This window comes from Gordonia aurantiaca (genome assembly GCF_039939235.1).
GTDB lineage: Bacteria > Actinomycetota > Actinomycetes > Mycobacteriales > Mycobacteriaceae > Gordonia.
Genome location: NZ_JBDUUF010000015.1, coordinates 1 through 57671, shown reverse-complemented (window position 1 = coordinate 57671; position 57671 = coordinate 1). Strand labels below are relative to the sequence as shown.

The 57671-nt window shown below is 64.1% G+C and carries 52 protein-coding genes; 34 read left to right on the top strand and 18 right to left on the bottom strand.

Annotated elements, in window-relative coordinates:
* Window positions 1-43: 43 nt before the first annotated feature.
* The 3 genes from ABFT43_RS21160 to ABFT43_RS21150 all read right to left on the bottom strand — a co-directional run bounded on the left by ABFT43_RS21160 (window position 44) and on the right by ABFT43_RS21150 (window position 3319).
* Window positions 44-841, bottom strand: a complete 798-nt coding sequence (locus ABFT43_RS21160) for an amidohydrolase family protein (protein ID WP_457590208.1) — start codon at window positions 839-841, stop codon at window positions 44-46.
* 52 nt (window positions 842-893) lie between these two features.
* A complete protein-coding gene (locus tag ABFT43_RS21155) occupies window positions 894-2240 on the bottom strand; it encodes an MFS transporter (RefSeq protein ID WP_347962240.1) in 1347 nt (448 codons plus the stop codon).
* A gap of 197 nt (window positions 2241-2437) precedes the next feature.
* Window positions 2438-3319: a helix-turn-helix transcriptional regulator gene (locus ABFT43_RS21150; RefSeq protein ID WP_347962239.1), complete on the bottom strand. Its 882-nt coding sequence runs from the start codon at window positions 3317-3319 to the stop codon at window positions 2438-2440.
* A 140-nt stretch (window positions 3320-3459) separates the two neighbouring features.
* Here ABFT43_RS21150 and ABFT43_RS21145 point away from each other — a divergent pair, with 140 nt between their 5' ends.
* The 3 genes from ABFT43_RS21145 to ABFT43_RS21135 are packed head-to-tail and all read left to right on the top strand — an operon-like array spanning window position 3460 to window position 6917.
* Window positions 3460-5076: an AMP-binding protein gene (locus ABFT43_RS21145; protein ID WP_347962238.1), complete on the top strand. Its 1617-nt coding sequence runs from the start codon at window positions 3460-3462 to the stop codon at window positions 5074-5076.
* A 56-nt stretch (window positions 5077-5132) separates the two neighbouring features.
* The gene (locus ABFT43_RS21140) at window positions 5133-5915 is read left to right on the top strand and encodes an enoyl-CoA hydratase/isomerase family protein (protein WP_347962237.1); all 783 of its coding nucleotides are present in this window, start codon (window positions 5133-5135) and stop codon (window positions 5913-5915) included.
* 6 nt (window positions 5916-5921) lie between these two features.
* Window positions 5922-6917 (top strand): MBL fold metallo-hydrolase, encoded by a 996-nt coding sequence (locus tag ABFT43_RS21135; RefSeq protein ID WP_347962236.1) that lies wholly within the window; start codon window positions 5922-5924, stop codon window positions 6915-6917.
* A gap of 76 nt (window positions 6918-6993) precedes the next feature.
* Here ABFT43_RS21135 and ABFT43_RS21130 read toward each other — a convergent pair whose 3' ends face one another.
* The gene (locus ABFT43_RS21130) at window positions 6994-7698 is read right to left on the bottom strand and encodes an RraA family protein (RefSeq protein WP_347962235.1); all 705 of its coding nucleotides are present in this window, start codon (window positions 7696-7698) and stop codon (window positions 6994-6996) included.
* Window positions 7699-7944: 246 nt separating this feature from the next.
* Entirely contained in the window at window positions 7945-8571 is a 627-nt protein-coding gene (locus tag ABFT43_RS21125; protein WP_347962234.1) for a LysE family translocator, read from the bottom strand.
* A 123-nt stretch (window positions 8572-8694) separates the two neighbouring features.
* Here ABFT43_RS21125 and ABFT43_RS21120 point away from each other — a divergent pair, with 123 nt between their 5' ends.
* Window positions 8695-9147 carry an Lrp/AsnC family transcriptional regulator gene (locus tag ABFT43_RS21120; protein WP_347962233.1) on the top strand — a complete coding sequence of 151 codons (453 nt, stop codon included), beginning with the start codon at window positions 8695-8697 and terminating at the stop codon, window positions 9145-9147.
* A 97-nt stretch (window positions 9148-9244) separates the two neighbouring features.
* On the opposite strand, the gene ABFT43_RS21115 is transcribed toward ABFT43_RS21120, so the two are convergent.
* Window positions 9245-10492, bottom strand: a complete 1248-nt coding sequence (locus tag ABFT43_RS21115) for an IS256 family transposase (protein ID WP_347962232.1) — start codon at window positions 10490-10492, stop codon at window positions 9245-9247.
* 463 nt (window positions 10493-10955) lie between these two features.
* Here ABFT43_RS21115 and ABFT43_RS21110 point away from each other — a divergent pair, with 463 nt between their 5' ends.
* From ABFT43_RS21110 to ABFT43_RS21100, 3 genes are all read left to right on the top strand, one after another.
* Window positions 10956-11270, top strand: a complete 315-nt coding sequence (locus ABFT43_RS21110; RefSeq protein ID WP_347962231.1) for a hypothetical protein — start codon at window positions 10956-10958, stop codon at window positions 11268-11270.
* A 711-nt stretch (window positions 11271-11981) separates the two neighbouring features.
* Window positions 11982-13148: a tyrosine-type recombinase/integrase gene (locus ABFT43_RS21105; protein WP_347962230.1), complete on the top strand. Its 1167-nt coding sequence runs from the start codon at window positions 11982-11984 to the stop codon at window positions 13146-13148.
* Window positions 13149-13152: 4 nt separating this feature from the next.
* Complete coding sequence (locus ABFT43_RS21100) at window positions 13153-14157, top strand: hypothetical protein (protein WP_347962229.1); 1005 nt, start codon at window positions 13153-13155, stop codon at window positions 14155-14157.
* Window positions 14158-14269: 112 nt separating this feature from the next.
* Here the strand turns inward: ABFT43_RS21100 and ABFT43_RS21095 are convergent, their stop codons facing one another.
* The 7 genes from ABFT43_RS21095 to ABFT43_RS21060 form a co-directional block, all read right to left on the bottom strand.
* Window positions 14270-14455 carry a hypothetical protein gene (locus tag ABFT43_RS21095; RefSeq protein ID WP_347962228.1) on the bottom strand — a complete coding sequence of 62 codons (186 nt, stop codon included), beginning with the start codon at window positions 14453-14455 and terminating at the stop codon, window positions 14270-14272.
* A gap of 152 nt (window positions 14456-14607) precedes the next feature.
* Window positions 14608-15093, bottom strand: coding sequence for a hypothetical protein (locus ABFT43_RS21090; protein WP_347962227.1), 486 nt, complete (start codon window positions 15091-15093; stop codon window positions 14608-14610).
* A gap of 184 nt (window positions 15094-15277) precedes the next feature.
* Window positions 15278-16762, bottom strand: a complete 1485-nt coding sequence (locus tag ABFT43_RS21085; protein WP_347962226.1) for a hypothetical protein — start codon at window positions 16760-16762, stop codon at window positions 15278-15280.
* Window positions 16763-16796: 34 nt separating this feature from the next.
* On the bottom strand, window positions 16797-17822 hold the full coding sequence (locus ABFT43_RS21080; RefSeq protein WP_457590207.1) for a Fis family transcriptional regulator: 1026 nt from the start codon (window positions 17820-17822) through the stop codon (window positions 16797-16799).
* A gap of 333 nt (window positions 17823-18155) precedes the next feature.
* Window positions 18156-18884, bottom strand: a complete 729-nt coding sequence (gene fabG, locus ABFT43_RS21070) for a 3-oxoacyl-ACP reductase FabG (RefSeq protein ID WP_347962225.1) — start codon at window positions 18882-18884, stop codon at window positions 18156-18158.
* A 55-nt stretch (window positions 18885-18939) separates the two neighbouring features.
* A complete protein-coding gene (locus ABFT43_RS21065; RefSeq protein ID WP_347962224.1) occupies window positions 18940-20154 on the bottom strand; it encodes a CaiB/BaiF CoA transferase family protein in 1215 nt (404 codons plus the stop codon).
* Window positions 20151-21329 carry an acyl-CoA dehydrogenase family protein gene (locus ABFT43_RS21060; RefSeq protein WP_347962223.1) on the bottom strand — a complete coding sequence of 393 codons (1179 nt, stop codon included), beginning with the start codon at window positions 21327-21329 and terminating at the stop codon, window positions 20151-20153. Before ABFT43_RS21060 ends, ABFT43_RS21065 begins: the two co-directional genes overlap by 4 nt.
* Before the next feature lie 91 nt (window positions 21330-21420).
* Here ABFT43_RS21060 and ABFT43_RS21055 point away from each other — a divergent pair, with 91 nt between their 5' ends.
* Window positions 21421-22320: a LysR substrate-binding domain-containing protein gene (locus ABFT43_RS21055; RefSeq protein WP_347962222.1), complete on the top strand. Its 900-nt coding sequence runs from the start codon at window positions 21421-21423 to the stop codon at window positions 22318-22320.
* A 40-nt stretch (window positions 22321-22360) separates the two neighbouring features.
* On the opposite strand, the gene ABFT43_RS21050 is transcribed toward ABFT43_RS21055, so the two are convergent.
* Window positions 22361-24085, bottom strand: a complete 1725-nt coding sequence (locus ABFT43_RS21050) for a sigma-54-dependent Fis family transcriptional regulator (RefSeq protein ID WP_347962221.1) — start codon at window positions 24083-24085, stop codon at window positions 22361-22363.
* A 229-nt stretch (window positions 24086-24314) separates the two neighbouring features.
* Here ABFT43_RS21050 and ABFT43_RS21045 point away from each other — a divergent pair, with 229 nt between their 5' ends.
* The 3 genes from ABFT43_RS21045 to ABFT43_RS21035 all read left to right on the top strand — a co-directional run bounded on the left by ABFT43_RS21045 (window position 24315) and on the right by ABFT43_RS21035 (window position 28283).
* Window positions 24315-25946, top strand: coding sequence for a flavin-containing monooxygenase (locus ABFT43_RS21045; protein WP_347962220.1), 1632 nt, complete (start codon window positions 24315-24317; stop codon window positions 25944-25946).
* 82 nt (window positions 25947-26028) lie between these two features.
* The gene (locus tag ABFT43_RS21040) at window positions 26029-27399 is read left to right on the top strand and encodes an NAD-dependent succinate-semialdehyde dehydrogenase (protein ID WP_347962219.1); all 1371 of its coding nucleotides are present in this window, start codon (window positions 26029-26031) and stop codon (window positions 27397-27399) included.
* A gap of 38 nt (window positions 27400-27437) precedes the next feature.
* The gene (locus ABFT43_RS21035; RefSeq protein ID WP_145692567.1) at window positions 27438-28283 is read left to right on the top strand and encodes a mycofactocin-coupled SDR family oxidoreductase; all 846 of its coding nucleotides are present in this window, start codon (window positions 27438-27440) and stop codon (window positions 28281-28283) included.
* 878 nt (window positions 28284-29161) lie between these two features.
* On the opposite strand, the gene ABFT43_RS21030 is transcribed toward ABFT43_RS21035, so the two are convergent.
* Window positions 29162-29425, bottom strand: a complete 264-nt coding sequence (locus ABFT43_RS21030) for a plasmid partition protein ParG (RefSeq protein ID WP_347962218.1) — start codon at window positions 29423-29425, stop codon at window positions 29162-29164.
* Window positions 29422-30027: a ParA family protein gene (locus ABFT43_RS21025; RefSeq protein WP_006901422.1), complete on the bottom strand. Its 606-nt coding sequence runs from the start codon at window positions 30025-30027 to the stop codon at window positions 29422-29424. The genes ABFT43_RS21030 and ABFT43_RS21025 overlap by 4 nt, the downstream gene beginning before the upstream one ends.
* Window positions 30028-30706: 679 nt before the next feature.
* On the opposite strand from ABFT43_RS21025, the gene ABFT43_RS21020 reads away from it, so the two are divergent.
* Both ABFT43_RS21020 and ABFT43_RS21015 read left to right on the top strand, forming a co-directional pair.
* Complete coding sequence (locus ABFT43_RS21020) at window positions 30707-32095, top strand: cytochrome P450 (protein WP_347962217.1); 1389 nt, start codon at window positions 30707-30709, stop codon at window positions 32093-32095.
* On the top strand, window positions 32095-33147 hold the full coding sequence (locus ABFT43_RS21015; protein ID WP_347962216.1) for a GAF domain-containing protein: 1053 nt from the start codon (window positions 32095-32097) through the stop codon (window positions 33145-33147). Before ABFT43_RS21020 ends, ABFT43_RS21015 begins: the two co-directional genes overlap by 1 nt.
* 2057 nt (window positions 33148-35204) lie before the next feature.
* On the opposite strand, the gene ABFT43_RS21010 is transcribed toward ABFT43_RS21015, so the two are convergent.
* Window positions 35205-35438: a hypothetical protein gene (locus ABFT43_RS21010; RefSeq protein ID WP_347962215.1), complete on the bottom strand. Its 234-nt coding sequence runs from the start codon at window positions 35436-35438 to the stop codon at window positions 35205-35207.
* Window positions 35439-35542: 104 nt separating this feature from the next.
* Entirely contained in the window at window positions 35543-36022 is a 480-nt protein-coding gene (locus ABFT43_RS21005) for a helix-turn-helix transcriptional regulator (protein WP_222114179.1), read from the bottom strand.
* A 951-nt stretch (window positions 36023-36973) separates the two neighbouring features.
* Here ABFT43_RS21005 and ABFT43_RS21000 point away from each other — a divergent pair.
* The 21 genes from ABFT43_RS21000 to ABFT43_RS20900 all read left to right on the top strand — a co-directional run bounded on the left by ABFT43_RS21000 (window position 36974) and on the right by ABFT43_RS20900 (window position 57455).
* Window positions 36974-38608, top strand: a complete 1635-nt coding sequence (locus ABFT43_RS21000) for a cutinase family protein (protein WP_347962214.1) — start codon at window positions 36974-36976, stop codon at window positions 38606-38608.
* 47 nt (window positions 38609-38655) lie between these two features.
* Complete coding sequence (locus tag ABFT43_RS20995; protein ID WP_347962213.1) at window positions 38656-39561, top strand: hypothetical protein; 906 nt, start codon at window positions 38656-38658, stop codon at window positions 39559-39561.
* A gap of 60 nt (window positions 39562-39621) precedes the next feature.
* Window positions 39622-40854, top strand: a complete 1233-nt coding sequence (locus tag ABFT43_RS20990) for a hypothetical protein (RefSeq protein ID WP_347962212.1) — start codon at window positions 39622-39624, stop codon at window positions 40852-40854.
* Window positions 40855-41028: 174 nt separating this feature from the next.
* The gene (locus ABFT43_RS20985) at window positions 41029-41691 is read left to right on the top strand and encodes a hypothetical protein (protein WP_347962211.1); all 663 of its coding nucleotides are present in this window, start codon (window positions 41029-41031) and stop codon (window positions 41689-41691) included.
* Entirely contained in the window at window positions 41688-42263 is a 576-nt protein-coding gene (locus ABFT43_RS20980; protein WP_222114184.1) for a DUF6668 family protein, read from the top strand. The genes ABFT43_RS20985 and ABFT43_RS20980 overlap by 4 nt, the downstream gene beginning before the upstream one ends.
* 17 nt (window positions 42264-42280) lie before the next feature.
* Complete coding sequence (locus tag ABFT43_RS20975) at window positions 42281-42568, top strand: hypothetical protein (RefSeq protein ID WP_222114185.1); 288 nt, start codon at window positions 42281-42283, stop codon at window positions 42566-42568.
* A gap of 15 nt (window positions 42569-42583) precedes the next feature.
* Window positions 42584-42841 carry a hypothetical protein gene (locus tag ABFT43_RS20970; RefSeq protein WP_222114186.1) on the top strand — a complete coding sequence of 86 codons (258 nt, stop codon included), beginning with the start codon at window positions 42584-42586 and terminating at the stop codon, window positions 42839-42841.
* 134 nt (window positions 42842-42975) lie between these two features.
* Window positions 42976-43452, top strand: coding sequence for a hypothetical protein (locus ABFT43_RS20965; protein ID WP_347962210.1), 477 nt, complete (start codon window positions 42976-42978; stop codon window positions 43450-43452).
* Window positions 43453-43482: 30 nt separating this feature from the next.
* On the top strand, window positions 43483-44337 hold the full coding sequence (locus ABFT43_RS20960) for a hypothetical protein (protein ID WP_347962209.1): 855 nt from the start codon (window positions 43483-43485) through the stop codon (window positions 44335-44337).
* On the top strand, window positions 44316-45857 hold the full coding sequence (locus ABFT43_RS20955; protein ID WP_308127721.1) for a hypothetical protein: 1542 nt from the start codon (window positions 44316-44318) through the stop codon (window positions 45855-45857). Before ABFT43_RS20960 ends, ABFT43_RS20955 begins: the two co-directional genes overlap by 22 nt.
* Entirely contained in the window at window positions 45854-47344 is a 1491-nt protein-coding gene (locus tag ABFT43_RS20950) for an SCO6880 family protein (RefSeq protein ID WP_222114188.1), read from the top strand. The genes ABFT43_RS20955 and ABFT43_RS20950 overlap by 4 nt, the downstream gene beginning before the upstream one ends.
* 22 nt (window positions 47345-47366) lie before the next feature.
* Window positions 47367-49223 (top strand): hypothetical protein, encoded by a 1857-nt coding sequence (locus ABFT43_RS20945; protein WP_222114189.1) that lies wholly within the window; start codon window positions 47367-47369, stop codon window positions 49221-49223.
* Window positions 49220-49519, top strand: coding sequence for a transposase (locus tag ABFT43_RS20940; RefSeq protein WP_347962208.1), 300 nt, complete (start codon window positions 49220-49222; stop codon window positions 49517-49519). The genes ABFT43_RS20945 and ABFT43_RS20940 overlap by 4 nt, the downstream gene beginning before the upstream one ends.
* A complete protein-coding gene (locus ABFT43_RS20935) occupies window positions 49516-51378 on the top strand; it encodes a peptidoglycan DD-metalloendopeptidase family protein (RefSeq protein WP_347962207.1) in 1863 nt (620 codons plus the stop codon). Before ABFT43_RS20940 ends, ABFT43_RS20935 begins: the two co-directional genes overlap by 4 nt.
* A gap of 53 nt (window positions 51379-51431) precedes the next feature.
* Window positions 51432-52178: a hypothetical protein gene (locus tag ABFT43_RS20930; protein ID WP_347962206.1), complete on the top strand. Its 747-nt coding sequence runs from the start codon at window positions 51432-51434 to the stop codon at window positions 52176-52178.
* Window positions 52178-52849: a hypothetical protein gene (locus tag ABFT43_RS20925; protein ID WP_347962205.1), complete on the top strand. Its 672-nt coding sequence runs from the start codon at window positions 52178-52180 to the stop codon at window positions 52847-52849. Before ABFT43_RS20930 ends, ABFT43_RS20925 begins: the two co-directional genes overlap by 1 nt.
* Window positions 52849-54675, top strand: a complete 1827-nt coding sequence (locus ABFT43_RS20920) for a TraM recognition domain-containing protein (RefSeq protein WP_457590206.1) — start codon at window positions 52849-52851, stop codon at window positions 54673-54675. Before ABFT43_RS20925 ends, ABFT43_RS20920 begins: the two co-directional genes overlap by 1 nt.
* Window positions 54672-55139: a DUF4913 domain-containing protein gene (locus ABFT43_RS20915; protein WP_347962203.1), complete on the top strand. Its 468-nt coding sequence runs from the start codon at window positions 54672-54674 to the stop codon at window positions 55137-55139. Before ABFT43_RS20920 ends, ABFT43_RS20915 begins: the two co-directional genes overlap by 4 nt.
* 10 nt (window positions 55140-55149) lie before the next feature.
* Window positions 55150-56205, top strand: a complete 1056-nt coding sequence (locus ABFT43_RS20910; RefSeq protein WP_347962202.1) for a hypothetical protein — start codon at window positions 55150-55152, stop codon at window positions 56203-56205.
* Window positions 56206-56233: 28 nt separating this feature from the next.
* A complete protein-coding gene (locus ABFT43_RS20905; RefSeq protein ID WP_347962201.1) occupies window positions 56234-56659 on the top strand; it encodes a hypothetical protein in 426 nt (141 codons plus the stop codon).
* Window positions 56660-56798: 139 nt separating this feature from the next.
* Window positions 56799-57455 (top strand): NYN domain-containing protein, encoded by a 657-nt coding sequence (locus tag ABFT43_RS20900; RefSeq protein WP_347962247.1) that lies wholly within the window; start codon window positions 56799-56801, stop codon window positions 57453-57455.
* Window positions 57456-57671 lie beyond the last annotated feature (216 nt).

The following is a 57671-nucleotide window of genomic DNA, read 5'->3' as shown; positions in this document are numbered from 1 at the left end:
GGTGGGCATTGTTGTCCACGACCACGGAACCACCGCGAAATGGTCAGTGTGGGAGATTGAAGGCGCGAATTGCGTTCTCGCGTAGAAACGCAGCACGGGTGTGTTCGTCGAGATCGAGCTTGTCGAGTCCGACAAGGCAATCAGGTGCGGGCCACGCGGGGTGGTTGGACCCGAAGAGCACCTTGTGCCGGCCGTGGCTGCGGAGATAGTCGACGATCTCCGCCGGGTAGCGGTTGGTCTTGTAGGCGGAGGTATCGATGTAGACGTTCGGGTATTTCGTGGCCAGGGAGATCGCCTCACCGGTCCAGGGCACACCGATGTGACCGGCAACGATCCTCAGGTCGGGGAACTCCAGGGCGACGTGATCGAGATATGGGATCGGGCGGCCCGGCTCGGAGGGCGCGAGCGGGCCGGTGTGCCCGATCTGGGTGCAGAAGGTGATGTCGAGGTCGCAGCACGCCGCGTAGATCGGGTAGTAGCGGCGGTCGTCCGGGGGCAGATCCCACAGCCACGGCAGGATTCGTACCGCCCGGGCGCCGTACTCGTGGACGCACCGGCGTATTTCCCGGACGGCGTCCATCGGGCGGCGCAGGTCTGCCGAGGCGACCATGACGAAGCGGTCCGGATGTTGTTCGACGATGGTGCCGACTTCGTCGTTGCCGATCAGTTCCCCGGCGGGGCTGTGCCAGGCGCTGAGCATGCCGATGCCGACGCCGGCTTCGTCCATGCGGTCGAGGGTCCAGGAGACCGGTGGTTCGGTCTCGGGAATGGTGCCTTTCGACCAGCGGCGCAGCGAGTTCAGGAAGGGCATGTCGAGCCATCGCTGGGTCGGGTGTTGCATCCATGCGTCGATCGTGGTGTTCACAGGTCTTCTTTCGCGAGAGGTGGACAGTTCACAGGGGTGCGGGGGCAGCTTTGGTGTTGTGGTCGGTGGTGGGGTTCTCCATGTCTCGGTGGCGGGTTTCGGTGAGGAAGAACGTGCAGATCAGGCTCAGGACGCCGAATCCGGCGAGCATCCATCCGATCGCGGCGCCGCCGAAGCGTGCGGCGAGTTCGGCCGCCAGGGTGGGGGCGGTGCCGCCGCCGAGAACGCCGGCGATCGCGTAGGCCATGCCCGCCCCGGTGTAGCGGTATTCGGTCCGGAACATCTCGGGCAGCAGTGCACCGGCGGGGCCGTAGGAGATGCCCATGATGACCAGCGTCAGCGTCAATCCGGCGAAGAACGTGATCGGCGTTGCGATGTCGATCAGTGGGAACAGCAGCAGGCCGCCGGGGATCGACAGCAGGCACGATCCGACCACCATCCGGCGGCGGCCGAGACGATCGGAGTACCCGGCAGCGATGGCGGTGGCCGCGGCGAATGCGACGGCGGCGAGCAGTCCCAGCGACAGCACCGTGGTGCGTGACAGGCCGAGGGTGGTGGTGGCGTAGGAGGTCAGGTAGGCGGTGCCGACATAGAAGAATGCGAACATCATTGCCAAGGAGCCGGCTGCGAGCAGCAGCTCGCGCGGCTGATTTGTGAACACACCGATCAGGGGTCCGGTGGCGGATCGAGGTTGGGTGGACTGTCGTGCGAACATCGGGGTTTCCTCGACCTTGAGCCGGACGTAGAGACCGATCAGGACGAGCAGGGCACTGGCAAGGAACGGGATACGCCAGCCCCAGTCGAGGAAGGCGTCCGAGGTTTCGCCGACCAACAGATTGACCAGCAGGAAGGTGCCGCTGGACAACGCGAAGGCCAGGGACGGTCCGAGCTGGGGGAACAATGCATACAGGCCGCGTTTGTTCGTCGGGGCGTATTCGGTGGCAAGCAGTGTCGCGCCTGCCCACTCCCCGCCCACAGCCAAGCCCTGAGCGATGCGCAGAGCCACCAGGATGATCGGGGCGGCGACACCGATGGTCGACGCGCTGGGAAGCAGGCCGATGGCGACGGTCGCGATGCCCATGAGCAGCAGCGTGCTGACCAGGGTCTTCTTGCGGCCGATGCGGTCACCGAAGTGACCGAAGAGCACAGCGCCGAGCGGTCGGGCGACGAACGCCACGGCGAAGGTGGCGAACGAGGCGACCGTGCCGGCGGCGGTCCCGAGGGCCGGGAAGAAGACCTTCGGGAACACCAGCGCCGCGGCGGTGCCGTAGATGAAGAAGTCGTAGAACTCGATGGTGGTGCCGGTGCAGCTGGCAAGGGCGACACGGCGCATCGGGGTCGATGCGGTGGCCGCCGGGTCGGCGTTTCGGGACATCGGATCTCCTGCTCGGTGGGCCCCGACCGCCGAGTGGGGGCGGGGCTGTTCAACGCGAGCAGTGTGAGCGCCGTTACACCGGTGCGCACACCCCCCAAAGTGGGTCCTGCTGTTCCGCAGCCACTTTCGGGGGTAGCACTACACGGGCAGCGGGGCACTCGCCCCGGAAGCGAACCTCGGCAGCTACCGTCGGGTCGTCAGCGGATCAGACCGTTCTCCCGGGCAAGGACGATCGCCTGCACCCGGTTGGTGGCATGCAATTTGCGCATCGCGCTCTTGAGGTAGGACTTGACGGTCTCGGGCTGCAGCCCCAACGCCTCGGCGGCCTGACGGTTGCTCAGTCCGCACGCGATCTGTTCGAGAACATCGATTTCGCGGGGCCGCAGCGTGATCGGGGTAGGCGACGCCCGCGGGGCCAGGACGGGGGCGAACCGGTCACCGACGGCCTCGAGACGCGCCCGCAGCACGTCGTCCTGAATCTGTTCTGCCAACTGGGCCAGTTCCTGGGCGATGTCGTGCATGTCGGCGCGGCTGAGTCCCGGACGCTCGGCTTCGGTATCTGCCCGCATCAGACTCAGGCGCCGGCCGACTTCGTCCTCGACGGCGATGTCGCGTTCGAGGCGGCGGGCCAGCGGAGCGAAGCTGTCAAACCAGCGATCCCCCAGACGGACATGGGTCCGCGCGGCGAGGTAGATCAGAATCCGAGGTGTTCGGTCGACCACGATCGGCAGGGCGGCGAGGGTTTCGATGGCTTCGGGACGCACCGCGTGGTCGTAGACATGGGTGATGCCCTGCGCCGAGAAGTAGTCGGCTACCGAGACCGGTCGGCCGAGCATCAGCGCCTTGCCGCCGAGCCCTTCCCCGTTGCGCACCACCAGGTTGACGGCCGAGCGGGTCCGCACACCGGTCAGATCGGTGATCTCCAAGGACACCGCCCCACGCTGGACCGGGCCACCGAAGACCATGTCCATTCCGGTGTGCTTACGCAACGGCTCCAGCGCACGGGCAAGAATGCGCCGTTCGACGGGGATGGTCGTGTCGAAAGTTGCGGTCATCTCTACCTCCACCTGCTCATACAATCTCGACGCTAGTGAGTGCGGTCACATACCGGCAAGGTCGTACCCCCGAAGGGGGGTACGACCTTGGTGCCCCCTCGATCGGGGGTCCCCCGCAGGAGCATCACCGGTCACAGTTCCTCCCAGTGAACGGAGGAGCATCCATGAACCCCACGTTGAGTTACAGCATCGGCCCCACCGAGCGAGCCTTGCTCGAGATGACGATCGGCGAGAGTTTCGACGACACCGCCACGCGGTTCCCCGACCACGACGCCGTGATCGACGTGCCCACGGGGCGTCGGTGGACCTACGCCACCTTGCGCGGCGACGTCGACGCACTGGCATCGGCCTTGCTCGAGGACGGTATCGCCGTCGGGGACCGCATCGGCATCTGGGCACCGAACTGCCCGGAGTGGACGATCGTGCAGTACGCGGCGGCCAAGATCGGGGCAGTGCTGGTCAACCTCAATCCCGCCTATCGCACCCATGAACTCGAGTACGCACTGAACCACGCCGGGATCCGGATGGTGTTCACCCTCCCGTCGTTCCGGTCCTCCGATTACACCGCCATGATCACCGAGGTCACACCCCGTGCGCCGCAGCTCGAGCACGTGGTCTATCTCGGCACCGAGCAGTGGGCCGCGATGCTCCACCGCGGCAACACAACCCCGACAGCGGAGCTGGCCCAACGCCAACGCGTCCTACAACCCGATGACCCAATCAACATCCAATACACCTCGGGCACCACGGGGCTGCCGAAAGGCGTGACCCTCTCACACCGCAACATCCTCAACAACGGTTTCTTCGTCGGCGAGCTGCTCGGCTACACCGAACACGACCGGATCTGCGTGCCGGTGCCGTTCTACCACTGCTTCGGCATGGTGATGGGCAATCTCGGCGCGACAACTCACGGCGCCTGTGTGGTCATTCCCGCACCTGCCTTCGATCCGGCCGCGACACTGCGAGCCTGCGCGCAGGAACAGTGCACCTCGCTCTACGGCGTGCCGACGATGTTCATCAGCATGCTCGACGTTCCCGACTTCGCCTCCTATGATCTGTCCGCGTTGCGCACCGGGGTGATGGCCGGCTCGCCGTGCCCTGTCGAAATCATGAAGCAGGTCACCGCCTGGGTGCCCGAGGTGGCCATCGCATACGGAATGACCGAAACCTCCCCCGCCTCCGCGCAGACCTGGGTCGACGATTCGCTCGACCGTCGCGTCACGACCGTCGGACGCGCCCACCCGCACGTCGAGGTCGCCATCGTCGACCCGGTCACCGGCGAGACCACACCTCGTGGACAGGCCGGGGAATTGTGTGTACGCGGCTACTCGGTGATGCTCGGTTACTGGAACGATCCCGACAAGACCGCCCAGGCCATCGACGCCGACGGCTGGATCCACAGCGGGGACCTGGCCGTGATGGACACCGAGGGGTACCTCGCAATCACCGGACGGATCAAGGACATGGTCATCCGCGGCGGGGAGAACATCTACCCCCGCGAAATCGAAGAACTCCTGTACACCCACCCCGACATCCTCGACGCCCAGGTCATCGGCGTGCCCGACGACAAGTACGGCGAGGAACTGATGGCCTGGATCCGCCTGCGCTCCGGTGCAGACCCGCTCGACACCGCCGCACTGCGCGCCTTCTGCACCGGCAAGATCGCGCACTACAAGATCCCGCGCTATGTGCACTGCGTCGACGAATTCCCGATGACCGTCAGCGGCAAGGTCCGTAAGGTCGCAATGCGCGAACAGGCCCTGCAGATCCTTGACCTCTGAACATCAGAGTCGCTGTAGAACAACATATTTCAACCCATTTTGTGAAGGAGATTGTGATGAGCTGGGACATCGAGCGTCGGGGTCGCGTCGCGGTCGTGACGATGAACACCAATGCGGTCAACGCCCAGAACCGGGCGTTCTTCGCCGATCTGCACGAGGCCTTCGATTGCCTCGAACGCGACCATGCGGACGCCCCGGTCGTGCTGACCGGTGTCGGTGCCCGGTTCTCCGCCGGCCTCGACCTCGGTGAACATTTCCGGCTCTTCGCCGGCGACACCGACAAGGTCGCGGACTGGTTCCAGGACTACCGCGCCACGAACATGCGCCTGTTCACCTACCCGCGCCCGACCGTCGCCGCAGTCAACGGACACGCCTTCGCCGGCGGTCTGATCACTGCCGCGGTGTGTGATCGCACCGTCGGTGCCGCCGGCGAGGCCCGGTTCGGGATCAACGAAGTCAACATCGGCATCCCCATGCCCGCGGTCTATCTGCGCATGCTCACCTACGCGTGGGGACAGCCGGTGGCCTCCCGTACGTGCCTGCAGGGCGAGATCTTCACCGTCGAGCAGGCCCACGCCATGGGCATCCTGCACGAGGTCGTGCCGCCCGAGGACCTTCTCGACCGGGCCGTCGCGATCGCCGAACTGACCCCCCAAGACTGCCTCGACGATTACGCCTACACCAAACGCGCCCTGCAGGCCCCGGCGTTGCGCGATATCGCCGAGCTCTCCGACCCCCTCGATCGCAGCGAACTCGCCGCCGGGATGACCAGCGAACCGTCCCGGCGAGCCCACCGCCGGTACTGGGAGCAGCTCAAGGGCCGCCCCGCCGACTGGTGACCACCCATGTCCACCCAGAACGCCCACGAGATGCTCCCGGACTGGCTGATCTGGCAGCAACGACCGTTCCCCGATGCGAACCTGCTGCTGATCGACGGCCGTGAGCCAGCGCTCATCGACAGCGGATTCGTCGGACACGCCGCCGATACCGCCGCCTGGGTCGAGGCCCACACCCGGGATCTGCAGTGGGTCGTCAACACCCATTGGCACGCCGATCACGTCGGCGGCAACGCACTGCTGCAGGCCCGCGGCGCCGGCATCGCCGCGAGCGTCCCGGACGCTGCCGCCCTCGCCCGCCGCGATCCGGGGTGTTGCCTGGCCGAATATCTCGACCAACCGGTCGCCCCGTACACCGTCGACGAACCCCTCACCGACGGTGCGGTGCTCCGCCTCGGCGACACCGACTGGCAGATCGTGTCCACCCCGGGACACACCCCAGGGCACCTCGCCTTGTGGCAGCCCGACGACGGCCTGCTCATCGTCGGAGATGCGTTGTCGAACTACGACGTCGGATGGGTCAACATCGCACTCGACGGACCGGACGCTGCCGCGACCGCATCGGCATCGATCCAACGCCTGACCGAACTCAGCCCGCGCGTCGTGCTCCCCGCACACGGACCGATCCCGTCCGACCCGTCGGCAGCGCTGGTGAACGCGCAGCGGCGCGCCGACCGCCTCGTCGCCGACCACGAGGGTGCCGTCTGGTACGGGCTGCGGCGAATCTTCGCCTACGCCTTGATGATCCGAAACGGTATCGACACCGACGGAGTGGAATCATATCTGCAGGACCGTGCCTGGCTGATCGACGGAGCGCGGCTTCTGGGGACCAGTCCGGAGGCATTGGCCGCCGAGCTCGTAAACACCATGGTCCGTAGCGGCGCGGTCGTGGTGCGGTGCGGTCGCCTACACGCCACCGCCGAGCACTCGTTCGTGCCACCCGGGTCGGTGCGCACACCGTTTCCCCGCGCCTGGCCGTCGCCCACCCCCGGACAAGCACCATGACGCAGCGAGACGCCGACCGTCCCGAAACCATCAGGTTCCGGACGATCGGCGATCTCGCCGCAGACAACACCAAGTGTTATTCCTCGATGGCTCCGCCGACAGCCCGCAAGTGCTGACGGAAGGTGATGCCCTCGCGATCACGCCGGGTCAGATACTCGGCGAAATGTGCCTGCGCACGGAAACTGGTGCCGTCGTGCATACGTGCAGCCTGGTTCCGCTCGGTGTCACGGATCGCGGTTGCGGCAGCAGCGATGTCTGCGGCCCGGTCCAGCGGCAGGAACAACACACCGTCCTCATCGCCGAGAACGAAATCATCGGCAGTGACCCGATGCGTTCCCACCTGCGCACTAGTGAGCGCCTCCGATGACTGGGGGTCGAGTCGCTGCGGCCCTGCCGGCAGTGCGCCGCAACTGAAGACGGGGAGACCGATGGAGCTGAGCTCGCGTGAGTCCCGGTGAAACCCCCAGATGACGATCCCGGCGAGCCGCGCATGGTGAGCCTCGAGAGTGACGAGGTCACCCACGCAAGCTTCGTCATCCCGACCGTCGTTGTCGACCACAAGGACCTCGCCGGGACTGGAACGATCGATGGCTTCGAGAAACACATCGACGCTGCCGGTGTGGCGCGCGGGACGAATCCGGCCGACGATATGCACGTTTCCCCATAGGGGCCGAACACTCGGTGGCGCCTGACGAACCGGTAGATCCAAACGCATGACCGCATCCGCGACATGCGGCGTGGTCAACATATGGAAGGTTCGTCGAAGTTCGTATGAGTCCATCAGGATCGGTCTCCTTGCACGGTAGAAACGCGAAGTCCGCGTACGTCGCAGAGCACTACAAGAACTCCTCATCACAATCGGGAGGAATGTGCGAACTGTGCATGTCGCTGGGTCGGATATCCATGTCAGGCAATGACATCCGACATTTCATGGTGAACCGATTCGAAAGAATCCAAACAGCACACATCTCCTTTCCGAACATCGACCGAACGCATTGGAGGACGACAGTCGCTGTCCCAGTGCACCTCATGTCATGAGCCGCTCGAACAACAACACCACCCCGAGAGTGACCATCACCGCTCCCGAGACCACGGTCACCACCCGCGCCGCGGTGGGTCGAGCACGGAGCACCACCCGCGCACCGGCGCCGACCCCGAGGTAGACCACCGCACAACTGACCGTGTGCACCACACCCAGCACCACGATCTGCAGTCCGAGCGGCCATGAACCCGCCGAATCGGTGAACTGCGGCAACAACGCCACGAACAACAGCACCACCTTCGGGTTCAGCCCACTGACCCCCAAGCCGGTCACTGCCTGCCGAAACCACGACTGCGTCACGTGTCCTTCGGCGGCCTGGACCGCGGCGGTCGAGCGCACAAGCATCACCGCGCCCAACCACACCAGATACACCGCTCCCGCCACCGTCAGCACCGTCATGAACACCGGACTTCGAGCAACCAAAGCCGCAACCCCCGCGGCCACCACCGCCGTCATCAGCAAATGGCCCGACAACATCCCACCCACCGCCGGCAGCACGGTCCGGTGCCGCAAACCTGCCGTGATCGCATACGCCCAATCCGCTCCCGGTGTCAGCACAAACACGAACGACACCGCCCAAAACGCGGCAACAGCGCCGACCGCCACTTTCACCCTCCCTCACCAACCCAGACGAACCCGCAGTTCGAGGCCCTGGCAGAAAGACTAGGAAGAGTTCGGGAGAACACGTTGCCAAAGATCCCTGCAAACAAGGACTATTGGGGAAAGATCTCGTACATGGACAGTACGGACAGGAAGATTCTTGCTGAACTCCAGCACGACGGGCGACTGACCGTCACCGAACTCGCCGACCGGGTCCGTCTGAGCATCTCCCCCTGCCACCGACGGCTTCGCGCACTCGAGCAGTCCGGCGCCATTCGTGGCTACCGCGCCGTCCTCGACGCCCCTACTTTGGGTCTGGCCTTCGAAGCACTCGTTTTCGTCACCATGCACTCCTCGGACCGCGCCACCCTGGACGCCTTCGAATCCGCGGTCGTCGACATCCCCCACGTCCTTCAAGCACAACGCCTCTTCGGCGATCCCGACTACCTACTGCGCGTACTTGCCCGCGACCTACCGGCCTTCCAGGAGCTCTACGACGAACAACTCGCGACCCTTCCCGGAGTCCAACGACTCAGCTCCACCCTGGTCATGAAGAGCATCGCCGACGACCGGCCACTCCCCCTATAACAGCTTCTTGCCCTGACCAAACGATAGTGCCCCGTGGAGTGGTGGACTTCGGATCGGCTCAGCAATACACGTAGCGATCAACGAGTCGCGGTGAATACTATGCTGTTTCGCTCGAGCCGGTCAACGACACCACCGGTTCGGTAGCGTGCTGCTTCGCGGCGATCACCGCTCGGAGCTCGTCCATGCTCACATCCGAGACATACCGGCGGGTGACCTGCCATTCGTCGTGCTGCTCGATGACCACCGCGGTCGCCAGGCGCAGGAACGCCGCCGGATTCGGGAAGATTTCCACCACGTCGGCTCGACGCTTGATTTCCTTGTTGAGCCGCTCGATCGGATTGTTGGACCAGATCTTCTGCCAGTGCGCCTTCGGAAAAGCGGTGAACGCCAACACATCGTGTTTGGCGGCCTCCATCAACGCCGCGGCCTTCGAAAACGACCCGGAGAAGGTGTCGGTGACCTGGTCCCACTGCGCGGCCACCTCGACCGGGTCGGTGTGCGCGAAGATCGTCTTGACCGCGGCCATCACCGGCGGCACGTGCTTCGAGGACACCGCGGCACGGATGTTGCGCATGAAATGTACCCGGCACCTCTGCCACGATGATCCCGCGAACTGCTGCATCACTGCAGCTTTGAGCCCACTATGGGCGTCGGAGATCACCAGATGCACCCCGGACAGACCCCGGGCCTTGAGGCTGGTGAGGAACTCGCGCCAGAATTCGAAGGATTCACTGTCGCCGACGGCGGTGCCGAGGACCTCGCGGGTGCCGTCGATCGACACCCCGGTCGCGACGACCAGCGCCTGCGAGACCACATGCGCACCGACCCGGACCTTGCAGAAGGTGGCGTCGAGGAACACGTACGGAAAGCTCGTGTGCGTGAGCGTCCGTTCGCGGAACCGGGCGATCTCGCCGTCCAGACCGGCACAGATCCGCGAGACCTCCGACTTCGAGATCCCGGATTCGACGCCCAGGGCGCCGACCAGGTCATCGACGCTGCGGGTGGAGACGCCGTGCACGTAGGCCTCCATGACCACCGCGTACAGGGCCTTGTCGATGCGCCGGCGCCGCTCCAGCAAGGATGGGAAGAACGACCCCGACCGCAATTTGGGGATCTTGACCTCCACATCGCCGCTGGTAGTGGCCACGGTCTTGGTGCGATGTCCGTTGCGATGGGTGATGCGCTTGTCGGTGCGTTCGTAGCGGCCGGCGCCGAGCTTGTCGGTGGCTTCGGCTTCGATCAACGCCTGCAGGCCGGTGCGGATCAGTTCGGCGAACACGCTGGCGCTGTCGGCACCGGTGAGTGCGTCGAGTTGGGCAAGCAGTGCAGAATGGTCGTGGGTCATCGCGTGGATGCTTTCTGTGAGTCACTTTGGTCGGTAACTCGTTGATCACTACGCGATGGCCCACCCTCGGCGAAGGAGCGACACGCCGCGGACCTGGCCGGATGCCTTCAGCCGATTCCCACCACTCCCTGGGACTTACCCGACCAAACCGTCGTCCACCTACAACCGGTATCGACATCCAGCGAAGCCTGACAGCACATACCGCTGCAAAATGACGGATCGCAGGCGTGGTGACAGTGCTCGTCACCATTCGTCCACGTTCATGAACAGACGATGCTCACCACAAGGATGCACGCCGCGCCAGTGCCCACCCAGCACGGTGAACGAGCGCAGTCCCAGGACCATCCCCTGCGGATCCGCCGCGTAATCCACCACCCGTGTCCACTTACTGGGAGTAAGGCCCTCCTGTTATTCGTCGGCCATCCGCACCCACGGCGCCTGCCCCGGATGTGCGAGCCGCCGGATGCTGCCCAGGCGCAACGCCGACGGCGACGCCGTCTGCATGGACTGCGCAGGAATTTCCCCCGACCTACACCGCCGCCGCTGCGGGCACGAAGAAGAGAGCTACCGTGCCGGGCTCTGTGCCCGATGCGCTCTGCGGGACGACCTGCACACAGTTCTGTGCCCCACCAACAACGCCGAGGACCCTCGCCAGCAGCTCCTCGAGGCCGCCCTGGCCACCGCGGCACGTCCCCAGAGCATGCTCACCTGGATGCGGGGCACACAGGCGGCGACGCTGCTCCACACGATCGGTGCCAGCGAGGTGAAGCTCAGTTGAGAGGTCGTACGAAAGTGTCAGCAGGTAGGCCGTACGAAATGTCATCAACGAAATCGGATCTCTCGCCAGCTCGATGACCGGATCCTGACCAGTGCTGCTGACATTTCGTGCGGCCTACCGCTGACATCGGTGACGTTTGCGCAGGTCAGGGGCTGACAGTTTCGTGCGGCCTCTCACCGAGCATGCGGGGTTGTTGGAGAGAACCTGCAGGTAGAGCAATTGCCTGCCGCAACTTTGTGGCAGAAACCTTGCACTTACCTCGGGTGCTGTGGCAATGCCTCAGATCCGATGGCACAGAACACCTACAAACAGTTGTAGGTTCTGGCCGAACTTGTCAGTAGTGCAGCGCGTGGACCTGCGATTTTCCAAGTTCGTGTCAGCCAGGGGTTCTCACGATCTTGTCAGAATCCTCGGACATCCCGGGCGGCGTGAGACAACTCGAGGGGCCTGAGCTGGGGAAATCAGGTCTGGGTGACACTAAATGCGGAAAATGACATGCGAGTGACATGGAATCTGGAAAGTGACACGTCCTCGTGGAACCTACAATCAGACAAATCGGGCACTTTGGTGACCTGGGGGTTAGTCATTCACGGTTTCTGCGAGGTGACCGACGAAAATTTCCATTTCCGCACCGTCTGCCCCGAAACCCCAGACCAGCGCGTTTTCTGCTGCAGACAGGACTGTCAGGGGCCGTCCGGTAACGTGCCCGAGGTGCACACCCAGCCGGAACCAGCAGAGAACGCGCCCCTCGCGGCGACCGAGGCGATCTCGGGCCCGGCGCTGCCGGACATCTCCGTGGCCACGGCGGCCCGGATCGCCGCGTCGGTCGGTTCGGCGCGGGCGCCTGGCACCCGCGCCACCTACGCCTCGGCCTGGCGGCGGTTCACCACCTGGTGCATCACCGAAGGACATACCGCGCTGCCGGCGCACCCGGTCACCGTCGCCGCCTATCTGGTCGCCGCCGCCGACACCCTCGCCGAGGACGGCACCCGCGCCTACGCCCCGGCCACCCTGGCCCGCTGGGTCGCCGCGATCGCGCACCACCACCGCCAGGCCGGACAACCGAGTCCCAGCGGGGACGAGCTGGTCCGGCAGACCCTGTCCGGGATCCGCCGCGACTACGCCACCGCCGGGGACCGACCCCGCGTTCCGCGTGCACCGTTGCTCACCGCCGATGTGCTGGCGATCGTCGAGCAGGCCCGGGCGAGCTGCGAAGGCTGGGCGGACGAGGTGCTCGAACGCCGCGACAGTGCGATCCTGCTGCTCGGCTACGCCGGGGCGTTCCGGCGCAGCGAACTCGTCGCCCTGCGCTGTGGGGACGTGACGGTGCATCGTCTCGATGGCCTGCATGTCCGGCTGAGGAAGTCGAAGACCGATCAGGAGGGCCGCGGCAGTATCCGCGCCCTGCCCTTCACGCACGAGCACAGCAGTTGTCCGCCGTGCGCGTGGATGCGGTGGGCGCAGGTCGTCGCTGCGTTCGACACGGGCGGCCGGCCCGCGGTGATCCGGCTGCTGCGCAGCGCGGAGCCGTTCGCCGCGCATGTGTGCCGGGGGACGCGGCCCCGCACGGTCTCCGACGCGCCGTTGTTGCGGTCGATCCGCAAGAACGGCAACCTCTCCGACACACCGTTGTCGGGGGCGGCGGTGCACAAGGCGATCCGTCGCCGCGCCGCACTCGCCGGCTACGACCCCGACCTCGTCAAACAACTCGGTGGGCATTCGCTGCGGGCCGGGTTCGTCACCCAGGCGTTCCGCAACGGCGCCTCCGCGCACGCGATCATGCGCCAGACCGGGCACAGCACCCCCGCCATGCTCGAGGTGTATGCCCGCGAACACGCACCGCTGCTCGGCAACGCCGTCACCAACCTGGGCTTATGATTCGATGCGGACCTCGATCGAGCGACACGACACGCTGCGCCCCGCACCGCCGGATGTGGTGGTCCCGACACGGTATCGGCACGACTGGGCCCTGTTCGCCGACTGGTGCCTCGCCGCCGACCACTCCCCCATCCCCGCAGATCCGGACACGCTCGCACGCTTCGTGCACGAACACCCCGCCGCGATCGCGACCCAGCGGCGGCGCCTCTCGGCGATCAACGCCGTGCACACCCGGCACGGCTATCCCGCCCCCGGCCGCACCGAGGAGGTGCGTCGACGCCTCGACACTGCTCGCGCCACCCGACTGGAGCGCCTGGCCCAGCTGCTGCTGCAGCGTGCACTCGAGTTGCCGCACACCGGCTGGCCGAGTGGACTGTTCGGCCGCCGCGATGCCCTGCTCCTCGTGCTGGCCTCGACCGGAATGAGCTTCACCGATATCGCTCGCCTGCGCCGCCGCAGCATCACCATTCGCGACGACATACTCGTGGCTACCACCGCTACCGGGCAGCATTTTCGCGTGCCGCCGAATCCCGAGACCGGAGACAACCCAACCGTGGTGATCTACCGGCGGTGGGCACAGGCCCAGGCCTTTCTCGACCTGTATCCCGGCACCCACCTGCTGCGCCACCATCTCGCCAACCCGAAGGAGATCGTCACCGATCCGCTGGACGCCGAACAGGCCCGGCAGCCGTTATTGTGTCCGATCGACCGCTGGGGACACCTGCCCCACGCCCGGCAGATGACCGCGCAATCGGTGTCGACACTGGTGCGGGCACATCTGTCGGGGCGGGCACCGCTCCGGACGACGTTGACCGTGGATGTGCTCGATGAGACGGATCTTTGGGGCGAACCCGAAGTCGACCTCGACCCTACCTACTACGAGCGCGGCACCGCGGCTCGCCGCCGCGACCACGAGGCCCTCGATGATCTCGCAGAGGCCTTCGACGAGATCGATCGACGAGCCGAGGCGTTGCTCAACGAGTTGTTGGGAGCGCTGGAGGAGCTGTGACCGCACCGGCCGGCATGCCGGAGTCCGTGAGCGCGGCCGACACTGCGACGTGGGTGCGTGCACGCCACGCACGCGGCACATGCACATCGCTTCGGGCCCCGCACCTGCACGTCTAGGGTCCCATCGTCGAGCAGATCGCGCGCCGCGAGTCCCGTTCAGACTTGAAGTGGATGCGTTCCTGACCTTTCATCCGCAATCCCGTCAGGGTGCGGCGGGCGTGCTCAAGCGCCGACGGGTCCGCGACCGCAGCGACGACCATGATGCCGCGGACGGTGTTCTCGTCGATGAAGGCCTGCACGGGTATCGAGCCTAGAGAGGACGTACCCGCCCTCTGGCAAGAGGTCAGCTCCGCCGTCCTGGTAAACGGTGCGACGTCTTTGGCGGCCTGCTCGTCCAAGAAGACGACCCGGCCGCCAAAGCGTGCTTCAGTCTGCTCTGCGGTGCCGGCTACTATCTGTCGAAAATCGCTTCCGCCGAGCCCGTTCCAGGCAGACCCGAGGCGCTGCCGGTTCCGGGGAAACCGTCTACGCTACCTGTCCCAGGCGTCTCCACCGGCGTCTCTGCCTGTGGGTCCGGAACGATAGCTTCGACCATCGCAGTGGCAGTGGACTGTCTTCCTGATGCATCGACGACCCGCAGAGTCACTTCATGGGTACCGGGCTGCTGGAATGTATAGAACAGCAGGTTCTCGCAGTCCAGCGTCTGGCCTTCTACTTCGATGTTCATCTGTAGCGGCGGAGTGCCACCGATGCTGCCCCCGCACCCGATCAAGGTGTCGTATCCGACTGCCACCACAGGTTCGATGTCCAGCACGGCTTGGGGAGCAGACTCGATAGAGTCGATGGCCGAGCCTAGTGCGTCCCCAAAATCGATTCCCGAGTCGATGTCGAATGTGCTGCCACCGGAGGCACCCGCGATCGGATCCAAAGAGTTCACCAGATCTCTCGTTCCGATCCCATAGAGGGTGACCGGCAGCCCTAACCAGCCTCACTGTCGCCATCGACCGGATGCAAAAACATCAATCGGCGAAAAAGGCCACGCCGCCTTGACCCAGGCGTATGCCGTCGCGTCAATTCGCGTTGATTGCGATATTGATTCAAGTGGAGAACGGCCCCCGAAGCTAACTTTTTCCCGTGTCCTGGCTATTGGCCTTCGCATCTTCGCGACGACGCGAAGGCGGAAGTTCCTCGAAGATATCGTTCAGGTCATCCCAACCGTCGATAACACCGACTGTTGTGAGCAGCACATCGGCAATTTCCCCACACCTCTCAGGTTCCGCAAGAGCAGTTCTAGCCATAATCAGCAGTTGAAGGCCACTCACCAAGCAGTGCTCACGCATCTCAGCGTATCGGCGCATCTGGTCGGGAAATGTTGGTTTCGTTCGGGCCAAGGGCGGCTGATCGCGGTAGGAGTTGATAACGAGAATACCTTTCGCGGTACGCCCTAATTCGAGCTCCTCAGCAACCCACTTTTCAAGCTGCGCACAATGGGACTCAGCTGCACTCTTTGTGACGCCCTTAGTCTCCACCACGATCGCGATCTCGCCATATTCTCCACGCACATCGGTTCTTCCAGGAATAGTGGGTTGAAGTTTGAATCCAATCGCCGTCAGAGCTCTAGCAACAGCCTCTTCTAATAGCGTTCCAGACCCGGCGACGAGAAGCTTCCATTGCTGATCGGACTCCAATGCAACCTCAAGTCCGTCCATCTCAGCCTGAATTCTAGCCATTTCCAGGCGAAGCTCATCCAACTTTCGCGACCGCTGCACTTCTGATCGGAAGAGGTAGTGACCAACCCAATCCGGCCAAACGATTTCATCCGAACGACAAAAACTCAGCAACCAGTCCAATACCATCCGGTCCACGGCCGAGCTATCCGATTCAATTTCGTCTCCACCAGCATCTTCCTCAAGACTATCCACTTCATCGACTGAGTCGTAACCAGCACTGGCAACTCGACTGCCGGAGATGTCATCGACGTCATCGTCATCGTCTTCAACCGCACCTGTGACCAAGACGGGAAGGAATACAATATCCCCTTGCAAATAGGCCGTACACGCAGCCGTGACTTTAGGAGTTCCTTTAATCCGTAGGAGCGGTCTGAAATCCTCAGGACATTCGATGATGCACGCGTAACACCACCATTCTGACGTCTGCCGATATAACGGACCTATCGAACTGTCCGCCGGTTCCATTTCATCACCGAGCGCCGCCCACCGTTTTGGGCGCTTAGGCAAGGAGTCCAAGATGTCACATCTTGTCACAATGGTCGTCGTGTGGCGATTGCGCCCGGTACCAGAGTATTGCCTTTCCCCTGAGTCGACATAGACGCGAGCATCACCCGGCAGGAAAACGACAAGCGTCCGGCCGAGTTTCAAGAATTCTTCGAAGTCGTTCCTGCGACGCGCAATTGCCTGCCTGAGGCTCGGGGAATCGTGGTCAGAGATGCGCGGTAATCCACCATAGGAGCCACTCGTTCTAAAAGCTTGCATCGACGAGTGCGGATCCCAAATCACCATGTCATAGTCGTATAGCGAGTGAGTTGAATCGAAGCGAGCTCTCGCTGCGTCGATCTCCATATTGCAGTCAAGGAGCAGTATTCTCATTCGAATGGTAGTCCTCCGTGTCGATTTCACATGATCAATGGTCGCCAAAATTGCTCACATACTCTGCATAGGTAGCCGCAGATTCCACCGCATGTCTCTCAATCGTCGCGGGGGAGTAGCCAAGTACATCCGCAAGGATCGAAGGTGGTGCAAGCTTTGTGAGTTCGTGGAGCGTTCCGAGACGGGCCGCCCTGGTACTGAAGGTCGTCGTGAGCCGCGTTCGTAAGTGCCCCGGGTTGATGTGTTGGCCCGGCATGTATCCGCGGAACACCCATGTCGTGGCCGGATGCGCAGCGGTGTTCGCGAGGTCGCGCTCGCCGGCGAGGTAGCGGAATGGCTCATCAAGGGGTTCGGGTAGGGCGATGGCGATGTCGCCGAGAGTTACTGTCACAAGCTCGTCGGAGACAATTACGTCCTCCCAGGTGAGTTTGACGACGCGGTCGATCTGTTGGCCGAAGACGAGGACGAGGATTGCCGCAGCTCGGTCTCGAGGATTGAGTGCCGGTTGGTTCGACGTGATGCTGTCGACGGCATCCTGCTGGTCCTCAGCACTCATCTTGCGACTGCCACGACGGTGCGGTGTCATCGTTAGATTCGCAGGGACCAGCTTGGTCTTGATCGCCCACGAAAGGAAGCGGATGGCGAACTCTCTCGTGCTCGGACCTGCGGCTTGCCAAGCGTCCAGGTCGGTCTGAGACAGGTTCGTAACCGAGACGTCCCGGCCGGTGAGCCAGTTGAGGAAGTCGATTGTTACAGTGACTGTTTGCTTGGATCTCAAGAAAGTTCCTTGCGACACCGACTCCATCGAATGCATCTGGCGTAGGTGGTGCCACCGGATATAGCGGTTTACGACGTCACGATGTTCCTCGGATGTCACACGGCTGAGGGCTTCGTTAGACCATTCGATATAGCGGTGGAGCAGTCCGTCCCTAGGCGGAAGGATCTCGTGGGTCACCAACAGCTCTCGAACGTACTCGCGCGTTCGTGACTGCGGTAACGCATCGACCACGATCGTGGTGCCGTCGGGTGCGGTCTTCTTGCCCGTGCCGTACTGGTCCACCCAGTGCTTCAGGGTGCCCCGCGCGACCCCCAAATTACACCGCCGCCGGACGGACCGGAGACGCCCGAGCAGGAGCTGGCCCGGCTCCGGGCGCGGGTGCGTGAGCTCGAGGTCGAGACCACGTACAAGTCGACGGCCTGACGACGGAACTCTTCGGAGTAGTTCTTCCTGGCCATGGTTCTCGGATCATCTCGCTTCCCCAGCACCAAGTGCTGGATTCAGCGTGTCCAAGAACCGGGGTCAGGCCCCGACACCTCGTCGCGCTTCTCCCAGGCATACCGTGCCCTCCCGATAGATCCTCATTTCGTCGGGGGATATTTGGTACCAAGGGTGTTACATGTAGCGGCCGCCTGTGACCTCCGCGACCGTTCCGGTCATGTACGACGACAGGTTCGACGCGTAGAACAGCGCGACGGACGCGATCTCGGAGGGCTCCCCGGCCCGCTGCATCGGGATCTCGGACATCTTCTGGTCCCACGCCTTCTGCGGCATCGCCTCGGTCATGGCCGTGCGGATGAGGCCGGGCTGGATGGCGTTGATGCGCACCCCGAGATGCGCGACCTCCTTGGCCGCGGCCTTCGTCAGACCGACGATGCCGGCCTTGGCCGCGGAGTAGTTCGTCTGGCCGATGAAGCCGACCTTGCCGGAGATCGAGGACAGGTTGATGATCGAGCCGCCGCCGTTCTCACGCATGATGCCCGCGGCCAGGCGCGTGCCGTTCCAGCATCCACGCAGGTGCACGGAGATCACGTCGTCGAACTGCTGCTCGGTCATCTTGCGCATGGTGGCGTCGCGCGTGATGCCCGCGTTGTTGACCATGACGTCGAGGGAACCGAAGGAGTCCACCGCCCGGTCGAGCAGGGTGGCCACGTCGTCGGAGGAGACGACGTTGCAGCCGACGCCGAGGGCCTCGGTTCCGAGGGAGGCGGCCGCCTCCTTCGCCTTCGCCTCGTCGAGGTCGCCGATCACGACCAGGGCGCCGTTGTCCGCGAAGGTGCGGGCGATCGCGTATCCGATCCCCTGGGCACCTCCGGTGATCACCGCGGTTCGTCCGGTCAGCATGAGTGTCCTTTCGTCGAAATCCGGTTCGTCGGATCGCAGATGTCGTCGGTAGATGTCACCGCGCGGACGCGGGATGGAACCTGTCGGCCTGCACCGCGATTCCGTCGGCCAGCGCGGTGTCGATGTCGTCCGGGTCCATCCCGGATTCCGTCAGGAGGACGTAGGTGTGCTGACCGAGTGCCGGGACGTCGCCCATCCGTGCCTCGACGTCCGTGAAGGTGGCCGGCGGAAGCAGCGCATCGACCTCGGCGTTCTCGGTGCCGACGGTGCGCCAGCGATTCCGGGCCGTGAGCTGCGGGTGGGCGACGACCTGGTCGAGTTGTTTGATCTGCGCGGCGGGCACACCGGCGGCGGCGAGTCGCGCATCGAGTTCGGCGGTGGACCAGCGGGCGGTCCGTTCGGCCACGGCCGCGTCGCACGCGGCCCGGTTCTGCACGCGGTCGATGTTGGTCGCGAAACGCGGATCGTCTGCGAGTTCGGGTGCCTCGAGGACATCGTGGACGAGTGCGCGCCAACCGTTCTCGCTCTGCACACCGATCAACACCTGACCGTCCCGGGTGGGATACGCGTCGTACGGCGCGATGGACGTGTGGCTCAGTCCCATTCGCGCAGGTTGCCTTCCCGTGTACATCTGCGTGTACATCGAATGCCCCATCCATTCGACGATGGCCTCGAGCATGGACACATCGATCACCGAACCTTCGCCGGTGCGACCCCGGCGCAGGAGCGCCGCCAGAACCGCCTGTGCGCAGTACATTCCGGACGCGATGTCGGCGGTGGGGATTCCGGTCTTCACCGGCGTCTCGGGTGTGCCCGTGATCGAGATCAGACCAGCCTCGGCCTGGATGAGCATGTCGTAGGCCTTGCGCTGTTCCATCGGCCCGCCGGCACCGAACCCGGAGAGGTTCACCACGATCAGTTCGGGATGCTCGGCACGCAGCTGCTCGGCCCCGAGTCCGAGACGCTCGGCCGCACCGGGTGCGAGGTTCTGCACGAAGACATCCGCACGATCGATGAGATTCTTGACGGCTGTGCGCCCTTCCGGCCTCTTGACGTCGACGGCGAGCGATTCCTTGCCGCGGTTGAGCCACACGAAGTGCGCACCGGTGCCGTGTACGGCGTGGTCGTAGCCGCGGGCGAGGTCGCCTCCGTCGGGGCGCTCGACCTTGATCACGCGGGCGCCGAGGTCGGCGAGGTTGCGGGTGGCCAAGGGTGCGGCCACTGCCTGTTCGAGCGCGACGACGGTCACGCCCTCGAGCGGGAGCGTCATTTCGTCTTCTTCTGTTCTTGCTTGACGAGTCCGCCGCCGATGATCAGACGCTGGATCTCGCTGGTGCCCTCGTACAGACGCAGCAGACGCACGTCGCGGTAGATCCGCTCGACGGCGACCTCACGCATGTACCCGCTGCCACCGTGGATCTGCACCGCGAGATCGGCGACCTTGCCGACCATCTCGGTGCAGAACAGCTTCGCCACCGACGGCGCGATACGACGGTCGGTCTCCTCCACCCACGCCTTCGCCGCGTCGCGCACCAGAGCGCGACCGGCCATCACCCCGGTCTGCTGATCGGCGATCATCGCCTGCACCAACTGGAAGTTACCGATCGGCGTGCCGCCCTGGGTCACCGCGGCCGCATAGGCCACCGATTCGTCGAGCGCACGCTGGGCCTGACCGACCGACAGCGCGGCGATGTGCACGCGACCACGGGCGAGCGAGACCATCGCGGCCTTGTAACCGACATCCTCGCTGCCACCGACGAGCGCGAAGTTCGGCACCCGCACCCCGTCGAAGTGCACATCCGCGGTCCAGGCACCTTCCTGGCCCATCTTCGCGTCCTTGTTGCCCACCGTCAGACCGGGAGTATCGGCGGGGACGAGGAAGACCGCGATGCCGGTGCCGTTCTCGTCCGCGGGACGGGTGCGGGCGAAGACGACGAACAGGTTCGCCAGCGGCGCGTTGGTGATGAAGCGCTTCTCACCGGTGATGATCCAGTCGTCGCCGTCGCGCACGGCCTTGGTGCGCAGACCCGACGGATTCGAACCGGCACCGGGTTCGGTGAGCGCGAACGCGGCGACGACCTCGCCGGAGGCGATGCCCTCGAGCCACTGCTTCTTCTGCTCGTCGGTGCCGAAGTTCACCAGCACCTGACCGGCGATGCCGTTGTTGGTACCGAACATCGAGCGCAGCGACAGGGTCGTGTAGCCCAGCTCCATCGCGAGTTCCGCGTCCTGCTGCAGATTCAGGCCGAGACCACCCCATTCCTGCGGGATGGCATATCCGAACAGGCCCATGTCCTTCGCGGCCTGGCGGATGTCCTCGGGAATCGCGTTCGTCTCGGCGATCTCCTGCTCGCGCGGGACCACACGGGTGCGGACGAATTCTCGAACGTGTTTGAGGATGTCGGCAAAGACGTCGTCCGACACCTCTGCAATGAAGTTCTGCATGGGTAGGACTATGACCCTCGAATTGTGAACAGTCCAATACTTAATTCGCAGCTATGATATAACTCTAGCGGCATAAATGGAGGTCGGTAGTATGGATATTCCTCAGTTGCGCGCGTTCCTGGCTGTCGCCGAAGAGCTGCACTTCGGTCGAGCAGCCGAGAAACTTCGGGTGGCGCAGCCGCATCTCAGCCGCACCATCAAACAACTCGAACGCGAGCTCGACACCGTGCTCTTCGAACGCAACACCAGATCGGTCACACTGACCGCAAGTGGGCACGCTTTGGTCGGACCGGCTCGAGACGTATGCGATGCCCTGCGCCGCGCCGAAGCTTCGGTACGTTCGGCCGCCGACGGCGAAGTCGGCCTGGTTCGGATCGCGTTCGCGGGAGTATCCACTCACCGGCTTGTAGCCCGCCTCGCCCGCATCGTGCGGTCTCAGCGTCCGGGAATCCGGCTCGAACTTTCCAGCCAGAACTTCGCTCAACCCGCGATGAAAAAGCTGGTCACGGCCGATACAGACATCGCGCTGGGTCGGTGGGACATCATCCCAGCGGAGGTGACCGCCCGCGTGGTGATGCCGGACGCTCTTGTCGTTGCCCTGCCGGATACGCATCGACTGGCCGGAGCGCGACAGTTGTCGATCGCCCAACTCGCCCACGACAGCTTCGTTTCCCTGCCACCCCACGAAGGAGCGGTATTGCCGGACCGGCTACGCCGCCTGGCGCATGCCAACGGATTCGTCGCCGATGTCGTACAGGTCGCCCCCGACACACAGACCGCTCTGGCACTCGTCAGCGCGGAAGTCGGGTGCCACTTGACCTTGGCGTCGGTCGCAGGCAACGAAACCGACCCGCATGTGGTGTTCATTCCCCTCGACGAGACGACCACCGACGTGGACTTGAGAGTGGCATGGCGCCGCGACGACTCCGACCCTGCACTCCACGCCGTGTTGAACGTGATGTTCGCCCTTGACGACGCGACAAGTGCCTGACCCTGTCGCCATCACGGCCAGCGGAAACCTCCCCGAATAATCACAGAGAGCTTTCGCCGCTGTCGAGGTCGAAGTGACGCAAGCGGCGGTACAAGGTGGTTCTCCCGATACCGAGCAGCGCCGCCGCTTCGGACTTGTTACCTCCTGTAGCTGTAAGAGCTTTGATGATGGCTTCGCGTTCGGCTGTCTCGATCAGGCTCAAATCCCGCTTCGGCGCCGGCTGCTGGAGAAGCACCGGCAGGTCCCTGCGTTCGATTACCGCGCCGTCGACGTGTTGCACGACAGTAGTCACGACCTCGACGAGTTCGGTGATATTGCCGGGCCAACTCCATTGCATCAACGACTGCAGCGCCGCCGGCGACATAGTGTGTCGGCTTCGAGGGTCGGCATGGTTGAGGATGCGTTTGACCAGCGGGGGTATGCGTTCGGGCGTCTGAGCAAGCGGTCGAGTACGGGCCACAGGACCGATCTCGTCGATGAGGGTGCGCACCCTCGCTGCGGCACGGTCATAGGACGCTGTCAGCAGCAGCGTGCTCCCGCGATCTCCTGTCTGCACAGCCGTGCGGTGACGGGCGACCATATTCAACAAATGACGTGATTCCCACTCTGCGACCTCGTCGACTCGACGGAGCAGTACATCGGTACCTTTTGCGAGCCTGTCCTCGAGAGCCTTCCAGTCGGTCGGGATAATCGAGTCCACCATCACGACTTCGAGGTCGCGGCCGCCCGACCGCTCGGCGTGCATCTCTCGGGCAACAGTGGCACGGCCGGATCCGCGGGGCCCCTCGACGAGGATCACATCCGTGCGTTCGGGCTGCCTGGTATGGACCGCACCGCGCTGCGAACTCGACGGCAGTACTGTGCGGCGTTCGTCCCGGTCCGGTTCCGCGAAGTGAACGACGAAGTGAACCCGTGGCCCCTCGACGACACGACGGGCCGTGACCTCGACATTCGTCGAGTCGAGACGAATCCGGGCGATTTCGCTGGAAGACCAGTTATGGGCGTTGAGCGTCTCCCAGAGTACGACGTGAGAATCGACAGTGACATAGGACAGACCAGGAGTGTTGGCCAGCAAGGATTCTCGGTCCATGACCACGGTGGGGCGTTGGGAGTTGGTGTAGCGAATGAACGACATCGCCAGAGCCAGATCTTGGGGACGAGAGAACGTGCGTAGGCGTTCTTCGATCTGTTGGCCGATCTCACGAGTGAGCGAGAGCATCAACGGACTGGCGTTGTCGATCGGTCCCCCGAGTGAGATCGAGCCGATCACCATGCCCGTGGGTGTGGACACCGGCACCGCGGCGCAGGCCAGACCGGACAACGCATCGTTGTAGTGTTGGCTGCCTTCGACATAGATCGGGCGCTTTTCGATCATCGACGTACCCAGGCCGTTGGTACCTATTGCATCTTCTGAATAGTCGAAGCCCTCGGCGGCATGCACACGGTCCAGGCGACGCAGCAACCCGTGATCGCTGGTGCGGCGCGCCACGATGCTTCCACCCCGATCACTGAGGAACAACGTCGTTCCGGTGTCGACGAGTTGATGTTGCCAACGGTCGAGCACCGGGGCGGCGGCTCGACACAGAATCGAGTCGGTGTCGATGTCTTCATAGCGCGGGGGAACTGCAGCACTATCGACACTGTTGCCGAGCGAGCGGCGCCAACTGCGCATGATTACGTCCGGGACGACACCGTCAGGTTCGCTGTGGTGAAGAAGGCCGGCCCGGATCAGTTCCTGTCGTGCTCTGCGAACCGGATCGCTCATGGTGTCCCTTCCTCGTGTTCTGCAGCCCAGCCTGCGTCAGCAGGCACAGAAAATCCAGCATACGCAACTCACGATTCTTGCAAAGTAGGCATAAGCGCAGTTCAGGACGCCCTTTGTGCAGTGTTCCATATTGGTACACCCCGCACTGTTACCCGTCCTCCCAACATGGTTGTCAAGTGAAGTACGCCACATCGGTCGCGTCGACCGAAGGAGTGAAGGAGAAACACTGATGGATGCAGCCGCACCCGACCAGGTCCACGAACTCGACGCTGTGGTCATCGGCGCAGGCTTCGGCGGGATCTACGCGCTGTATAAGTTGCGCAACGAACTCGGTCTCGATGCGGTGGCCCTCGACAAGGCTGCCGGGGTAGGTGGTACCTGGTTCTGGAACAAGTACCCCGGTGCACTGTCGGACTCCGAAGGTTTCGTCTACCGCTACTCGTTCGACCGCGAGTTCTACGAAAAGACCCTGTGGAAGACCAAGTTCGTCACCCAGCCGGAAATCCTGTCCTATCTCAATGGCGTCGTCGACCGCTACGAACTGCGTCCGCACATCCAGCTCGAAACCGGTATGACCGGCGCCGCATTCGACGAAGCCTCGGGCACTTGGACGGTGCGCACCGATCGCGGCCCGATCTACCGCTGCCGTTTCCTCATCACCGGACTGGGCCTGCTCTCTGCGACGAACATCCCCGATTTCCCCGGTATGGACTCCTTCGCCGGACAGGTGGTACACACCGGTGCCTGGCCCGAAGGCCTCGACCTGACCGGCAAACGAGTCGGCGTCATCGGTAACGGTTCGACCGGAATCCAGGTCATTACTGCCACAGCACCGATCGCCGCGCACCTGACGTCGTTCCAGCGCACCCCTCAGTACAGTGTCCCGGCCGGTAACCGAGAACTCACCGACGCCGAGATCCAGTCCTACCGTGACAACTTCGAAGCGACCTGGGAGCAGGTCTGGAACTCGAACACGGCTATGGGATTCGTCGAAAGCGACGTTGAAACCTTCAGCCTGTCCCCGACCGAACGCGAAGCGGTTTACGAGCGCGCCTGGAACGAAGGCGGCGGCTTCCGCTTCATGTTCGAAACTTTCGCCGACATCGCCACTGACGAACAGGCCAACGAGGAAGCAGCGCGATTCATCCGCCGCAAGATCTCCGAGATCGTCAAAGATCCCGAAACCGCCCGCAAACTCACTCCCACCGACATGTATGCCCGCCGCCCACTGTGCGATTCGGGGTACTACGAGACGTTCAACCGCCCGAACGTTTCCTTGGTCAGTGTTCGTGAAACCCCTATCACCGAAGTCACGGAAAAAGGCATCCTCACCGCGGACGGAACCCTCCACGAACTCGACGTGCTCATCCTGGCAACCGGTTTCGACGCGGTCGATGGAAACTACATGCGCGTCGACATCCGCGGTCGCGGAGGCCAACGCCTCGCCGACCACTGGAGCGAAGGGCCGACAAGCTACCTGGGCATGACCACCAGTGGATTCCCGAACATGTTCATGATCCTCGGGCCGAACGGACCGTTCACCAATCTGCCCCCGTCGATCGAGACGCAGGTCAATTGGATCACCGACGCCGTCGCCCATGTTACCAACACGGCTGCGGGATGGATCGACGTGCGCGCAGAAAAGGAAACCGCATGGACGGAACTGTGCTCGGACATCGCGAATGCGACCGTCTTCGCCAAGGCCGACTCCTGGATCTTCGGAGCCAACATCCCCGGTAAGAAGCGCTCGGTTCTGTTCTATCTGGGCGGCCTGAAGGAGTACCGCGCCCTCATCGGCGACGAAGCAGGCTCAGGGTACCCGGCCTTCGTCACCCGCTCGGACGTTCTCTCCGCCGTCTGACAAGCACTTCACCGACAGGCAGGGACGGTCCGCATGGACGAGGCGGACCGTCCCGCTCGACTCCGTCAATGAAAGACGAGCAATGACTACGTACGCAACGGTCAACCCGGCCACCGGAAACCTCGAGCGGGAATTCGCGAACTTCACCGATCAGCAAGCGCAGCAAAGCCTGGCCACAGCCCACGAAGCCTACCGACGCTGGCGCACAACCGATCTGTCACAGCGCGCCGAAGTGCTGGCCCGGACCGCCGAACTCTACCGTCGGCATGTGCAGGAACTGGCCGAGTTGACCACCCTCGAAATGGGCAAACCGATCGCTCAGGCGAAAGGCGAAGTCGAGCTCTCCGCTTCGATCTACGAGTACTACGCCACGACCGGCCCCAAACTGCTCGACGACGAGACCCTCGACATCGCTGGCACTGGCCGCGCGGTCGTACGCACCACTGCGATCGGTGTACTGCTGGGCATCATGCCGTGGAACTTTCCCTACTACCAAGTTGCTCGTTTCGTAGCCCCGAACCTACTGCTGGGCAACACCATCTTGCTCAAACACGCCGGCTCCTGCCCCCAGCAGGCACTCCGTATCGCCGAAATTCTCGATGAAGCCGGCGCCCCACACGGGGTGTACCAGAACACCTTCGTCACCACCGACCAGGTCGCCACGATGATCGCCGATCCACGGCTGCAGGGCGTATCGCTGACCGGATCCGAAAAAGCCGGCAGCGCCGTGGGTGCCCTCGCCGGCCGACACCTGAAAAAGTGCGTTCTCGAGCTCGGCGGATCAGATCCTCTCCTGGTCCTGCCGGGTGCCGATCTCACCCGTGCCGTCGACGCCGCGGTGACCGGCCGGTTCTGGAACGCCGGGCAGGCCTGCACCTCATCGAAGCGGATAATCATCGACAGTTCGATGTGGAACGACTTTCTCACCTCCTTCGTCGAGAAGGTCGAGCAGTGGCACCCGGGGGATCCAATGAACGAGAACACCCGACTCGGTCCCATGGCCTCCATCGACGCACGTGCCGATCTCGCAGCTCAGGTCGATGATGCCGTCGCCAAAGGCGCGGTATTGCATCTCGGCGGGCAAATCCCCGACGGTCCCGGCGCCTACTATCCCGCCACCGTCCTGTCCGGAGTCACACCGGACATGCGCGCCTACCACGAAGAACTCTTCGGTCCCGTGGCCGTTCTCTACAAAGCCGACTCCGTGGACGAGGCGATCGACCTCGCCAACGACTCCCCGTACGGACTCGGCAGTGCAATCTTCACCGACAACGAGCAGCAAGCCCACGCGGTAGCGAACCGCCTCGACGTCGGCATGGTCGGGATCAACACGACCATCCGCAGCGCCCCCGACCTGCCCTTCGGCGGCGTCAAGAACTCCGGCATCGGACGTGAGCTGGGGCGGTACGGACTCGACGAATTCGCCAACAAGAAGCTCGTACGGATTCTTTGACCACTGATCGCCCACCCCCCTGAGAAGGAGCTCTACCCATGACCGATCGGAACCTCACCGGCAAGGTCGCCTTCGTCACCGGTGCCGCTCGCGGACAAGGCCGAGCCCACGCCGTAGAACTTGCCAAGGCCGGTGCCGACATCATCGCCCTCGACATCGCCGACTCCGACGCCCCTTTCAAGCTCGGCTATCCCCTCGGCTCGGCCGACGAACTCGCCGAAACCGGAAAAATGATCGAAGACCTCGGCCGCAGGGTCGTCATCGCCCAGGTCGACGTCCGCGACGAAGACGCCGTGAACGCCGCACTTGAGCGGGGCGTCACCGAACTCGGGCGTCTCGATATCGTCATCGCCAACGCCGGTATCGCCCCCGGCCCCACCCCGATTCAGCAGACCAGCCGCGAGCTGTGGGACGACGTCATCGGAGTCAACCTGACCGGGGTGTTCACCACCACCAAGGCCGCCATTCCCCACCTGATCGCTACCGGCGAGGGGGGATCGATGGTCCTGACCAGCTCGATCGCAGCGTTCTACACGCACGCCGGACTCGGTCCCTACACCTCCGCCAAGATCGGGGTCTACGGCCTGATGAAGACCCTCGCAAAGGAACTCGCCCCGCATTCGATCCGAGTGAACTCGATTCACCCTTCCCAGGTCGACACCCCGATGATCATGAACGACGAACTGTTCAAGATTTTCCGGCCCGACCTCGAGAACCCCACCAAGGCCGACTTCGAGGAAGCATCCCAGACGCTACATGCGCTTCCGGTGACGGTCTTCCAACCCGAAGATATCGCGCGGGCGGCCCTGTTCCTGGTCTCCGACGACGCGAAGTACATCACCGGCATCTCGATGCCCCTGGATGCAGGAATGCTGGTCAAATAGCGCATCCGCGACACATCGTCGACCGTCACATTCCTGGGTGGCGAATACTCGCCGACAGAATGCCCCCGTATAGGTAGGGCACCGCAGCCAGCCCCGTGATCGACTATCTCCCTGTAGGAGTCGACCACGGGGCTGTCTTGCCAACTACCGATCCCTCGCCTCATAGACCGTATGCACCTGCCAACAGCAGAGGATCTGTCTGCCACCACCCGGCGGACACGGTGCTTTCCGGCTCGCACCCGAACAGACCGTCGACAGCAGTCCGATCTTCGTGAGCCGCCGTACGGGCGTCCGCAGTTGGGGTCGAGCCGCACCATGTCCACGACGACAGGCCGGGCGGGACGAACAGTCGTAGGGTCCGTTGATCGGGCCACGACTCCCACATGCTCGACCTCGATGCCTCACACGCCGATCCGCCGGCGGTTCGCTCTACGAAATGTGGATGGGATGCGCGGAACGCTTCCCGTTCGTCCACGCATCCCATCCAGCGCTCAGCATAACGCATGATCGAACGAATGTACGAACGCGGGTTTGTGGTTCTGAATCAAATCCAGCAGATGCTTCCAGGAGCCCCCCTACCTTCCACCCCTCCCCCGCCGGAATCGCCGACGTGGCAACCGGCTGGGACGGGAGAGCGGCAGCGCAGCGCAGCGCAGCGCAGCGGAGACTCACCCATTGCCTGTCATACAGCAATACAGCAATACAGCTCGTGCCCGTGTATCTCGCCTGCCTATGTGATGCGTGCGCGCACCTAGGGGAACGGCTCAGCGCACATCAACGAGATCGGGATGGCCTTCACTGGGCGCATCAGGAACGTCGGACTCGCTACGAGGCCCTGGTGGTGCTGCAATCACCACCAGGGCCGCTTCCTTGGAATGTCAGTGCTCGTTCTGGCGAACCCAGTCCGCGATGAGCTCCTCGAGGACGGCGTCCATCGTGGTGCCGGCAGCCGTGGTCGCGAGCTTGAACCTGAGATGCAGATCCGGGTCAAGCCGATGCGTGAGCTTCGTTCGAGCTGAGGTCGGACTTTGAAAGGTGGCTGAAACGGGTACCTTCCGGGGCGACATCGACGATGCCGATTCGGAGGCCGCTGGCTGACGTGGCACCAGGTTGGCCTTGGGGTTGGGCTTCTTGATGCTCATTCCACTTCCTCTTTCAATGCCTCAAGCATTTCGGTCAGAACGTCGCTATAGGCCACGTCGTGCGGCGGACGGAGGCCGTATGCAGTGCGAATGTGCTCCCGAAGGGGCACGATCGTGTCGAACCGAGAGATTCCCTGCTCTTCCAAGGTCGCGATCGTGTCTGTCAGCAATTTGGTACCCAGGCGCGCGGATGTGATGAGAACCGCGTACATCTGCGTGGTGATCACCGGCAGCGTTTCCCACACACGGCTGAGGTCGAGCCCGGCTGCCTGAGTCGGGACGATGACAAAATCCGACATCTCAATCGCGGCCTGGATCACGGCACTGTCTCCAGGTGGCGTGTCGATAAACAGGGCCGCCTCCGGACCCATCTCCTGAGCAATGCGCGGTAGACGCTTCACATTGCTGACGATGACCTTGAACGGAAAGGGGTCTCCGTTGTCGTGGGCGCGGTCCGCCCACTCCGTCGCCGATCCCTGCTTGTCCAAGTCAGCGAGCACAATCTGGCGGTCGGGTTCCCGCCGCGCGAGTTCGGACGCCAGGAAGACACTCGTCGTCGTCTTCGACACTCCCCCCTTCGTGTTCACCACCGACACGATCATGTGACATCTCCTTTTTTCGCTGCTGCCTTGCTGTATTGCTGTATTGCTGTAGTGACAGCCAGCCCTTTGGGCTGCGTCACGCATACAGAACCTCTTGCTCCGAGACGGCCTAGCCGAATCAACCCGCCGGATTGCCGCATTGCCAGCTAGCTGGCTAGCTGGGCGGCTGTACTGCCGCACTACCCGGAAATCACCTAGCTGAACTGAGGTTATGCCTCGCTACCGCCTCGTTTCAAGACGACGCGCCGTATTGCTGTACTGCCGCGTTGCTGTACTACTGTACTGCCGTGTTGCCAGATAGCTGTACTGCTGTAGTGCTGTAGTGCCGTGTTGCCAGATAGCTGTACTGCTGCAGTGCTGTAGTGCCGTGTTGCCAGATAGCTGTACTGCTGCAGTGCTGTAGTGCCGTGTTGCCAGATAGCTGTACTGCTGCAGTGCTGTAGTGCCGCGTCGCCAGATAGCTGTACTGCTGCAGTGCTGTAGTGCCGCGTCGCCATAGTGCCGTGTTGAGCTGTGCCGCCTTTACAGCTACGCGTCGTGCCGTCAGGCTGCATTGACAGCTGGCTGGCATGCTGTACTGACGGCATGCTGGTTGCGCAGTCCCAGTTGCAACTGCCGACCGCAGAAGATCTTGATCTTGTTCTCGATCACCTCCGCGTCGCATGGAAGACTCGGCCCAATGCACGCGAAGACACTGAGTGAGCTGCCTCATCCCTCGGGACGGGTGCCGCTCTTGGGGGACGTGAGGTCTGTCGATCGGCGCAGGCCGACACAGCATGAGGCTCAACTTGCGCGAGAGCTGGGGCCTATCTTCCAGCGGTTGCTGCTCAGAGATCGGCTAGTCGTTGTGGGGGGAGCAGAGCTTGCCAAGGAGACCCTGAACGAGCAGGCATGGGGCCGGGTGCTGGTTGGTCCTCTGGCGAAGCTCCGCGAGATCGTCACCTCCGGACTCTTCACTGCACGAACCAGCGATCCTCTATGGGGGCAAGCTCGACGGATTCTGACTCCCGGTTTCTCCCAGGCAGCTATGCGCTCGTACCACCGCGCCATGCAGACCGTGGCTGATGATCTGGCGATCAAATGGGAGAAGAACCCGGACGTCGACGTACATGGCGATATGACCGCCGCAACGCTGGAAATCATAGGGCGGGCAGGATTCTCGACCCCGATGGGTTTACTCGGTGACCACGAGGCCGCGCCAGAAGGGACCGACGAGTTCGTTGCAGCGTTGAGCCGAGTCCTGGCGTGGGCAAGCGAGTCGACCAACGATCTGCCGATTGTCGGTCCGCTCCGAGCCGCGTTCGCCGCACCGGGCATTCGCCGCGACGTCAACTACGTGCGCGGGTTCGTAGACAGCATCATCGAGCGTCGACAGAAGGACGGTTCTGCTCAGAACAATGACCTCCTCGGGCTCATGCTGACCACGCGGGACCCGGAGACAGGGCAGTTGCTGCCCGTCGACAATGTGCGAGACCAGGTGCTGACCTTCCTCGCCGCCGGCCATGAAACAACGGCTGCCCTTCTGGAGGTTGCCCTGTACCACCTGGCCGCCGATCCGCGTGTCGGCGATCTGATCGTCGCCGAGGAACTGAGCGGGAACAGGGTGCTGGACTACGACGAAGTTGTACGACTGCGCCGAATCCGGGCTCTGATAAACGAGTGTCTGAGGCTGTACCCTCCTGCACCGGGGTTCTTCCGTATCGCTCGCTCTGACCAGGAGCTCGGCGGCTACCTGGTGCCCGCCGGCAGAGCGGTGTTCGTCCTCAGCCTCGCCGCACAGCGCGACCCAGCAGCGTGGGGATCGGACGCCGGAGAGTTTCGCGCTGATCGGTTCTTAAACACGAGGTTGACTGCCAGTTCACCAGAGTTCTTCGCGCCGTGGGGAACCGGCCCGAGATCGTGTATTGGCCGCCAGTTCGCGATCCATGAGACAACCCTGCTGATTGGATCGCTACTCTCACAGTTCAGACTGACCGTCAATAAGCCATTCGAGCTACGCCTGCGCGAGCGGGCAACGTTACGGCCCGAACCGTTCAGGATCGTGGCAACTCCGCGGGGGAGGGCGTAATGACCTGGTATCTCATCGAGACGTTGGCGCCTGCGCCGAGCGCATCCATCGTCTTCAAGGAGGGGGAGCCCCGAGACTGGACCTCGGTCCGCACGATGACGCGCAGCGACGGTCTGGACATGATCGAAGACCTCATCGCCGAGGTCCGTACCTCGCGTGAGGGACTCGACCGAGTCGAGCACGGACGGCTTGGTCCTCGGCGGGTCGTGATGCGGCCGGTGCTCGGATTCGAGGGCGAGGTCTATGGGATCAAAACCTGGGTAGGCAAGCCTGATGCGGCACTGACTCCCGAACGTGCCATTGCGTCAGTGAACTGGGATGTGCAGTCCCTAGTGGCCCGGCACACCCTTGAGTCCTACATGATGTCGTCCATCAGCCCAGAGGGGTTCGGGCAGGATCGCGATCCGGGACAGTTCCTCCGTAAAGTCGCTCAGTTCGACGCGCTCAATGAGCTGGCTGAACTGTGCCTCAACGACGGAACTCGTACACATTTTTCCGGCCGGCTCACAGTGCTGCACGACGACACCCACTTGATGGCGTGGCGCGGCCTGGCCCGGAGCAACGCCGGCTCGGATGGCTCCGAGGTACGTGGGTTGTTCCATGACGTGACAGATACCGAACCACCACAAATTGCGCCTCTAACTGCGCTGAAGCTCCCTAGCGGCGATGAGCAGCGTGGCGAAACTGGCAGTGCCCCAGGAACAGTGTTGGTGGCGTACCGCCGTGTGCCTGGCGAACCTGAAATCCCAGCTCTGATCTATTGGGTCTCGCCCCGACCGAACTACATCGCGGAATCGGCCACTGAGCACTACCTGACGCGGCATCCCGACGCACCGCTTCCCGGCAACCTCATCAACCCGGAGTCCTTCGATGAGTTCGCCCGTGCCAAGAAGGTCCTCGAAGCAGGTCAAGACGACCTCGAGATCCCCATGGTCGTCGAGTTGCTCGGACCTGATGGCAACTGGGTTCGCGTCCGCTTCCACATCCGCCGCTATCCAGGCGCGGTCGGCAGCCTTCTCCACATCGGCCGCTTCGTTCCGCTGGAAGACTAACCAGGGCCGTCACGCACTGTTCGCCGGTACCGGCTACCCGATCGTCGCTGTGATGACGACTCTGTACGCGCTGTGAATGCGTGCACCATGCCAGGGAGCGCGTCAGCGTGCGTGAGGCGTCTCCGCAGCACTTCCAGTCCTCGTCTGCTCCGGTCTTGTTCCGAGCGAGACTCAGCGTGCCAGCAGCGGCGCTCCGCTACGACTAGCGCGCTGATCTGCCGTGCGCGGTCGAGAGCGCCGCAAGTGGCGGCGGCGTCATCGGGGGTCGTAGCGCCTAGTACCCACCGCGTCCCTCTCCCGCGACCTGTGCGCTGGACGAGGCCGTGCTCGCCCAGTTGGTGGAGGGATCGGAGCACTCCGTAGGTCTGGTCCCCGACGGGCAGAGCGAGCACTGTCGCGATGCGGGAGGTCGTGGGGGAGGGGAGAGTGTGCAGGGCTGCCCACACGCGGCGACAGGTGTGGCCCAGCTGTGCCCACAGAGGGTGGGTGAGGGTGGGGCGGACCCGGGGGCTTGTGACGTCATGGGCCACTTTCCCCCGGTAAATACGACTTGGCACAGCGAGGGTGTACAGGTTCGCGTGCCGGGGGTTGCCCGCCGGCCACCGCTCAACGAGGACGAGCAGGCCGCGACGAACAAGCTCCTGGAGGGTCCTCGCCGCTGTCCCGTCCGATAGATGCAGCCAGGTCGACAAGTCGCGCCGTGCGACTGGGCGAGCGGTGATGCCGTGCCCGTCTCGGTAACGCTGGTGGACGATAACCGCAGCGGCGGCCGCGAGGTCAGCTTCTGGCCACCAGCTGATCTCTTCTAGGGCCGCGTCGATAACGGACTGGTCGGACGCAGGGATCGCTGGCCGATGTGCGCGGGCGCGCCGCACAATTGATTGCCAGTGCTGCTGACAGGCCTCCCACCTGATAGGGCCACGTCGGCCCGCTTTGCGATGGGCATCGACGTCCCTGTCCCGGAACTTGGCAAATGCGGGTAGGTGTTCGTACCACCAGCGGGCCGCTGCGAAGGATCGCACACCGTGTCGCCAGAGGAGCCAAGCTGCTTCAGTGGCCGCCATCGAGCGATCTGCGGGATTCGTCGTGTTGAGCTTCCGCCACTCGTCGGGCGACATTCGTTGCCGAGCCCGCCAAGCTCGAGGTGATTCCCACTGCAGCCCTTGGCTCTCCGAGTGGTCATCGGAGGGGAGGAGCACTGGCGTCACCTCGGCAGTACCACCAGGCGTTGCGGGCTGGGTGTCGTCGTCGGCGGCGGCATCTACCGCTCGCTTGACCGCTTCAATAGCCGTGATGGGGGCAAGGGTGTACTCGTCAACGACGGTGCAGTGTCCGTGTCCTTTGAGTGAAGCACTACCTGGCAGGCGTATCGGTTTACGTCCACGGACGTCGATTGCTGCGCCAGCAGGTAAGTAGGGGGCGTGGCGCTCTCGAAGGTCGGCGAAGATCTCCTTCAGCCGGGCATAGGCGTGGGGAGTTGGAACGGTGAGCGCCGCATGCAGGCAGTTCGGGCGGCCTGACGTCGCGCAATGAACGATGCCAGCTCCGACGTCGGCCGCGGCATCACGGATCGTCGGCCAGACCTCGTCGGCGCATTCGTCGATGTCTAGGACCAATAGGTCAGCCCTCAACGGCGCGACGACAGCCCAGATAGCTTGGCCGGCACCTGCTCGTTCGGCCTCCGTCATGAGGTCTACAGCATCGCCGGAATTGACCTTGACCGGCGCGTTTGCACGATCAGTGGGGGCGAGCGCGTACGCGGTCGTCCCTGGATCAAGCAAGATCCTGAATAACTCGGCCCATCGCGTCTCATCAGAGGACGCGTCGACCGACACGCTGATGTCAGAACTAGCCTCGTACCGTGGGTACGCGCTATCCTGAGTGCAGTCCCGCAAAAGACTGAACCCTTTCAATTTGGGTGGAGAATTTCCTCCCGGGTTGACCCTCAGCCAAGTTGGCGCTTGGCCTCTACGACGAACTCCCTGGTGTGGCAGCTAGGGAGTTTTCGTCTATCTAGGGAAAGTTCTCCTCGTTTGAAGTTGTCTGAGTAGCTCTTCTCAGCCTGCTTGCTTGAGTTGGACCTCCAAGAGGGTTAGTTGTTCTCCTGCTCCCGCTGCGACGTCGCGAGCGATGAGCTGCTGGATGTAGTCATTGAGGTTGAGTCCTTGTGCACCCGCGCGTTCGGCGGCGGCCTCCTTCAACGGCGCGGGTACGAGCGCTTTCACGACTTCCCGCGGCCCCTTCGACGGACGACCGGGCCGGCGCCGCGGAGATGCTGAGGATTCAGTCATGCTGCTAATTATGCGTACCAGAAACCGCTGGGCGTGCAGACACGCCGAGGAGCGTGAGTCTGTTTGTGATCATACTTCCCAACGTAGCCGAAAAATTGCGCCGGTCAGTTGCGCCTACGGCGTGCCGCCGCCCGCGCTTCCAGGAGCTGCCTACGTGCCTCGAGAGTGACTTCCCACGCCGCATCCACTTCCCCCGGCTTGACCCCATACGTCGAGGCCATCGCGTCAGCGAGCGTGGCCGGCAGTTCTTTACGCTGCCCACGCTCTACGACCCCTAGGACTGTGCGCGACACCCCCATCGCCTCCGCGGCAGCCGTTTGCGAGAGCCCCGCTCGGACGCGGAGGTCCACCAGCGACGGGTCTCCGGCAGCAGACGGCGTGAACTCCGCGACTTCGACCTCAAGTACGTCAGCAACCTTCGCCAGCGATCCGGGACTCGGCACGGTGACGTTGTTGAGCCAGGCGGAGACCGTCTGGCGGGCAACACCAATCAGCTCTGCCAGCTCGTCGGTCGAGATGCCGGCGCGAGACATGGTCCGGCGAAGAGCTGCCGCCGAGAAGCCGTGCACACCGGCGCGGGGCATGTGAGCACCTCTCTGAGTCGGATCAACGCCCCAGGATTGCGGAGCAGTACCGCAATCTTCCCGCCTACACACGGCGCGCCCAAGCAGGTCGAACCCAAAACATGCGCCCAATAATTGCACAACTTGAGTCGCTGACCTACGATCGCAGCATGTGGAAACACAGGATTGCGAACGTGGGGGCCGGTGCTAACATCAGCTCCACAACGCGCACCCCGGCACCGGGGTGGATGTTCCCGGACTCTGGAGACCCGAGTCCGGTCGCGACACAAAACGGGAGCACGCGACGCTTCGACGTCGGAAGTCCTGCTCCCGCATTGGTTCGCGACGAGAAGGGGCACGAGGCGTTGTTTCACCTGGGGGCGCAGTTTCTGGCACTCGCTCCTGCCATTCACACCATTTCAAGCGTCTATCTGGGCGGTCTGTGGCAGCTCCGCACCAGATGGCCGGCAACCTCGAAGGTTTGCCGTCGTGGTGTCGTCAGAGCAGGGGAGGAGTAGCACCAGCACAACGCCTGTAGGAGCCTCGTGAGCGAGGTGAGGCCTAGATTTGGCCGTCTCGCCTCATCCCGCCCACGAGGACTCCCAGTTCATTGCCCGACTCGATGTGGTACGACCACGAGTCCGACATTTCGCATGCTACGTGAGGTGTATGGGTAGCGGCTATCCGCAGCCTGGATCATTCGTGCGCCGTAACCGAATCGAGTCTCTCTATCCAAGAGCGAGGACTCGTGTACGGCTTCACTCCTTCGCAGCGACAGACTGCGCTCCCACCGTATGGGGGCGCTATCTCGGTCGCCGAAATTGTTAGCGGCACAGCAACTTATCTGTGCCCATGCCGTCCATCAGGCTACGTGTGTGTCACTGGCCTACCGATGGTGACGGCATTTGAAACACCCCATTGCAACCTGGGACATCCGCTCATTCCCCGCAAGCTCGCAGAAAGCCTGGCGCAGTGAGTCGGGCGTGGGTGCGGCGCGGTTCCGCCGCGGGCCTGGCGGTGTCGCTGGCGGTCGGAGGATTGATTACTGCGCAGGCTCCTGCCGAAGCGGCGGGGGCCTGCCCGAGCCTGTACGTCCTGGGAGTTCAGGGCACGGGCCAGTCGACGGCCGACGCCAGTCCGACCACCGATTCCGGGTTCCTGTCGTCAGTGATGAAACCGCTGATGACGATGGCCGGCTCGCTGGTCCAACGCGCCTACGTCCCGTATCCGGCGGGTTTCGGCGGTGCAGTGGGGAATTCGTCGATGACGTTCGACCAGTCCGTCACGGCCGCGATCAACCGTACGAACTCGATGATCAAGCAGGTCGCAGATCGCTGCGAGGACACTCAGTTCGCGTTGACGGGATACTCGCAAGGCGCATTTGCTGCGGGCCGAGTCGCCCGCGATATAGGGCAAGGCCGCGGCCCGATTTCCGCCGACCGAGTCGCAGGGGTGTCACTGTTCGGCGATCCAACTCGGCCTGCTGGTGCCCCGTTGTTCCCTGGCCGGGCGGGGGCCACCCGTCCTGATCCTGCGCCTGGCACCACTGGGGAGTCGTTGCAGTCGGTGCCCACCCTCAACCAGCCGATGCCTACCGGCGGTGGCATCGGTCCCACAACGGATACCGTCAGCGACTATGGCGAACTGACTGGTCGGGTCGCATCCCATTGCCAGAGCGGCGATCTGGCCTGTGACGCTCCCGCTGATGCACCCGTCGTCCATCTCGTGACCAACATCGTGGGACAAAGCAAGCTCAACCAGGACGATCCGGTGCAAACGTTGACGTCCTTGGCCGAGGCGTTGGCACTGACCACCGTCAAGACCGTGGTCCCGGTGCTGAATGAGGATGTCCAGGGCGAATCGCTGGACGAGCTGACATACCAGCCAGCACAGTCGATCTCCCAGCGATTGGCAGTCGCCTCCGATCCCCGGACTCCGGTGCCCTCGGTCAGCGATGCGCTCAACGCGCTGGTGAAGGTCGGAACGATCGGACTCAACGCGGTCATCACCGTGGCCAAGGAGGTACTGAATCCGGCCACCATCGCCGCACTTGCGACAACCGGACTGGCAAACCCGCCTGCTGCGTTGGCAATGCTGGGAGCCAAGGCACTCGAAGCCACTGTGAAGCTGGTGCCGCCGGCCACGGTCAGCCGGTGGGCCGACGAGGCATTCACCGCCGTCAAACAGAACCTGACGGACAACTCCGAGCTGCTCGATGTGTCGAACCTGGTGCGCTACTGGCAGACAGCGCAACAGCACACCAGCTACGGATCTCGGGCCTCCACCACCGCAGGCGTCTCCGCCGCGTCGTACACCGCCGCATGGTTCGCAGCGCTGGCCGCCGACATCGCAGGTAAGCCGCTGACGCCCGGGTCAACTGGCGACACACTCTTCTCTCCAGACACCAGCAGCGCTCCATCGCCCGCCGTCGTTCCAACCCTTCCGGACACCTCGACAACAACAGCGCCGGTCTCCACGTCAGCCGTTGAGGAATCGGCGGATGCCGCCGACGCCAGTGGCGACGGTGCTGGAAGTGGTGTGCCGCCGAATCCCGAACCCGCCGACGATCCCACCTCGCCTTCGACACCTGTTCCTAGCGCCGAGTGACCTTGTGCATCCGGCTCTTATCCCGAAAGGGGTAGAGGAGAATTTTGTTGACAACTCACAACAAGAATGAAGCGAAGTGGTTCGCCACGATCGCGGCGTGGGCCTATCCAGGTGGCACTCCCGCACAGCTCTTGGCGGACGATCTGCGAGCAGCAGGAAAGATCGCCGACCCCGACGATGAACAACCGAGCGAGCAACCGCTCGGGGACGAGTGGGGCTGGCTTGCCTTCGCCGATGCGCCGAATGTCTCTGGCCCGCCCGAACCTACCGGAGACGAAGAAGCCCACCTCGACCTGTTTGATGGCGGCGATGGCGACGCCCTGGACGAGGCCGACACTGAGGTTCCCTCCGCTCAGCACCGCACGGTCAGACGTGGCAAAGCCAAAGGCCGGAGTCGTTTGCGGGGAAAGCGCAAGCAGCCGTCTCGCAATGTACTGGTCGGCGCCGCGGCCGTATCGACCATTGTGGTTGTCGCTCTCGGCGTGGGGCTCGGGATGGAGTTCGGTGACGCGAACGAAGTTCCAACACAAACAGATCCGGCGGCTGTTCTCGCCGACACCGGCACGGCAACGGCCGCCAGTGACGACGAGTGCCCTGAAGACGTGGACGGCCCGGTAACCACAGGTAATGATGCGGGCAATCAGACGACAGGCCCGGGAGTCATTAAGGCCTTTGACTACGCCTACTACGTCGATCGGTCCGGAGAGCGGGCACGTGCGGTGGCGACGCCCACGGGCGTCGGAACCACGCAGGCACTGCAAGCCAGCATCGACGCTCTGCCGGCCGACACCACACACTGCCTGCGCATCACCGACCTAGGAAACGGCCTGCACGCGGTGCAGCTCACCGAGAACCGGCCTGGGGAACAGCCCATTGTCTACCCCCAACTCATTCAAACCATCCAGGCCGGCGGCAAGACCTGGATTGCCTCCATCAAGAAGGACCCTTCCTGAGCGATCCGACGAATCACGTTGGGCTGCTTATCGATCAACTCGAAAGGACCCCATAACAAGATGACCGCGAAACACCGCTACGACAGAAGGTCACAGCTGTCGACCAACCGCCGTTTGCTGGCTGCTGCAGTCGCCGCCGCAGCGTTGGCCTCCGGCCTCGCCGCTGGCCCAGCACTGGCTGTTCCCGAGCAGGGCGGCGCAACCCCGTCCGCCCCGGAGGCACCCGAGCAAGGCGGCACGACGACTCCGGCTGTACCCGAGCAGGGTGGCACGACCCCCGCACCTGCACCGGCACCCGCACCTCCGGTGACCTATTCGCCCCGCCCCGGCACCCTTCCGGCCCCTCCGCAGGAAGCCCCGTACCAGCCGTTGGTGACGCCGCAGTACGACGATCACTACAGCCCGGTACCGACCGCCCCTCTCGGCCCGCCCCGGCCGACTGCTCCAGTCCGTCCGATCGCACCCCCGCCGGAGAAGATCCGCATCGGCAACTACATCACCGACATTCCTGAGGGGATGTCCCGCCGTGATGTCACGTCGATCAACGAGTGGGCCGCCTACACCGAAGCGAAGATCGCCCAAGGACTGATTTCTGTCGGAGTGCCTGCTGACCAGGCTTCCCGCCAGGCAGCTGCCACGGTGATCGGTGTCGCAGCTGGAGGCGTGACCGGTGCTGCTGTCGCAGGTGTACCTGCCGCAGTGGTCGGCGGTGCCGGAGGTGCGGTGATCGGCGGCGTCATCGGCGGCGCGATCTCTGCCGGCAACCCGGCCAGCGTTGCCGGTGGCGCTGGCATCGGTGCCGCGGCGGGTGCTGCGGCGCTGGGCATTCCGGCAGCTGTCGCCGGTGGACTGGCAGGCGGTCTGGCCGGCGGACTCATCGCCCATGCCCTCGGCGCGGGTGACCCCGGGGCCAATCCCGACCAGCCCCGATTCCCGGGACAGCCCCCGGCCCCTCAAGCGCCGGCCCCCGAGAAGACCGCGCCCGGGGTCAATCAGTTCGAGCTGAACCTTCCAGCAGCGGAAGCGAAGAGGGTCGGTCTGCCGGCCATGAACTACACGGTCACCTCCGGCGGCGATGTGAGTGCCTCGGTCGATGTTGGTGGGCACACGCTGCACACCGGCTGGTCAGCAGAGCAGGCACAAGCGCCGTATGCCGTGCTGGGCTCTGCTGCACCGCAGGTACAGAAGCAGGTCCAGCAGGTGACCAAGCAGGCGGTCAGCGATCTGAACAAGGCCATTCCCGGTCTGCACGTGGAGTGGCCTCAGCACAGCAAGCCCGCACCACGCCGGTAAGGCGCTGACGCGGCAACGACCGAACAGGAGTACACGCAGATGAACGACTCGGCATCGTCATGGCTGACCGAGACCGGACCTCGATCCTTGATCGAAGTCCCCACTCGTCCGAGCACACCTCAGGAAATCCCGGTCCGCGACCGACCCGTGTTGGTATGCGGGACCAGTGGTGGAGTGGGCACCTCCGTGCTTGCCGCTCTTCTCGCCGAATACCGTGCTGACGACCTGGGGGAGAGGTCGTGGTGGGTCAGCCTGTCCGGGAACGACACCGACATTCCCCGGCGATTCGGCGTGAGCACTGTTCCTGAGTACCGCCAGTGGATCTCCGCACGGGGAGCCACGCTATGGGCACCAGACGAGGGCACTGCGCTGGGCACAGTGCTCGAGCAGGTATCGACCACCGGACGAGGGGTTCCGGTGGTCGATGCCGGTGCTCGCGCATTCAGCGTGGCGCAGTCCTTACACCTCGAACCGCTGCCCGAGGCCGTGACACCGGTCCTCGTGGTCAGCCCCCGGCCTGACCTGCTGAACCGGGCGCGGGAGGTGTTCGACTGCTGGGACACGATGGGCCTGCTGGCCGATACCGTGCTGGTCATCGCGTGCCAGGTGCCCACTTTGAATCACCTCGCGCTGACCGAACTCATGCAGAACGCACTGACCGGGAAGGTCGCTGCCGTCGTTGCAGTCGATTACGACCCGGTCCTGGGTGAGGGCACCGCCTTAGGCGTGGAGAGGCAAAACGCCCTGTCCGAGCGCACCTGGGACGCGGTTGCCGAGTTGGCCGAACAGACCAGCTCACGCACACAAGCTGATCGCCGTTCGGTGGTGTCGCAATGATCGGGGTCCGCACCGAACCTCTGCCGATCACAGGCGAGTTCCCACCGCTGTTCGCGCTCATGGGCGCTCATGGTGGCGCCGGGACCACCACGCTGGCCAGGATGTGGGCGCCTGCCGCCGATACAGGACGACAGTGGCCGACGTCTCCGCTGACCACCCGCCGTGTGCTGATCGTCGCCCGCGAGCACATGAGCGGCATCGCAGCCGCCGCCGACGTTCTGCGCGCGTCATCAGACGAATCGGCCCCGACGGGAATCACTGTGTGCGGGTTGATCACGGTGGCCGCTCATCCGGGCCGGCCGAACAAGGACGTGGTTCGTTACGCAGGCACCGTCTCGGAGCTTGCCCCTCATTCCTACCGCATCCCGTGGGTGAAGTCCTTGATCCCGCTCCTGCACCGCCAGCTACCGACCTGGCGGCCCGCCGACGGCGTCAAAGCAACCCAGAAGACCGCCGACGGCGTCATCGCAACCGTGCCGAGTCCCATTGCCGCAGTGGGACTCCAGATCTGTGAGGACTTGGCAGCCGATCGTGCTGCCGAACTGAGCGACCCGTCAGTGACGGTCGTCTAACCATCAAGGGGAACACCATGACAACTGGCAATCTCATCACCCAGGCGCAGCTGCTGGCAGTTGACTTCCAGGTCAACCCCACCGCACCTCCCGGTTCAGAGAAGTTCATGACTCTCGTCTCCTGGGTCGGCTGGGGTGCGTGCCTGGCCGCAGTCGCCGCCCTGCTCATCGCGGGCGGCAAGTTCGGATTCGACAAGCACCAGGGCACCGCCGATTCGGAGGCTGCCACCAAGGTCGCCAAGACCTGCATCGGCTGCGTCATCATCGCAGTGGCCGGTGGGCTCGTCGGGGGACTCACCGGCTAATGAAAGGACCCACGAATGCTCGCCCTGCACACCCTGGCGGCCGGGAGCGACCTTCCCAAGGACGTCACCGAACCTCTCAATCTGCTTCTGGGTTGGATCATGTGGCTGATCTGCATTGCCGCCATAGCCCGGTTGTTCTGGATTGCCGGGCAGATGGGGCATGTGCAAGACCATCCCGCCTCCGACCCGCCCGATACACCGTTGGGGGTCATCATCGGGTTGATCGTGGCCAGTTCGGCATCCGGCATCGCCGGGGCGCTGCTGTCGTTCTGATAGCTCTCGTCACGGTATTGGGGACATGCCTTCTGAGCGGATGCGGCGCGGAATCCACGACGACCTCGCCGTCGTCGGCGACGCCGGCCCCAACGGACCCGCCGACCAACGTCGTGTGGACATCGTTCGCAGGGGTGAAGGTTCCGTGCGCTGAGGAAGGGCCGAAGAACAACCGCTATCAGGCTGTCCCCACCGGCTATGCCCACACGGGTGCAGGTGCGGCTCTGGCCGCTATCTCGGCGACGATTCGGATGTCAGTTGCCGACGACACCACCTGGCCGAACGTGGTCGGCACCCTTGTCGTCCCCTCCGCGGCACGCGATCAGTGGTCGATCAACCGGGTGCAGTTGTCGATCACCCAGCCTGTTCCTAAGGACCAAGCTCCGAAGGTGATCGGCTACACCGTCGAGTCCTACGCCCCGGACAGAGCGACCGTGGGGATCATCACCCGCCAGGTGGACGACTCGATCACAAAGACCACCGCGGACGTGAAGTGGGTGGCCGGCGGGGACTGGTTGCTCGAACTGCCCCCTGTGGACAACACCACCAATCGCGTACAGGCGCTGGCTGATCCGCCCGCCGACATGATCCACCTTCCGGAATCCGACTAGTAGGGAGACTGCGCCGTGGCGCTACCAGGCATGACCGATCTCGAAAGCCCCACCCGCAAGACCTGGTGGAAGCGCCCCCGTGTGTGGGTGGCGGTCGGGGTTGTCGTCGTTGTGTCGACCATCCTGGCCGGGGTTGGGCTGCTCAGCAGCGACGACAGCACCCGGCCACCGGTTGCGCCGCAGACGGCGGCACAGGAACCGCTGACACCTCTACCGAGCGGGTCAGCAGACGGCTCTCCGTACACCGGCAGCGATGTCGACGTCATCGGTCGAGGTATGCGCATTCCCGCAGCCCCTCACGGCCACGTCCTGGAGCAAACGGCCAAGACCTCGCCGCCGCGGCTCAGCCAGCCGATCGCAGCTCCCCAGGGCTTGGAATGGCAGAAAGTCTATGGCGCACCACTGCCGTTCAGTGCCAGCGATGGTCCCACCCAGATCAGCGACGAAGGCGTGCCATCGGGGTTCAGCCGCACGCCGCAAGGCGCAGCCCTGGCCTCCCTGCAGATCCTCATGCGGGTCACCTACGGACCGCGCGAAGTCCGGCAGGCAGTCCTCGACAGCTCCGTAATCGGATCGCCCGAGTTGAAGAACATCGTCCTCAACGCACCTAGTGAGGCCCAGTACCAGACGATTCCGGCGGCCGTCCAGATCCTCGAGGACCGCTACAGCGAACACTCGGCATCTGTGCGCTGGATGTTCGGACCGCTGCCGGCACCGGATGAGTTCCCGACCACCAACGGCACCGTCTACCACGGTGGCGCAATTCCCGTGATCTGGGACGAGGGCCGTTGGAAGGTGAAGCTGACCGAGGCCGTCGTGTCGTCAGAACTCAGCGACTTCGAGGAATACCTCGATGACCCGAAGTGGTCGACGACATGGTTCTGACCTCCCGAACAGTCTGGCCGCGCCGGCTGCTCATCGCATTCATCCTGGCCACGGCCCTAATCGTGCGTGTTCCCATCGGGCTGGACAACAGCCCGGCAGTCCCGCAGATGCTGCCCGTAGCCGCTGCGGAACCGAGCGTCGGCGACAGCGTGAAGGAATGCGTCAAGAATCCGGTGGCGCTACTGACCAGCCCACTAGGGTGTGTGGCCGCCAAGCAGCTCGGTGGCGCGATCAAAGACAGCGCTGGCGAAGGATTCAAAGCGATCGCGAAGTCGATGGCACAGGGCTGGGTGAAGATGATCCAGCTGTCGCTGGCGTGGTTCATCAAGATCCCCACCCCGGACTACGCCAACGACTCCGTCATCAACGACATCCAGCGTGCCACCGTGCAGTTACAGGTCTACGGTCTTGCGCTCTCGATCTTGATCGGCTCCTACAAGCTGGTCCGGGCACGTCGCCAGGCGGTGATGAACGAAGCCGAAGAGTCCTTCACGAGCCTGGCGAAAACCGTGTTCGGGGCATGGATGTTCGGTGGCGTGCTCACCGTGTGTACGGCAGCAAGTGACTCCCTCGCCGACTGGATGCTCGACCAGGGAACCAAGAACAACGAACAACTGATCGCGAACCTGGCCGCAGCCAATCTGGTCGGAGGCTTGGGGGCGGGCCTGACCTTTGTCGTCGCGATCTGCGGCATCCTGGGCGGGTTGCTACAGGCTGTCCTCCTGATTGGCCGGCAGGCGATGCTGGCCGTGGTGGTAGCCGTGATCCCACTGGTCGGATCGTTCGGCGGCACCGCTGTCGGCAAAGACGCCTTCTCCAAGCTCATCAAGTGGACGATCGCGCTCCTGCTATGGAAGCCGGTTGCCGCGATCGTCTACTGGGTCGCTTTCAAGATGGCCGGACACGACGTCAAATCCCTCAAAGATGCCCAGATGGCACTGATGGGACTGATCCTGCTTGCGTTGACCGCCTTGGTTCTTCCGGTTCTGATGCGCCTGGTCTCCGGTGGTGCCGCGATGTCAGCTGGCTCCGGTCTGCAGGCCGGAATGATGGCCGCAGGCGTGGTGGCCGCGGCCGGAACGATGGTCGCAACCGGCGGCGCATCAGCCGCCGCAGGCGGCGCTTCGACCGCGGCAGCGGCTGGAGCAGCACCCGGTGCTGCTGGCGCAGGTCCCAGCGCAGGCGGAGGACTCGCAGGTGGCACCGGAGGAGCCCCGCCCCCCGGCGGCGGCGGTGGCGGCGGTGGCGGCGGCACCGGCGGCGGCGGAGGGCTGTCCCCCGGTCGTGGTGGAACTGGTGGAGCAGCTGGCAGCGGTTCACCCTCTGCACCCCCGGCTGGCGGGGGAGGCAACCCTGCCGACCAATCCTCTGGCAGCGGATCGTCTGGCAGTGGCGGTACCGGTGGCCCCTCGGTGGGTGACGTGGCGATGGCGGGCAATGCCGCGATGTCGGCCTCCGAGAGGTTGTTTGACGACAGCTTTGAGTCCTCGGTTCCAGCTGAGGAAGGAAGTTACCGATGAGCAATCCGCGCAGCAACGCCGTCCTACTGTACGGCCGCTGGGAGAAGCCCCGCTCCACCGGCCTGTTCGGCATGACCTGGGGCGCAACCATTTTTGCTGGTGGCGTGCTCATCGTGGGCGTGCTCCAGTTCATGATTTTCCGCTCGTTGTTTCTGACCGCCGCAATTCTCGGCATCGGCCTAGCTCTGTTGGTGCCGATGCTGATGCAGCGCCGCGGCCGTACCGGATGGGAGTTGATGATTGTGCGACTGGCATTTTGGCGGTCACAAAGCAAAGGAGAGAACACATTCCGCGGGGGTGTGTTCGGCGTGGTACCGGGGCGTTGTCAGATGCCCGGCATCCAGGGCGACACGCGCCTGTACGAGTACGAGTTGAGTTCGGGCAAGCGGTTCGGACTGATCCACGCGAGGGCCAAAGACCACTACACCGTGGTGTTGTCCAGCCAGCCGCAGGGCCAGGAGCTGGTGGAGCAGTGGCAGATCAACGAGTGGGTACAGGGCTGGGATGACTTCCTGGCCAGCCTGGGCACGACACACAATGTGGCCGGCGCGACAGTAGTTGTGGAGACGGTCCCCGACAACGGCACGCGCATCGCCTCCGAGGTCCGGGCCATCACCGCACCGGCCGCACCCGACTACGCCCGCGAGGTCATGGCGCAGACGGCTCTGCATCGCGCATCGGCAACAGTCCGCAGCGAGTGCCGAATCTCGATCACCTTCCGGCGTCAGCGCGAAGCTGCCAGCCGCGAGGTCGCCGATCAGGGCGCTGCGATCGGCCGACTGCTGTCGACAATCATCTCGAATGCGGCGGCCGCCGGTCTGGACGCTGCACCCATGACGGCCGGGGAACTCTGCGTCGTCGCCACACGGGCGTTCCGGCCTGAACTCGACCGAGAACTCGAAGTGCTACTGAGCCGGGGTGAGCAGGATGCGCTCCGATGGGATCAGACCGGCTGTACGGGCGCCAAAGCCCAGTGGGATCACTACGTTCACAACGGTTTCCGGTCCATCACGTGGGAAATGGCGGCTGCACCTGCGGGCACCGTCACCCATGACGCGCTGCGTCCACTACTGGTGCCGCGGTTCGACCTGCCCCGCAAACGCGTGGCGATCGTCTACCGAATCCACAACATCGCAGAGGCAGTCAAGCTGGTCGACGGAGACTTCAAAGATGCCCTGTCGGCAGAGCAAGCCAAGACCGGTATCGGCTCGGCAGCAGCTTCGATCCGCGTGGACAACACCCGCGCTGCCCGCGAAGAGCAGGCACGCGGTGCCGGCCTGACCAGGTTCGGCCTGCTGGTCACCCTCACCGCGCCGCACGATGCCGATCTGCCCCAGATGACCGCAGAGATCGAGGGAATGTCCGCTGCAGCACGAATCGGCGTGCAACGCGTATACGGCGGACAGGACTCCGCCTTCGCCGGGTCGCTGGGTCTCGGGATCTTGCTTCCCGAGTACGCCACGGTCAACAAGCGCCTGACCACCTGAAACCGAGAGGACTTAGCGAACAATGACGACATTGGGAGTACCCCCTCGGCACCGTGCTGTCGACCCCGTCGCCGTCTCCGGCGAAGAGGCCTTTCCCGATTCTGTGCGTGTCGGTGGCGTCCTGGTGCTGACTGCCAAACGTTACGCAGAGTTGAAGCTGGCGGCCGCCACGAAGACCGGACTGGCCGGCCGCACGGCTCGCCGCCGCCTCGCGCTCGAGGACCGCCGGCGAGCTCGTGCGATCTCGCGCGTGATCGAGCAGGGCGGTTTCGACATCGAGGGGCGTGACCCGGGGCATCGCGGTGCCGGTGGCGCCGGGGGAGGACGCACCAACATCGTGCTCAAGATGCACGAGTGGCGTGCCACCACCGCCCAGGTTGCGGGCGGGTTCTGGCCGTTCTCCATCGGCGCATCGTCGCCCCTACTTGGGACACCTCTCGGTTCCCACTTGAGAACCGGCCAGGACTTCGGCTGCGATCCGCTGTCGTGGTTTCTCGCCGGCCTCATCACCGCCCCGGTCGCCTTCGTTCTGGCTCTCAACGGCTTCGGTAAGTCGTCACTGGTGCGACGGCTTGCGCTGGGGAACATGGATCAGGGCCACACGAGCCTGTTCCTCGGTGACATCAAGCCGGACTACGCCGAGCTGACCCGAGCCAACGGGGGACAGGTCGTCACCGGCGGCTACGGCCACCAGAAGATCAATCCCCTGGCCGCTGGCGCACTTGGAACCGTCCTGGATCGACTCACCGACGAGATCGCACGACTCCAGGCGCTGCCCCGAGCGACCGACGACGATCGCAAGCGCCTGGGCACTCTCACCGATCTGCGGATCCAGGTGGCCGCCGACCTGCGGGCGCGACAGGTTGCCACTCTCGCCGGCCTGGTCGAGATCAATCGCGGGCGGGCTGTCGAGGACTTCGAGGAAACCCTGCTCTCCTCGGCCCTGGACATGCTCTACCGGCCCGAGGCCGAGGGTGGCCGGGGGTTCACTGGTGCTCGACCACCCATCCTGGAAGACCTCTACGAGGTCATCAAGGAAGGAAACCCTTCGCTCTACGAAGACGCAGCAGTGGAGTGGAAAGAGGCCTATATCGAGGTGACTGCTCCGCTGCGCCGGTCGCTACGAGCACTTGTATGTGGCCGACTGGGCGAGGTGCTCAATGGTCAGACCACCCAGCCACTCGATGTCAACGCCCCCGCAGTCTGCGTGGACGTATCGCGGGTACCCCAGGGCGACAAGAAGCTCAAGGCCGCACTGCTACTGGTGTGCTGGTCCGATGGGTTCGGAGCCGTGGAGGCCGCCCATGTGCTGGCCGACGCCGGGATGGGGCCACGCCGCACCTTCCAGGTCATCATTGACGAGTTGTGGCAGGTCATCGGCTCCGGCGCTGGAATTGTCGATCGTGTCGATGCGCTGGTTCGACTGAACCGCTCGGACGCTGTATCGCTGGTGATGATTACCCACTCCGTGGCCGACCTGTCGGCCTTCGAGTCCCAGGCCGACGCGAACAAGGCCATCGGGTTCCTCGAGAAGGCCCGACTAAAGTTCATCGGGCCAGTAGGGCCAGAGGAGCTGGACAGACTCTCTGCGGTGACACAGTTCAACGCCGCAGAGCGGGCGTTGGTCACCTCAGCGGCCTCGACGCCACCACCGTCGGAGTCGGTACTGCAGAAACTGCGCCACAGCATGAGAGCGGGAGATCGCTCCGCCGAACGTCCCCGCCCACACGGGCAGGGCGTGTTTCTGCTGAAGTTCGGGGAGGACAACCGACCCGGAGTTCCCTTCCGGCTCAACTTCACTCCGCTGGAGGCCAGCGGTGCGGTGCATGACACGAACTCGCGCTTCAACGGCGTCACCAGTCGAGCAGGTGCGGCATGAACGCCCCCGAATCCACCCGTCGATATGGCTGGATCGACCCCGCGATCAGGGAGACCGCGGTGGCCGCTGTCCGCGACCTACTGCCACACGTCCGATCGCAATGGCAAGCGTTCTGTGTGGTGTCCAAGCAGGTGTCGGTGCACCCGAACACGATCAGGAACTGGTACCTGAGCGCTCTTAATGAGCAGGACACCCCAGAGCCCGGCACTGCCCTGCATGTGAGCACGAGGAAGGCAGAACAGCAGGCGTTGGAGCGGTTGAGCGCAACGCTGAAAGACCTGGGTACCTCGCAGTGAATGAGGCCGTCAAGGGCGCGTTGGCGCTGGCTGTTGGACTGGTGGTGGCGATCCCGATCGCCATCGCAGCGGTACTCGGCGGCACGGTGGTCGACTGTGAGCCATCCACTGGCGACAGCACCAGCACCCCTTCTGGCGGCAACCCGGGGCAACGAACGTGGCCGATGAAGAAGGGGACTTACAACTTGAGTTCTGGGTTCGGTATGCGGTGGGGATCACCTCATCAGGGCATCGACCTGGGTTCGCAGCCCGGAGTACCGATCTACGCCGCCTTCGACGGCATCGTGGAGAAGTCCGGTCCCGCATCGGGTTTCGGTGAATGGATCGTCCTGCGACACACCATCGACGGGAAACGAGTGGACACCGTGTACGGACACATGTTTCCCCAGGACCTCCTGGTGAAAGAGAACGCGAAAGTGGTTGCCGGCCAGCAGATCGCCCGCGTCGGTTACAACGGGTCTGTCAGTCCTCCTGGACCGGGCGGTGCTCACCTACATTTCGAGGTGTGGGAAGGTGGCCGCTTCGGTGGCACAGCGATCGACCCGCAGCCGTGGCTCAACGGCGCATCCGAGCCGGGTCAGACGCGCAGCTCGGGTGCGGTGCGCAATATGGCCGCAGTGGTGCCCCAGCCCGATGAGTCCTCGGACGAGGGCTCGGAGAGCGAAGCCCCGCCGGCGCGCCGTACTGCAGGCGAACCGCTGCCGGACACGGTGCCGGAACCGTGGCGGTCGCTGATCAACGAGGCCGCCGCCAAGCATCCCGACTCCGACCGGCGAATCGTGGCCGCGACCCTGTGGGCCGAGCACCGCGGCTGGCCGGAGTATCGCAAGACGGGCTGGGCAGAGTCGCCAGACTCGGCGCAAGGCCCGTGGCAGTTCATTCCATCGTCGTGGGCGTCGATGGGTTACGACGGCGACGGGGACGGCATGAAGGACCCCAACAATCCCGAGGATGCGGTGCACGCAGCGTTCAACCATTCGCCGGGATCGGCCGGCTTGCCGGTGATCTACGGCGAGTCCGGCAACCCAGCCGTGGACTATCCAACCAAGCCGTTCTACCGGCACGATCCCGCCAGGAAGAGCCTCCTCACCTACATGGCTAACTACAACGGCAACGACGGCACCGCGGTCGAGGGTGCAGTTCTCCCCAACTTCGCGCGCGGGCAGAACGGCGACTACGTGCGGATGGGCTACTGGTTGATGGCGACCAACTTCGAGCGGGGTTGGCTACCTGAGTCGAACCAGATTGTCGATGCCAAGACGAAGAAGTCGCTGGGCAACCGACTCCCATCCGCCGGCTCGATCACTGGCAACCAATGTGGTGAAAGCAGTAGCGAAGGCAGTGGATCGGCTGCACCGAACGGGTCGTGGGTGTACTACTCCCAGAACGATCCACGGTGGCAGGTCGAGGGCCTTCCAATCGCCGCAGCAGGCTGTGGACCCACCGCGATCGCGATGATCCTCGCATCCACGGTCGACAGCTCGATCACTCCTCCGGTCGTCGCGAAGTACGCGGTGGAGAAGGGCGCCTGGAATGGCGACGGGCTGTCGTGGTCGTTCTTCGACCAGATCGAACCGAAGTGGAAAGTTCCGGTCCGATCTATCGGCACCGACTACAAAGCCGCTGTCGCTGCGCTCAGAAACGGAAAGAAGCTGGTGCTGTCGGGCGAGGGTGGCTTCCCCCCGCCGTTCTGCCCGTGCCCCGGCGGACACATCGTGGCCGCCCGCGGGGTCACCGACGACGGAAAGATCGTCGTCGCCAACCCCGCCCCGAACCTGAAGGGACCGAACGGAACACCGGACAACTCGGCGTTTGCCACCCCGATTCCGGGCTTGAAGAACATGTGGGTCTTCGGATGACAGCGACACCCAACCACCACCACGCCGGCCAGGACTCGACTGAAAGGATCACCATGACCACTCCCTTCGACAAGTCGAACCACTTCGGCCGAGACGGATACAACGCCTACGGCCTCGACGCGAACGGCTACGACCGCGACGGATACGACACCCAGGGCTACGACCAGTGGGGATTCGACCGCTACGGGTGGGATCGTGACGGCCGGGACCGCGAGGGCTTCTACCGCGACGGCTACAACGACGCTGGATATGACCGCGACGGCTACGATCGGGCCGGTTTCAACCGTTACGGCTTCGACCGCACCGGCCACGACCGCACCGGCCAACGGGCACCGGCCCGCCCGATCGAACCCACCGTGCGTGACGCAGTGATCGGACTGGCCGGCGGTGCGATCGTGACGGTCACCGCCGCGGGCATCGTCACCGCCCTGGTGGTGTGGCTGCTGCGTTACATCACCTCACACGTACCGGCACAGGTGTGGGACCAGTTCGACAGCGGCCCACCGCTACTGCCCGCTACCGGCACCGCCGCCCTTTGCGCCGCCGGGCTCGCAGTGCTCGCCATCGCAGCCTCCGTCGTGATGACAGTGTTCACCCCCGGTGGGACCGCCCTGTTTCGGCTGCTGGTGTTCCTGCTGGGCCTTTGTCTGCTGATCGCGATGGGAACCGGCCACACCGCGCCCACCTGGATCTGCTCGGCGGTGATCGTCGCCGCCGGCGGCGTAGCGATCAGCCAGCTCGTTCCAGCCGTCCAACCCCGAATCCGCACCGCCACCACCACCGACCGAAAGGACCCGTGATGACTCGCAAGAAGAGCACCAACGACGCCGCCGACTGGGACGCCGCACGTGACGCCGTACGAGCAAACAGCGAGGCACTAAAGGCCATGAGCAGCCACAGCGAGCTGTTCGCCTGGGCCAAGAGCAACGGCATCGACTCCGGGTCACTGTTCGCGAAGTTCAAGACCGAACTGCGCAAACAGCTCCACATCGACTACGACGAGCTGCGCCAGAAAGCGTTTGACGCCCGCACCGAAGAGATGGCACAGCAGGCCGCCGACGCGCCACAGGTGACGCTCTATGCCGCCGGAGACAGCGAGGTGGACTCGTTCGCGGTCTGCTCCGAAGACGGTGAAGATCCTTGGTACGGAGAGTTCCATGAGAATGACCGAGTCACCGATCAGGACAGCGCCGACATCTCGGCGGCCCGGAAGGCGATCTATCTCGCCGGGCAGGCCCGAGAACAGGAGAGCCTCGAGCTGATCGGGCTGCGGCTGGTGGTGTCCAACCACCATGTCACAGCCGATTCCGTACAGCGAGACAGCCTGCGTCACAAGGTGTTCGTCTCGATCGAGGTGGTGGACAACGGCGAAGACAACCCAGCGTTGGAGGTGTGCCGGCTGCCTGGATTCCGTAGCTGGCGTGAGGTTTCTTTGACCGACCTTCTGGCCGCCAGCAGCGGGGCACGATAATGGCCAGCGCACCGGGTAAGACCAGGGAGCCCTCTGGGCATCGTGGCGCCGACCTGATGCTGTTCAGCGTTGCCGGCGTGGTGACAGGTATCGCGATCCTGACATGGGCGGCGGTGCAACTCGCCGGAGGGCAGACGGTCCCCGGCAATCCGTTCGCGGTACCCATCAAACTCGCTACCGGCGACCTTCAGTGGCCTCTGGCAGCGACCGTATGGACGGTGTTGCTGCTTGCAGTCATCATCGGCCTCGTCGGCGGGGGAGCGTGGTGGTGGCAGCAACGCCGGACCAGCCGCACCCGCGTCGACAGCGCACAGCAGCACCTGGGCAACGGCAAGGACATCGAATCGGTGACCGCGAAGGCCGTGGGGTCCAAGGCGAAGTCTCTCGGCGTGACCGAAGCTGCCATGCCTGCGGAGTTCTCCAGCGCCGTCGGCGTTCCGCTGGGCAACACATTGAACGGGACTCCGGTCTATGGGTCCTGGGAGGACATGCACCTGGACATCTGGGGTCCACGTCAGGGCAAATCGACCTCGCGGATCATCCCGGCAATCTGTGAAGCTCCAGGACCTGTGCTGGCCACGGAGAACAAGCGCGGAAACCTCGACCACACTCGGTTGGTGCGCGAGTTCCGGGACGCCGACGGCCTTCCCACCCGGCAGGTGTGGGTCTTCGACCCACAGTCGGTCGCCAACGAAGAACCATGGTGGTACTGGAACCCGCTGAGCTACGTCACCGACGAGACCCGTGCTGAGGAGCTGGCGCAGTTGTTCGCCGCCGGAGACGACGGCCTCGACGCGAAAAAGGATCCCTACTTCGACCCCGAGGGCGAGGACCTGCTCGCCAACCTGATCCTGGCATCCGCACTTGCTGGCGAGTCGATCACCGTGGTCTACGAGCGGCTGGTAGTGCGAGATCGCGGGCACGAAGCCGTCTCAATTCTCGATGAGCACGGGTACCCGATGATTGCCCAAGCCCTCAATGCTCGACTCAACTATGCGTCAAAGCAGGCCGACGGTATCTGGGGTACTGCGATCAAGATGGCCAAGTGCCTGCGCGGCCGGAACGTCCGGCAGTGGGTTGCCCCCGTTGACGATGAGGATCAGCGACCCGAGCTGGACCTGGACTCCTACATCCGCAACGGCGAGACCCTGTACTGCCTCTCGCGTGAGGGTGTCGGCTCGGTAGGTCCATTGGTGGCTGCGCTGACGATGGCCGCTACCAAAACCGCCGAGGCCATTGCCACTGCATCACCTGGTGGCCGGCTGCCGGTTCCCATGCTGTGTGCGCTCGATGAAGCGGCGAACGTCGTGCGCTGGCCCGATCTGCCGAAGCTGTACTCGCACTTCGGTTCACGAGGAATCATCATCATGACGATCCTTCAATCCTGGTCACAGGGGATCGGCGTATTCGGTGAGAGGCCGATGAAGCTGCTCGAATCGTCATCGAACATCTACATCTACGGCGGCAACGTCCGCGAGGCTGCATACCTGGACAACCTCACCAAGCTGACCGGACAGTACGAACGGCTGGCTCGCAACGTCTCTGACTCCAGCGGAGGTGGCAAGGGTGGCGGGAACCGGTCGGTGTCGCGGCATGTCACCCGCGAGAACATCTTCAACCCCAGTGACCTCGCGGCCTGGCCGCGCGGTCGGCTGCTGCTGTTCTCCGCTGGTAACCCGCCCACGATCCTGAAAACGGTCCCGTGGTGGGAGAAGCCATACGCCGACCTGATCAAGCAATCGCTCGCCGAGTACAGCCCCGATACGTCTGCGCCGGCGGGCGCGGTGACCGCCTCGCCTGTTCACTCCGAAGGAGCGCTCCGATGACCGATGACCTGTTCCTGGATGAAGAGTTCGATGACGTCGATGCCGACTGTGACGGGGAAGCCGCCGACGAGGATGCTGCGCCGGAGCCGGAGTTCACCTCGGTCTATGAGTTCGTGGAGACCCACCTGGTGTACCTGTACGCCCGCAAAGTCGCCCACAAGCAGGATCGCCGCTGGTGTCCTCGCTGGTTTGAGCATCCAGAAGCTGTGTCGCGCCTCGAGGCGTTATGGCGTGCATACGAATCGCTGCGGTTAGACCCCGGCACCGGGATGAGCGTGTGGTGGCGCGATCACGCCGACCACCACATGTCGGCGCTGTTCGCCACCGACGGACCTTTCGAGGGGTGCTCGGTTGACCGCGGTCACAGCCCCGACCTCACGGCCGAATCCCTGCCCACCGAGGAGATGGATGATCTGAACCTCCGCATGGCCATGAGCACCCTCGCCCCCGAAACCGTCAGTTAAGGAGTCCCCGATGGAAGAGCACGACAACGAAACCCGCGAGCTCGAACAGACAATGGAGCGCGCACTGGCGGTCGCCATTGCGCACGGTTCCTCCATAGTCGAGTCATGGGCGAAACTCGCCGCCAAACAGCGTAACCGGACAGCCCGAGGTGCCGATACTGACGAACTGGCCGCCTCTGGCAAGGCCAGTGAAGACTTGAGCCGAACCGCGAGCAAAGTGCAACAACGTGCCCGCCATGACCTTGCGAAAGGCCGGGCAGACGCGGAGTTCTGGCACACCGCCAGCCCCGATGAGTTGGTCGCCAGATTCCAAGCGGAAGCCGCAGAAAAGGACCCGCTCCGTGACGCAAGATCCGACGCCCGGCTCGACCCTCGTCGTCTCGGCGATCGCACCTATGACCGACAGTGGGCACAAAGCACGAAGGGGATCGCAGTCGTGGGCGTGCTCGACCTCGCACACCGATACGCCGACGAGGCCGCCGTAGCTGCCAACGTGCGCGATAACCTCCGCGAACAGATCCGCAATCTCGGACTCGATCCGGACGAACTGATGCGCATGGACCCAGCAGAAGCGGGCCGCCGCTACGAAGAATCGCTGGGGGCATCCTTGCAGATTCCGGACACTCCATTCAGTCTTGGCCCCAACTCCACTGCCGCTCCGACGATGACGCTCGATGGCAGCGACAGCGTCGATCGCGATGGAGCCCAGGTTGCAGCGCTGCTCTCACAGGCGCAGGCCGCCGATCAGCGGGCCGCCGAAGCAACCCACAACGCCGAGATCGCCACCGAGCGGGCCGAGACACCAGCCCAGTCGGAGTCGGCGCCGGATCGCGGGGACCCGCTCGACATCCCTCCGCCCCTGTGGGGCCTTCGACCTGAGTCGATGAGCAGAGCAGAACGCGTCGGTACGGCAAGTTCAACAGCACCGGGTCGCGCAGCAGCGACGGCCGCCCGCGACCATCCGACGAACCCACGTGCCGCAGTGGCTGCACCGCCGCGTAGCCAGGCACGTGCGAAGACCGGCGGCGGCAAGAGCGCCGATCGTCAACGCGGCCGCGGAATGTGACCACCTACAACCACATAAGGAGACACCGATGACCACGTTCGACCCCACCAATCTGCTCGCCGAACTCGAAGCCGAGGACGCCGCCGAAGCGCAAGCCCTCGCCGACCGGCAGCGGCGCCGCCGCGAAGCCCTCGAACCGGCTGCCCGGCTCGCCGCCGAGATCGAGGCCACCCGCACCGAGTTCCTCGAGGCCGACCGCCGGCGCCTGGCCGAGCTGGCCCAGCTCGTCAAGGAGGCAAAGAAGAACGGCGCTCCCGCCGCCAAGCTCGACCTACTCAGCGTCGCACCGCTGACCACCCAGTCCGGGACGCGGCGAGGCCGCACCAGTAGTTCGCGCCGGCCGCGTAGAACCTCGGCGGCCGAAACACTCCCCGATACAACCGCGTCTCAGCAGTACGCGCCGCAGAACGCGGAGAGTGAGGAGCCGACGAACAACATCCGAATGGCCGGCTGAAATCGGTAGCAGAACGACCTCAGATATGCGCGCACGGTCCGGTGTCACCTATAGGTGGCGCTGGACCGTCGTCCTATGACGGCAAGGCGGGCGGGGTCCCATGGAGCTTTTTGTCACGTCTGTGGGAGATCATGGACTGATGCGTGTGGGTGTCTACATCGACGGGTTCAACCTGTACTACGGCAGTAAGTTTCAGTGCGCCAAAACGCCGGCTGGGTGGCGGTGGCTGGATCTTCGTAGGTTGTCCTCGTCGGTGATCGCTGCGCAGTCTGGGTGGACCGGCGCGGTGGTGGAGCGGGTGGTCTACTGCACGGCCCGGATCAGCGGCCGCGACAATCCGGTGGGAGCTCAGGAGCAGGACGTCTATCTCCGGGCGCTGAGGCTGTCCGGGTCAGTTGATGTCATCGAGCTTGGAAACTACGTCTCACGGACCGCGGTGGCGCCGCTGGCTACGAAGGACAAGAAGGGCAGGCCGGTAGTGACCCGACCCGGGTGGCCAGTAATGGTGAAGAACGGCTCAGGCGATGATGAACCGGACGCCCAGTTCTTTGTGCAGGTCGGTCGACGGGAGGAGAAGGGCTCAGATGTCAACGTTGCGTCGCACCTGCTTGTGGACGTGATGAGCGGTGCGGTGGATGCTGCGGTTGTGATCAGCAACGACAGCGATCTGAAGTTCCCGATCACCTTTGCACGTCATCGAGTCCCTGTTGGTCTGATCAACCCGACGAAAAACTACACCGCGGGCGGGCTAAGCCTCGATCCACCGATGAGCCTTCGGCGGGTGGCGTCGGCGTGATGGGCGCGGCGTGATCGGCTGCGGGCAGGGGTGAGTTCCGGGCGTCTCATCCCGGTTGTCCACTTCGTTCTCGGTCGTGCCGCTGGTGGCGGCGGTCAGCTGGCCGCGGCCGGTGGTGGTGGTGCGTGCGTCGCGGTGAAGAGTCGGTCGAACGCGGTCTGCCAGGGCCAGGCGTCCGGCAGGTGCAGGATGATGCGGCGCGCCGTCCGTGCCAGT

Excerpts from the sequence above, each read along its gene's own strand:
- ABFT43_RS21160 (WP_457590208.1), bottom strand. The coding sequence starts at position 841 with ATGCAACACCCGACCCAGCGATGGCTCGACATGCCCTTCCTGAACTCG.
- ABFT43_RS21155 (WP_347962240.1), bottom strand. The coding sequence starts at position 2,240 with ATGTCCCGAAACGCCGACCCGGCGGCCACCGCATCGACCCCGATGCGC.
- ABFT43_RS21145 (WP_347962238.1), top strand. The coding sequence starts at position 3,460 with ATGAACCCCACGTTGAGTTACAGCATCGGCCCCACCGAGCGAGCCTTG.
- ABFT43_RS21140 (WP_347962237.1), top strand. The coding sequence starts at position 5,133 with ATGAGCTGGGACATCGAGCGTCGGGGTCGCGTCGCGGTCGTGACGATG.
- ABFT43_RS21135 (WP_347962236.1), top strand. The coding sequence starts at position 5,922 with ATGTCCACCCAGAACGCCCACGAGATGCTCCCGGACTGGCTGATCTGG.
- ABFT43_RS21130 (WP_347962235.1), bottom strand. The coding sequence starts at position 7,698 with ATGGACTCATACGAACTTCGACGAACCTTCCATATGTTGACCACGCCG.
- ABFT43_RS21120 (WP_347962233.1), top strand. The coding sequence starts at position 8,695 with ATGGACAGTACGGACAGGAAGATTCTTGCTGAACTCCAGCACGACGGG.
- ABFT43_RS21115 (WP_347962232.1), bottom strand. The coding sequence starts at position 10,492 with ATGACCCACGACCATTCTGCACTGCTTGCCCAACTCGACGCACTCACC.
- ABFT43_RS21110 (WP_347962231.1), top strand. The coding sequence starts at position 10,956 with ATGCTGCCCAGGCGCAACGCCGACGGCGACGCCGTCTGCATGGACTGC.
- ABFT43_RS21100 (WP_347962229.1), top strand. The coding sequence starts at position 13,153 with ATGCGGACCTCGATCGAGCGACACGACACGCTGCGCCCCGCACCGCCG.
- ABFT43_RS21085 (WP_347962226.1), bottom strand. The coding sequence starts at position 16,762 with ATGAGAATACTGCTCCTTGACTGCAATATGGAGATCGACGCAGCGAGA.
- fabG (WP_347962225.1), bottom strand. The coding sequence starts at position 18,884 with ATGCTGACCGGACGAACCGCGGTGATCACCGGAGGTGCCCAGGGGATC.
- ABFT43_RS21065 (WP_347962224.1), bottom strand. The coding sequence starts at position 20,154 with ATGACGCTCCCGCTCGAGGGCGTGACCGTCGTCGCGCTCGAACAGGCA.
- ABFT43_RS21060 (WP_347962223.1), bottom strand. The coding sequence starts at position 21,329 with ATGCAGAACTTCATTGCAGAGGTGTCGGACGACGTCTTTGCCGACATC.
- ABFT43_RS21055 (WP_347962222.1), top strand. The coding sequence starts at position 21,421 with ATGGATATTCCTCAGTTGCGCGCGTTCCTGGCTGTCGCCGAAGAGCTG.
- ABFT43_RS21050 (WP_347962221.1), bottom strand. The coding sequence starts at position 24,085 with ATGAGCGATCCGGTTCGCAGAGCACGACAGGAACTGATCCGGGCCGGC.
- ABFT43_RS21045 (WP_347962220.1), top strand. The coding sequence starts at position 24,315 with ATGGATGCAGCCGCACCCGACCAGGTCCACGAACTCGACGCTGTGGTC.
- ABFT43_RS21040 (WP_347962219.1), top strand. The coding sequence starts at position 26,029 with ATGACTACGTACGCAACGGTCAACCCGGCCACCGGAAACCTCGAGCGG.
- ABFT43_RS21035 (WP_145692567.1), top strand. The coding sequence starts at position 27,438 with ATGACCGATCGGAACCTCACCGGCAAGGTCGCCTTCGTCACCGGTGCC.
- ABFT43_RS21030 (WP_347962218.1), bottom strand. The coding sequence starts at position 29,425 with ATGAGCATCAAGAAGCCCAACCCCAAGGCCAACCTGGTGCCACGTCAG.
- ABFT43_RS21025 (WP_006901422.1), bottom strand. The coding sequence starts at position 30,027 with ATGATCGTGTCGGTGGTGAACACGAAGGGGGGAGTGTCGAAGACGACG.
- ABFT43_RS21020 (WP_347962217.1), top strand. The coding sequence starts at position 30,707 with ATGCACGCGAAGACACTGAGTGAGCTGCCTCATCCCTCGGGACGGGTG.
- ABFT43_RS21015 (WP_347962216.1), top strand. The coding sequence starts at position 32,095 with ATGACCTGGTATCTCATCGAGACGTTGGCGCCTGCGCCGAGCGCATCC.
- ABFT43_RS21010 (WP_347962215.1), bottom strand. The coding sequence starts at position 35,438 with ATGACTGAATCCTCAGCATCTCCGCGGCGCCGGCCCGGTCGTCCGTCG.
- ABFT43_RS21005 (WP_222114179.1), bottom strand. The coding sequence starts at position 36,022 with ATGCCCCGCGCCGGTGTGCACGGCTTCTCGGCGGCAGCTCTTCGCCGG.
- ABFT43_RS20990 (WP_347962212.1), top strand. The coding sequence starts at position 39,622 with ATGACCGCGAAACACCGCTACGACAGAAGGTCACAGCTGTCGACCAAC.
- ABFT43_RS20980 (WP_222114184.1), top strand. The coding sequence starts at position 41,688 with ATGATCGGGGTCCGCACCGAACCTCTGCCGATCACAGGCGAGTTCCCA.
- ABFT43_RS20975 (WP_222114185.1), top strand. The coding sequence starts at position 42,281 with ATGACAACTGGCAATCTCATCACCCAGGCGCAGCTGCTGGCAGTTGAC.
- ABFT43_RS20970 (WP_222114186.1), top strand. The coding sequence starts at position 42,584 with ATGCTCGCCCTGCACACCCTGGCGGCCGGGAGCGACCTTCCCAAGGAC.
- ABFT43_RS20960 (WP_347962209.1), top strand. The coding sequence starts at position 43,483 with ATGACCGATCTCGAAAGCCCCACCCGCAAGACCTGGTGGAAGCGCCCC.
- ABFT43_RS20950 (WP_222114188.1), top strand. The coding sequence starts at position 45,854 with ATGAGCAATCCGCGCAGCAACGCCGTCCTACTGTACGGCCGCTGGGAG.
- ABFT43_RS20945 (WP_222114189.1), top strand. The coding sequence starts at position 47,367 with ATGACGACATTGGGAGTACCCCCTCGGCACCGTGCTGTCGACCCCGTC.
- ABFT43_RS20940 (WP_347962208.1), top strand. The coding sequence starts at position 49,220 with ATGAACGCCCCCGAATCCACCCGTCGATATGGCTGGATCGACCCCGCG.
- ABFT43_RS20930 (WP_347962206.1), top strand. The coding sequence starts at position 51,432 with ATGACCACTCCCTTCGACAAGTCGAACCACTTCGGCCGAGACGGATAC.
- ABFT43_RS20925 (WP_347962205.1), top strand. The coding sequence starts at position 52,178 with ATGACTCGCAAGAAGAGCACCAACGACGCCGCCGACTGGGACGCCGCA.
- ABFT43_RS20920 (WP_457590206.1), top strand. The coding sequence starts at position 52,849 with ATGGCCAGCGCACCGGGTAAGACCAGGGAGCCCTCTGGGCATCGTGGC.
- ABFT43_RS20915 (WP_347962203.1), top strand. The coding sequence starts at position 54,672 with ATGACCGATGACCTGTTCCTGGATGAAGAGTTCGATGACGTCGATGCC.
- ABFT43_RS20910 (WP_347962202.1), top strand. The coding sequence starts at position 55,150 with ATGGAAGAGCACGACAACGAAACCCGCGAGCTCGAACAGACAATGGAG.
- ABFT43_RS20905 (WP_347962201.1), top strand. The coding sequence starts at position 56,234 with ATGACCACGTTCGACCCCACCAATCTGCTCGCCGAACTCGAAGCCGAG.
- ABFT43_RS20900 (WP_347962247.1), top strand. The coding sequence starts at position 56,799 with ATGCGTGTGGGTGTCTACATCGACGGGTTCAACCTGTACTACGGCAGT.